Source organism: Mesorhizobium sp. WSM4849 (assembly GCF_055811385.1).
This window is the reverse complement of record NZ_JBVVPW010000001.1, coordinates 358462-406842: the sequence shown is the minus strand read 5'-3', so window position 1 is coordinate 406842 and position 48381 is coordinate 358462. Positions and strand designations below refer to the sequence as shown.

Annotated in this window: 42 protein-coding genes and 6 pseudogenes (1 of these 48 only partly in view); 26 read left to right on the top strand and 22 right to left on the bottom strand. The window is 57.7% G+C overall.

The window, feature by feature from the left end; genetic code table 11:
• Positions 1-115: 115 nt before the first annotated feature.
• On the bottom strand, positions 116-1216 hold the full coding sequence (sfnG, locus tag AC0L3L_RS01875) for a dimethylsulfone monooxygenase SfnG (protein WP_473636323.1): 1101 nt from the start codon (positions 1214-1216) through the stop codon (positions 116-118).
• Positions 1217-1240: 24 nt separating this feature from the next.
• Positions 1241-1810 carry an FMN reductase gene (gene msuE / locus AC0L3L_RS01870; protein ID WP_473636322.1) on the bottom strand — a complete coding sequence of 190 codons (570 nt, stop codon included), beginning with the start codon at positions 1808-1810 and terminating at the stop codon, positions 1241-1243.
• A gap of 421 nt (positions 1811-2231) precedes the next feature.
• Between msuE and AC0L3L_RS01865 the strand changes: the two genes are divergently transcribed.
• From AC0L3L_RS01865 to AC0L3L_RS01850, 4 genes are all read left to right on the top strand, one after another.
• A complete protein-coding gene (locus AC0L3L_RS01865) occupies positions 2232-2546 on the top strand; it encodes a hypothetical protein (RefSeq protein WP_473636321.1) in 315 nt (104 codons plus the stop codon).
• 380 nt (positions 2547-2926) lie between these two features.
• Positions 2927-3889, top strand: a complete 963-nt coding sequence (gene aepX, locus AC0L3L_RS01860) for a phosphoenolpyruvate mutase (RefSeq protein WP_473636320.1) — start codon at positions 2927-2929, stop codon at positions 3887-3889.
• A gap of 16 nt (positions 3890-3905) precedes the next feature.
• The gene (locus AC0L3L_RS01855; RefSeq protein ID WP_473636319.1) at positions 3906-5114 is read left to right on the top strand and encodes a pyridoxal phosphate-dependent aminotransferase; all 1209 of its coding nucleotides are present in this window, start codon (positions 3906-3908) and stop codon (positions 5112-5114) included.
• Positions 5115-5137: 23 nt separating this feature from the next.
• The gene (locus tag AC0L3L_RS01850) at positions 5138-5974 is read left to right on the top strand and encodes a phosphocholine cytidylyltransferase family protein (RefSeq protein ID WP_473636318.1); all 837 of its coding nucleotides are present in this window, start codon (positions 5138-5140) and stop codon (positions 5972-5974) included.
• Positions 5975-6614: 640 nt separating this feature from the next.
• On the opposite strand, the gene AC0L3L_RS01845 is transcribed toward AC0L3L_RS01850, so the two are convergent.
• From AC0L3L_RS01845 to AC0L3L_RS01825, 5 genes are read right to left on the bottom strand one after another with little or no spacing between them, the layout of a single operon-like run.
• On the bottom strand, positions 6615-7694 hold the full coding sequence (locus tag AC0L3L_RS01845) for a sugar phosphate isomerase/epimerase family protein (protein WP_473636317.1): 1080 nt from the start codon (positions 7692-7694) through the stop codon (positions 6615-6617).
• On the bottom strand, positions 7691-8473 hold the full coding sequence (locus AC0L3L_RS01840; protein ID WP_473636316.1) for an ABC transporter permease: 783 nt from the start codon (positions 8471-8473) through the stop codon (positions 7691-7693). The genes AC0L3L_RS01845 and AC0L3L_RS01840 overlap by 4 nt, the downstream gene beginning before the upstream one ends.
• On the bottom strand, positions 8461-10032 hold the full coding sequence (locus AC0L3L_RS01835; RefSeq protein ID WP_473636315.1) for an ABC transporter ATP-binding protein: 1572 nt from the start codon (positions 10030-10032) through the stop codon (positions 8461-8463). The genes AC0L3L_RS01840 and AC0L3L_RS01835 overlap by 13 nt, the downstream gene beginning before the upstream one ends.
• Positions 10029-11018, bottom strand: a complete 990-nt coding sequence (locus tag AC0L3L_RS01830) for an ABC transporter permease (protein WP_473636314.1) — start codon at positions 11016-11018, stop codon at positions 10029-10031. Before AC0L3L_RS01830 ends, AC0L3L_RS01835 begins: the two co-directional genes overlap by 4 nt.
• Positions 11019-11025: 7 nt before the next feature.
• On the bottom strand, positions 11026-12585 hold the full coding sequence (locus AC0L3L_RS01825) for an ABC transporter substrate-binding protein (protein ID WP_473636313.1): 1560 nt from the start codon (positions 12583-12585) through the stop codon (positions 11026-11028).
• Between the two features lie 107 nt (positions 12586-12692).
• Here AC0L3L_RS01825 and phnF (AC0L3L_RS01820) point away from each other — a divergent pair, with 107 nt between their 5' ends.
• The 3 genes from phnF (AC0L3L_RS01820) (at position 12693) to AC0L3L_RS01810 (ending at position 14803) form a co-directional block, all read left to right on the top strand.
• Positions 12693-13466: a phosphonate metabolism transcriptional regulator PhnF gene (gene phnF, locus AC0L3L_RS01820; RefSeq protein ID WP_473636312.1), complete on the top strand. Its 774-nt coding sequence runs from the start codon at positions 12693-12695 to the stop codon at positions 13464-13466.
• Positions 13467-14002: 536 nt separating this feature from the next.
• On the top strand, positions 14003-14293 hold the full coding sequence (locus AC0L3L_RS01815; protein ID WP_473636311.1) for a hypothetical protein: 291 nt from the start codon (positions 14003-14005) through the stop codon (positions 14291-14293).
• A gap of 12 nt (positions 14294-14305) precedes the next feature.
• The gene (locus AC0L3L_RS01810; RefSeq protein WP_473636310.1) at positions 14306-14803 is read left to right on the top strand and encodes a site-specific integrase; all 498 of its coding nucleotides are present in this window, start codon (positions 14306-14308) and stop codon (positions 14801-14803) included.
• Here AC0L3L_RS01810 and AC0L3L_RS01805 read toward each other — a convergent pair.
• Positions 14784-15005, bottom strand: coding sequence for a hypothetical protein (locus AC0L3L_RS01805; protein WP_473636309.1), 222 nt, complete (start codon positions 15003-15005; stop codon positions 14784-14786). The two genes, AC0L3L_RS01810 and AC0L3L_RS01805, sit on opposite strands and share 20 nt — an antisense overlap.
• Before the next feature lie 811 nt (positions 15006-15816).
• Here AC0L3L_RS01805 and AC0L3L_RS01800 point away from each other — a divergent pair.
• From AC0L3L_RS01800 to AC0L3L_RS01755, 10 genes are all read left to right on the top strand, one after another.
• On the top strand, positions 15817-16593 hold the full coding sequence (locus AC0L3L_RS01800; protein ID WP_473636308.1) for a class I SAM-dependent DNA methyltransferase: 777 nt from the start codon (positions 15817-15819) through the stop codon (positions 16591-16593).
• Between the two features lie 1018 nt (positions 16594-17611).
• Positions 17612-18313 carry a phosphonate metabolism transcriptional regulator PhnF gene (gene phnF / locus AC0L3L_RS01795; RefSeq protein WP_473636307.1) on the top strand — a complete coding sequence of 234 codons (702 nt, stop codon included), beginning with the start codon at positions 17612-17614 and terminating at the stop codon, positions 18311-18313.
• A gap of 164 nt (positions 18314-18477) precedes the next feature.
• Positions 18478-18939 (top strand): phosphonate C-P lyase system protein PhnG, encoded by a 462-nt coding sequence (gene phnG / locus AC0L3L_RS01790; RefSeq protein ID WP_473636330.1) that lies wholly within the window; start codon positions 18478-18480, stop codon positions 18937-18939.
• A complete protein-coding gene (gene phnH, locus AC0L3L_RS01785; protein WP_473636306.1) occupies positions 18936-19541 on the top strand; it encodes a phosphonate C-P lyase system protein PhnH in 606 nt (201 codons plus the stop codon). The genes phnG and phnH overlap by 4 nt, the downstream gene beginning before the upstream one ends.
• Positions 19542-20648: a carbon-phosphorus lyase complex subunit gene (locus AC0L3L_RS01780; protein WP_473636305.1), complete on the top strand. Its 1107-nt coding sequence runs from the start codon at positions 19542-19544 to the stop codon at positions 20646-20648. It begins immediately after the preceding gene.
• Positions 20645-21589 carry an alpha-D-ribose 1-methylphosphonate 5-phosphate C-P-lyase PhnJ gene (locus tag AC0L3L_RS01775; RefSeq protein WP_473636304.1) on the top strand — a complete coding sequence of 315 codons (945 nt, stop codon included), beginning with the start codon at positions 20645-20647 and terminating at the stop codon, positions 21587-21589. Before AC0L3L_RS01780 ends, AC0L3L_RS01775 begins: the two co-directional genes overlap by 4 nt.
• On the top strand, positions 21586-22383 hold the full coding sequence (gene phnK / locus AC0L3L_RS01770) for a phosphonate C-P lyase system protein PhnK (protein WP_473636303.1): 798 nt from the start codon (positions 21586-21588) through the stop codon (positions 22381-22383). The genes AC0L3L_RS01775 and phnK overlap by 4 nt, the downstream gene beginning before the upstream one ends.
• A 27-nt stretch (positions 22384-22410) precedes the next feature.
• Entirely contained in the window at positions 22411-23586 is a 1176-nt protein-coding gene (gene phnM, locus AC0L3L_RS01765) for a phosphonate metabolism protein PhnM (RefSeq protein WP_473636302.1), read from the top strand.
• Positions 23587-23638: 52 nt separating this feature from the next.
• Positions 23639-24385: a phosphonate C-P lyase system protein PhnL gene (gene phnL / locus AC0L3L_RS01760; protein WP_473636301.1), complete on the top strand. Its 747-nt coding sequence runs from the start codon at positions 23639-23641 to the stop codon at positions 24383-24385.
• 391 nt (positions 24386-24776) lie between these two features.
• Positions 24777-24938: a hypothetical protein gene (locus AC0L3L_RS01755; RefSeq protein ID WP_473636300.1), complete on the top strand. Its 162-nt coding sequence runs from the start codon at positions 24777-24779 to the stop codon at positions 24936-24938.
• A gap of 103 nt (positions 24939-25041) precedes the next feature.
• On the opposite strand, the pseudogene AC0L3L_RS01750 reads toward AC0L3L_RS01755, so the two are convergent.
• Positions 25042-25715: pseudogene (locus tag AC0L3L_RS01750) on the bottom strand (transposase); the annotation flags it as partial.
• Between the two features lie 608 nt (positions 25716-26323).
• Between AC0L3L_RS01750 and AC0L3L_RS01745 the strand changes: the two are divergent.
• Positions 26324-27109, top strand: coding sequence for a class I SAM-dependent methyltransferase (locus AC0L3L_RS01745; RefSeq protein ID WP_473636299.1), 786 nt, complete (start codon positions 26324-26326; stop codon positions 27107-27109).
• Positions 27066-27872: a GntR family transcriptional regulator gene (locus tag AC0L3L_RS01740; protein ID WP_473636298.1), complete on the top strand. Its 807-nt coding sequence runs from the start codon at positions 27066-27068 to the stop codon at positions 27870-27872. Before AC0L3L_RS01745 ends, AC0L3L_RS01740 begins: the two co-directional genes overlap by 44 nt.
• A 113-nt stretch (positions 27873-27985) precedes the next feature.
• Here AC0L3L_RS01740 and AC0L3L_RS01735 read toward each other — a convergent pair whose 3' ends face one another.
• The 5 genes and pseudogenes from AC0L3L_RS01735 to AC0L3L_RS01715 all read right to left on the bottom strand — a co-directional run.
• The gene (locus tag AC0L3L_RS01735) at positions 27986-29359 is read right to left on the bottom strand and encodes a hypothetical protein (protein ID WP_473636297.1); all 1374 of its coding nucleotides are present in this window, start codon (positions 29357-29359) and stop codon (positions 27986-27988) included.
• 357 nt (positions 29360-29716) lie between these two features.
• Positions 29717-31633 carry an asparagine synthase (glutamine-hydrolyzing) gene (gene asnB / locus AC0L3L_RS01730; protein ID WP_473636296.1) on the bottom strand — a complete coding sequence of 639 codons (1917 nt, stop codon included), beginning with the start codon at positions 31631-31633 and terminating at the stop codon, positions 29717-29719.
• A 483-nt stretch (positions 31634-32116) separates the two neighbouring features.
• The gene (locus AC0L3L_RS01725) at positions 32117-33025 is read right to left on the bottom strand and encodes a class I SAM-dependent methyltransferase (protein ID WP_473636295.1); all 909 of its coding nucleotides are present in this window, start codon (positions 33023-33025) and stop codon (positions 32117-32119) included.
• Between the two features lie 21 nt (positions 33026-33046).
• Positions 33047-33658, bottom strand: coding sequence for a CDP-alcohol phosphatidyltransferase family protein (locus AC0L3L_RS01720; protein ID WP_473636294.1), 612 nt, complete (start codon positions 33656-33658; stop codon positions 33047-33049).
• Positions 33659-34409: 751 nt separating this feature from the next.
• Positions 34410-34665: pseudogene (locus AC0L3L_RS01715) on the bottom strand (integrase core domain-containing protein); the annotation flags it as partial.
• A 120-nt stretch (positions 34666-34785) separates the two neighbouring features.
• On the opposite strand from AC0L3L_RS01715, the pseudogene AC0L3L_RS01710 reads away from it, so the two are divergent.
• Positions 34786-36043, top strand: a pseudogene (locus AC0L3L_RS01710) (IS110 family RNA-guided transposase); the annotation flags it as partial.
• A 394-nt stretch (positions 36044-36437) separates the two neighbouring features.
• Here the strand turns inward: AC0L3L_RS01710 and AC0L3L_RS01705 are convergent.
• Positions 36438-37991 (bottom strand): MFS transporter, encoded by a 1554-nt coding sequence (locus AC0L3L_RS01705; RefSeq protein ID WP_473636329.1) that lies wholly within the window; start codon positions 37989-37991, stop codon positions 36438-36440.
• On the opposite strand from AC0L3L_RS01705, the gene AC0L3L_RS01700 reads away from it, so the two are divergent.
• From AC0L3L_RS01700 to AC0L3L_RS01685, 4 genes are all read left to right on the top strand, one after another.
• Positions 37873-38265, top strand: a complete 393-nt coding sequence (locus AC0L3L_RS01700) for a hypothetical protein (RefSeq protein WP_473636333.1) — start codon at positions 37873-37875, stop codon at positions 38263-38265. The genes AC0L3L_RS01705 and AC0L3L_RS01700 overlap by 119 nt on opposite strands.
• Before the next feature lie 151 nt (positions 38266-38416).
• Entirely contained in the window at positions 38417-38878 is a 462-nt protein-coding gene (locus tag AC0L3L_RS01695; protein WP_473636293.1) for a Ros/MucR family transcriptional regulator, read from the top strand.
• A 236-nt stretch (positions 38879-39114) separates the two neighbouring features.
• Entirely contained in the window at positions 39115-39999 is an 885-nt protein-coding gene (gene purU, locus AC0L3L_RS01690; protein ID WP_473636292.1) for a formyltetrahydrofolate deformylase, read from the top strand.
• A 3-nt stretch (positions 40000-40002) separates the two neighbouring features.
• Positions 40003-40902: a bifunctional methylenetetrahydrofolate dehydrogenase/methenyltetrahydrofolate cyclohydrolase gene (locus tag AC0L3L_RS01685; RefSeq protein WP_473636291.1), complete on the top strand. Its 900-nt coding sequence runs from the start codon at positions 40003-40005 to the stop codon at positions 40900-40902.
• A 301-nt stretch (positions 40903-41203) separates the two neighbouring features.
• Here the strand turns inward: AC0L3L_RS01685 and AC0L3L_RS01680 are convergent.
• The 3 genes and pseudogenes from AC0L3L_RS01680 to AC0L3L_RS01670 form a co-directional block, all read right to left on the bottom strand.
• Positions 41204-41352: pseudogene (locus AC0L3L_RS01680) on the bottom strand (DDE-type integrase/transposase/recombinase); the annotation flags it as partial.
• Positions 41353-41443: 91 nt separating this feature from the next.
• Positions 41444-41595, bottom strand: a pseudogene (locus AC0L3L_RS01675) (IS6 family transposase); the annotation flags it as partial.
• A 237-nt stretch (positions 41596-41832) separates the two neighbouring features.
• Positions 41833-43536 (bottom strand): phospholipase D-like domain-containing protein, encoded by a 1704-nt coding sequence (locus AC0L3L_RS01670; RefSeq protein WP_473636290.1) that lies wholly within the window; start codon positions 43534-43536, stop codon positions 41833-41835.
• 283 nt (positions 43537-43819) lie between these two features.
• On the opposite strand from AC0L3L_RS01670, the pseudogene AC0L3L_RS01665 reads away from it, so the two are divergent.
• Together AC0L3L_RS01665 and AC0L3L_RS01660 are read left to right on the top strand one after the other, a co-directional pair.
• Positions 43820-43994: pseudogene (locus tag AC0L3L_RS01665) on the top strand (MucR family transcriptional regulator); the annotation flags it as partial.
• Between the two features lie 256 nt (positions 43995-44250).
• The gene (locus AC0L3L_RS01660) at positions 44251-44880 is read left to right on the top strand and encodes a hypothetical protein (protein WP_473488838.1); all 630 of its coding nucleotides are present in this window, start codon (positions 44251-44253) and stop codon (positions 44878-44880) included.
• 837 nt (positions 44881-45717) lie between these two features.
• Here AC0L3L_RS01660 and AC0L3L_RS01655 read toward each other — a convergent pair.
• From AC0L3L_RS01655 to AC0L3L_RS01640, 4 genes are all read right to left on the bottom strand, one after another.
• Positions 45718-45960, bottom strand: coding sequence for a hypothetical protein (locus AC0L3L_RS01655; protein ID WP_473636289.1), 243 nt, complete (start codon positions 45958-45960; stop codon positions 45718-45720).
• Positions 45961-46022: 62 nt separating this feature from the next.
• On the bottom strand, positions 46023-47300 hold the full coding sequence (locus AC0L3L_RS01650) for a hypothetical protein (RefSeq protein ID WP_473636288.1): 1278 nt from the start codon (positions 47298-47300) through the stop codon (positions 46023-46025).
• 91 nt (positions 47301-47391) lie between these two features.
• Complete coding sequence (locus tag AC0L3L_RS01645) at positions 47392-48090, bottom strand: Hsp70 family protein (protein ID WP_473636287.1); 699 nt, start codon at positions 48088-48090, stop codon at positions 47392-47394.
• Positions 48038-48381, bottom strand: partial view of an Hsp70 family protein gene (locus AC0L3L_RS01640; RefSeq protein WP_473488841.1) — the 3' portion only. Its footprint extends 169 nt past the window's final position; the window shows 344 of its 513 coding nt (coding positions 170-513); its start codon lies off the right edge, out of view; its stop codon occupies positions 48038-48040. The genes AC0L3L_RS01645 and AC0L3L_RS01640 overlap by 53 nt, the downstream gene beginning before the upstream one ends.

Sequence of the window (48381 nt, the reverse complement as noted above, 5' to 3'; positions counted from 1 at the left end):
GGATGGCGGAAATTTCGGGCGCGCGCTCGTATGCGGCGGCTCCCAGCGAAGCACCAATCATGAAACGTCCCTGATTTGAAGGAGAGCTGGCAGCGGCCCAAGGGCCGCGCCTGACCTATTCCGCGGCGACAAGCTCCCTGTCGCGAGCCGCTTCCAGTTCGCGCACCAGCGGAATGACGCGCTTGCCGAAGAACTCGACCTCTTCCTGGAAATGTAGGAAGCCGAGCAGGATCAGGTCGGCGCCGGCGTCCTTGAGCTTGAGGATGCGTTCAGCGATCTGTTCCGGCGTGCCGATGAGATTGCTGCGGAAGCCGTCATTGTATTGCACCAAGTCCTCGAGGGAGGATTTCGCCCAATTGCCTTCGCCTTCCGGCGAGGCCTTGCCGGCATTCTTGACCTGATCGGCAAAACCCTGGACTGCCTCGGGATTGGCCTTGGCGATGATCTCGTCGAGCACTGCGCGCGCCTCTGCCTCGGTCTCGCGAGCGATGGCGAAGGCATTGACGCCGATGTTCACATTGTGGTCATTGGCTTTCGCCTTGGCGCGGATGTCGTCGACCTGTTTCTTGATCTCTTCCGGCGTGTTGCCATTGGTAAAATACCAATCGGAGACACGAGACGCCATGTCGCGAGCGGCTCGCGACGAACCGCCCTGGAAGATCTCGGGCAAGGGCTCGATCGGCTTGGGCTTCATCGAATAGTTGGTGAAGCGGTAGAAATCCCCCTTCAGCGTGAAACTGTCCTCCGTCCAGATGCCACGCAGCGCTCGGATAAATTCTTCTGACCGGCGATAGCGCTCGTCATGGTCGAGCCAGAGTTCGCCAATCGCGGCGAACTCGCCACGGAACCAGCCGCTCACCACATTGACGGAGACGCGGCCATTGGTCAGGTGGTTGATGGTAGCGATCTGCTTGGCCGCCAGCGCAGGGTTCCACGGGCCGGGCAGGATCGCTGCGATGACCTTCAGCGTTGTGGTGGCGGCGAGCAAGGCGTGGCTGAACGAGACGGATTCGTGCTGGTTGTCGGCCCCATAGCCGGCCGTGAAGCGGATCTGGCTCAGCGCGTAATCGAAGCCGTTGGCCTCGGCGATTTGGGCAAGCTTGCGGTTGTAATCGATATCCCAGCCTGTCCGCTGCTCGATATTGGAGATGACCAGTCCGCCGGAGACATTCGGGACCCAGTAGGCGAATTTGAGGCTGTCGGAATGCGAGGCCATGTCGTCGTTTCCCCTTTGATTGGCTCAGCCGACGCGGGTGGCGACGGCAGCGTCTGCATGACTGGAATTGAGCAAGGAAACCGCTTCAGTAGCAGCGCGTGAAATGCGCTCGGTGATCGCGGTGCCGACGATTTCGGCATCGATGAAATCCTCTGGCGCGCCGTAGACGCCGGTCGGGACGGTGACGGCACCGAAAAAGCCGAACAATGGCCGGAGCTGATGTTCGAGCACCAAGCCATGGTATGGGCTCCCGCCGGTCGCCGCGAGAAGCACGGTCTTGCCCGTCAAGGCGCGATAGTCGACCAGGTCGAACAGGTGCTTGAGAGCGCCGGTGTAGGAAGCCCTATAAACCGGCGTTCCGACCACGAGCAAATCGGCCTTCTCGACGCGCTGGATGATCGCTTCTCCGGATGCGCCCAGTGCGCCCCGGGATAGCCCGGCGAAAAGCGAGGGTGCTGCCTCCGTGATCTCGATCAGACCGGTGTCTGCAGGCACACGCAACGCGACCGCCTTGACCAGCGCATTGACCACCGCGGTGGTGCGGGAAGGCGTGCTTACGCCGCCCGATATTCCGAGAACCGATAGCCGTGCCAAGTCATCAATCTCCCACACTTTGCATGCGCGCTGGGCCAGCACCAAACTAAGTCAAACGATATCCTATAAAATCTATAGCAATAAGGAATTATGTTCCGATGTTTTCACGTCGATGGGAAAATCGGGCCTGTTTGAAAAGGGGGTCGACGGTTAGGCATCGCTCTACCGCGATGCTGGGCGCGTGCTTCGAAGATTGTGGCTACCATCTCGATCCGCGTGCTATCGGGGGAAACTGTCGCTTGCACGCCAGCAGACGGTCGAGATGGCAAGAGCTACAGCGTTTAACTGCTCCCTCGTTAGTTTTGACGAACCGACGGGGCACTAACGAACCAAGAGGCCGAGGCGCTTTTCGTAACATCGCGCGCCTGAAGAAAACGATGGCGTGGGCATCGTGTAAATTTCACACAAGAGTGGAAAGGAAGTGCTGACGCTTGCCGACAGGGTGACGGTCCTACGCGACGGAAGGAATATCGGCACACTGGCTGGCGAAAAGATCAAAGAGCGCGAGATCACACGACTCATGATTGGCCTGTTCGGCCGACAGTTATTTCCATCCGCACAGCGCCAACTCGTCGAAGAAGTCCTGCGCCTCGAGGTTTCTAGCAAAGCGATTGTGTCAATGAGCTGCTGTGCCTGCTGCGCGCCAACTTCAGCGTTGCGCGACGATACCCAGCAGATGAAAATCCGAGCGCGGCGCGTAGATCTCTGGGGGCAATCAAGGGTGCAAGGGACATAGCAAAGCCGCAAGATATGAACCGGATTAAATCAGGACGTGCTTTAGCGTGGCCAAGGACTCATAATTACGGGGCGACCTGCCAACCTCGCACCGTGATATAGCTTGTCCACTGTCGCAATCCCGACAGAATGGTTTCGTCGCTAACAAACGGAACCAGCCGCGCAAAGCCAACCTGTTGCAATAACAATGCCTTTTAGCTGGCATGGCTCTTGCTGCTTGAGCTGTAACATGCGCTCCGGCACAGAGCCGCTTCCAGCGGATCTCAGGACCATTGCGCATATGTAGGCCAAAGGACTTTTCGATAGCGAGGTCAGGGCGACGATGAGTAATCGTCCCGTTCACCGAGTTCATTGGACCTGAGTTATGGAGGAGGTCATACAATGAGCAAGGCGATTTCGTTCGGGGCGGAAGTCTTGCCGGCGACGGCGTCATCGACGACCCTTCGCGAGCTCATTTTTTCCAACGACCTCACATTTTTGATGGAAGCGCATGATGGGCTTTCGGCAGCGATTGCCGAGCGTGTCGGCTTTCGCGGGCTCTGGGCCTCTGGTCTTTCCATAGCCTCGGCGCTCGGCTATCGCGACGCCAACGAAGCGAGTTGGACCCAAGTCGTCGACGTCGTCGAGCGCATAGTCGATGCGACGGACATCCCTGTTCTTGTCGATGGTGACAGCGGCTTCGGAAATTTCAACAATGCTCGCTTGGTCGCGCGGAAGCTTGAGCAACGCGGGGCCAGCGGCATGTGCCTTGAAGACAAGGGCTTTCCGAAGTTGAACTCCTTTGTCGGGGATCGGCATCCGCTTGCTGACATCGACGAATTCTGCGGCCGGCTCAAAGCAGTGAAAGACACGACGGGACCGGATTTCGTCGTCGTCGCGCGGATCGAGGCGCTGATCGCGGGTCACGGTCTCGATGAGGCGCTGGTTCGGGCCGAGGCTTATGCAGAAGCCGGCCCCGACGCAATCCTCATACACTCCGGCAAGGCCGTCGCAGACGAGATCCTGACCTTCGCCAAGGAATGGAACAACAAGCTGCCGATCATCATCGTCCCCACCAAATACTACAAAACGCCGGCTTGGGTTTTTCGTGATGCCGGCATTTCGACGGTCATCTGGGCTAACCATTCGATGCGGGCGGCGATTGCCGGCATGGGCGATATCTGCGGCCGCATCTGGTCGGAAGAAAGCATTGCCGGGATCGAGGATCAGGTTGCCGGCCTCGACGAGCTGTTCAGCCTGATCGGCTACGACGAACTGGCTCAGGCGGAAGAACAGTATCTGCCGAAGCGGACAGCTGGGCAACGTCCGAGCGACTCGGACCAAGTTCAAAAATTCGACAATTAGCTCAGGAGAGGCGCACATGCTTGCGCAGCGGATGTCCTTGCTTTCAGGTCCGGGCACTGCCGCCGCCCGCGAGGCAGCCAAGGTTGCTGCCGCGGCCGGCCGTCAGATCATCGATCTGGCGGCCGGCGAGGTGATCATCGAGCCGCCCACGTCAGTTCGCAATGGAGCGATCGCCGCAATCAATGCCGGCACGAACCGCTATACGGATTCAATCGGTCTGGCACCGCTCCGGGAAGCCGTCGCGAAAAAACTGACGATCGAAACAGGCGTTGGCTGGAACATCGACGACATCGTCATCACCGCGGGCGCAAAACAAGGATTGCTCGATGCTGCTCTGGCTGTGCTCGACCCAGGCGACGAGGTCATCATCTTTCGCCCGTGCTGGCCGACATTCCCGTCCCAAGTTCTTCTTGCCGGCGCAAAGCCCGTATTCGTTGATGTCCGGCCGCCAACCTATGTTCCTGACATTGGCGCAATCCGTGCCGCCGTCACACCGCGCACGAAAGCCATCATCATCAACTCGCCTAACAATCCCACAGGCGCTGTCTACGATCGAACGACGCTTCAGGCCATTGGCGACCTCGCAATCAACGACCAGCTCTGGATCGTTTCCGACGAATGCTATTCCAGCTTTGTCTTCACCGGCGGACGCCATGAGTCCATTGTCATGGCCCATCCGAGGGTTCGGTCGCGGACAATCCTGGTCAATGCCTTCTCTAAGGAGCTGGCGATCACCGGATGGCGCCTGGGCTATTTTGCGGCGCCTCCCGAGATCGTTTCCGCAGCCAAGAAATTGCAGAGCCATACGACCTCAAATCCCAATGTGATTGCGCAACATGCCATTCTGCATCACCTAAAGGTTGGTGATGGCCGTTTCGAACGGGAGATGCACCGCCGATTGACTGATGCTCGTACCGTGGGGCTGCACATCCTGTCCGGCCTGCGCGATGTCGATGCACCGCGCGCCGAGGGTTCGTTTTTCTTCTATCTCGACTTGAGCACGTTGATCGCTTCGCTGCCGCAGGGGGGGCCCGTGCGGACCACAGACGACGTTGCCCGGTTGCTTCTCGATGAAACCGGCGTGGGCTCCGTCGCCGGTGGCACATTCGGTGATCCGAATGGTCTGCGACTGTCATTCGGGGCGCCCCCAGGCCAGTTGGAGCAGGGACTGCAGAAGGTCGTCGAAACGTTGAACAGCCTCAAGACCAGACAAGTGGCTGCCTGAGCCTCATCAGAAGGACATTTGATATGAGCAACCGTACTCGGACTGCCGTCATCCTCGCCGCAGGCACGGGATCGAGACTGCGCCCGTATACGGATTCCGTTCCGAAGCCTCTGGTGGAGGTAAACGGCACCCCTATACTGCACAACGCGCTGCATCAGCTCTCCGAGCTCGGGATTTGCGAAGCGACCATTGTCGTAGGCTACCACAAGGAATCGATCGAGCAGTCGTGCGGCCGGCGGTTCGAGGAGGTGGAAATCGAGTATGTCCACAATCCGATATTTGACCGGACCGGCAGCGCCTATTCGCTCTGGCTGGCGCGGAACACCATGCTTGCCGGCGACACTGTCTTCCTCGAAGGCGACGTGTTCTTTGAGCGCGAGGTGCTGGAACGGACGCTTCGGACTGTCTCGGCGACGAAAAGGAACGTGGCGGCGGTAGCCGTATTCACTGAAGCAATGAGCGGGTCGGCGGTCGAATTGGCCGCAGATCACTCTGTGTCCACGTTCGTGATGAACCAGACGCCGGCCAAGGCGCAGGCAAGGAGTCTCTTCAAGACGATCAACCTGACCCGTTTCTCTGCGGCGGCACTGCACGATCGGCTAGTGCCGGCTCTCCATCGCGCCGTCGAGAGCGGGTACCACATCGCCTATGTTGAACAAATTCTGTCGCTTCTGGTGGAAAGCCGCGAGCTGCAGCTTTCGGCGGCTGACTGCAGCGATACCCGCTGGTTCGAGATCGATAGTGAGGCCGATCTCCGGTTAGCGGAGGAGATTTTCGCGTTGCCGCCGGCACCTGCACTCCCGGTGCATCCTCAGCCAAACTCGCGGCAGGAGCAAGGAGATGATCGGCTACCTGCGTGATTACGCGAATGCCATCACGGCGCTCGCCTCCTTGTTCGCGGTCGTGGGGGCTTGGTTCGAGCTCGGTGTCGCAGCTGTGCTCTAAACCTGGTTTCTTGCCACGTTCGCCGGCCGGGGTTGCGGTACTTCGGACGCCTTTGAGGAGTTGCTCCATTGATTGGATGACATAGTTCGCAAAAGCCGCTGCTTGCATAGAGTCGGTTGCTGGTTCACGAAAGCAACAGAGATCAGTTTGGACAAATCCGAGCTCTTGTTCGCTATGTGTTGCTGCGCGATTGTGGTCCGATCGGCATATGGATTCCCAATGCGAAGAACGAATATGCGCCTATGCCGACGTGGTGCTTGGCAGGTTCGTCAATATGGCGCAACGGTGATTACCGCTGTCGAGCAGTTGCACGGCAGCAGTGGACGAAGGACACTTCACCCCGGCCGCGATGTTCGACATTGTCGGTACGCAGATATGTCAGACAAGGTAAAGGATGTCGCCCTCAAAGGCGAACACATCGCTTTTGACCGCTAGCCGGTCACCGATGAACGACACCAAACCGTCTTGGATTCCAGGCTGCCTTCACAATGCGATCTTCGTGGACGGCGAGCGCATTGATAAGTTGCAGGTTCATTGGCTATCGCTCTCGATTTGTTACGCGATTTTTGTCAGATCGGCGCCAGTGGGAAGAAGGGTTGTCACGCCGGCTTCATCGAACGCCGCGGTGAGAACCTCTGCCGGCGGGCTGTCGGTGGCGGCAAAATTGAAATAGCTAGTCCGGTCCACGGCTGCTATATTCTTTATCTGAACCCGGCTGAATTGAGTAATTTGTTCTGCAAGCCATTGGAGTGACTGTTCGAGTGCCCAATACTCGAGTTCAACGACTTTCTGCGGGCTGCTTTCAAGGAGAGCATCGATGTGAATGTATTCGGTCGGTTCACGGAGTGGCCAAGCGGGATGCTCAAAAAAACCTTGCCCAATCACGGCGTTGCCTCGTCGATCCCTCATCGCGGCTTGATAGGCCCAGGTATTTTCGAAGCAAATGCGGTCGATACCGCAGTTCAGTAGCGCAGAGGTAATCTCGGCCACTGGAGCGCTGCCGGCGCCGATCGGAACGCCGAGCAGACCACCTTGGCCAGGGGCAAGAATTACGCAGTCTTTCAGATGCGCCGAGCGTACCCAAGGGCGCATCAGTTCCAGAGATATCATTGGATCCTCGTAGAACAGCATCGAATTCACATAGTCGAAAAGACCCTGTACCCATGGGCTGTCGACGTGGGAGAGAATTTCAGCAACTTCGCTGGCCGCGAGATCCTCATGGTTTTCAAGAAGCAACGGAATTCCGGCACGCTCCGCCAAAAGCGACGCTTCGGAGAGGTTGGCTTTGGCTTCTTCGACACGAAGCCGCCGGTCAGGAGTTCCCTTGGTGTAGGTCCGCAAGTAGCCCGCGCCGACTTCGCGCCCAATACTGAGCACCTGTTCGATATGCGTCGGTTCGGTGCCGGCGGTCTCGATGTCGATGAGCACTCTGCGTTTTTCGAGATACGTGCGAAGCTTTCGAAGGTGCATCGGATCGATCCCAGAGATTTCGAGATAGTCGGGCCCAAAGCACGAGACGTTCAGGCCGTCGAATCCGAGGTCGGCGGCAAGATCGACAAGCGAGAACACATTGAAGCCTGGCTTGTGGAGATATTGGTATCGAAGGCCATAGGAATGCAGGAATAGTTTGGTCATGATTTCGAGAAGTCCGGTTTGCGGGATGAATCGGAGGCTGCAAAAAGTGCGAGCAGTGAGGCGGCAAGGATGAAGATTCCGGGAAGGATAGGCGCTATCGAATTAAGCAACAGCCCGGCCGCATTGAGCTTGATCAGCGATCCCCAATCAGTGCTCGGTGGTTGAACGCCAATACCGAGCAGACTGAGCGCGCTCAAAAACATCAAGCAGGCAACGAAACGGTTTACGAGTTCGACTGCCGCGTAGGGGCGAATGTTCGGCCAGATGTCTCGCGCGAGCGTATACACAAAGCCCTCGCCTCTCATTTGGGAGAGTTCAACGAAGGGCTCCGCGAAGACTTGGACCACCGGTGCCTTGAGAGAGCGATAGGCGCGTGTGAACTCGACCACAGTGACGACCAGGACCAGGCTTATCGTTGCCGATCCGAAAGCAGCTATGAGCACGAAAGCGTTGATGAGACTTGGTATGGAGTTCAGGGCGTCCATGCTACGGGCGAGGATCGTGCCCGCAAAGGGGGGCATTGCGCTAGACAACACCGCGCAGGTCAGACCGCATGCCACCGAAAGCAAGGTCGCCGCGGCGCAGATAAACAACGTGACGCTGCCCGCACGTACGATCTCGGACAGCATGTCGCGGCCCAGATAGTCGGTACCCAACAGGTGTGTCGCAGACGGGCTTTCGAACAGTTCTCCTCCTGAGAAACTATCAGCCGATGTCCCGACGAAGTGCGGCGCGACTATGAAGGACAGGATAAAGCCAATGAATATCAGAGCGCGCATTGTCGTGGTTCGCCCTCGCAATGAAAGAAATCCTTGGCCACATCTTGAAGAGATTCCGAAGGTTGGTGGCTGTCTGTGACGGGGAATACGACCTGACCGTCGCGAAGTTCGAGAATCTCGCTGGCAAGGCGCGCAACGATCTCCGGCTGATGCGAAACGAGCAGCATGGCGATGTTGCCGCTGGCCCTGTGCCTGTCGAGAATATCTGCAACGATCCGCCCATTTGCCGGATCCAGTGACGCCGTGACTTCATCGAGCAACAGAAGAGCCGGACTGCTGGCCAGCGCCAACGCAACGCCAAGCCGTTGACATTCCCCACCTGACAACTCCGCGCTTCGCTTGTGACGATAGTCCGCCGGCAGGAGGACTTGGCTGAGTATGTCCGCGACGGCGTCGGTGGAGTGATCGCGCCCAGCCTGACGCAACCGTCTGCGAATGAGATATTCAGCGCTGAGAAAGGGATTCAGGTGCAGCTTCACCGACTGGGGTACATATTCGAGCCGGCGCTTCTGCTGGACGGTTCGATCGGCGTAGTGTAGCGGCATTCGCTCCCTATCGACATCGATGGTCCCTTTGGCATCCCCGTGCTGCCCGAGCAAGCTGCGCAGGATTGTCGTCTTTCCGGCGCCGGAGGGTCCAACAATGCCGAGGCAGGCCCCCGCCCGTACCTGAAAAGCCACATTTTGAACCAACGGCCGGCCGCTCGGCGCGTTGACGTAGAGACCCGCGACACGCAATCGCGGTAGCTCCATTGACTGCGGCGCGGGTTTCGGTGAGGGGAGAGAGCCTGCGGTCGGCAGCGCTGCTGGGCGCGCCGGTGTCGGCTTTCCGCCCGGCACAACGAAGCCACTCAGGTTAATGGTCTGATCCGAGCTCTCGGCGAAGAATGGCAGCTCGTGCGAAATAACAAGCGCTGCCGCACCGATCTCCTCAATGCGAGCCTTTATGTCCTGCATAACGCCCGCCTTGAGATCCGGGTGCAATGCGGTTGTCGGCTCATCGAGGATGATCAGTCGAGGGGTGGCGCAGAACACCATCGACATCAAAATGCGCTGCAATTGCCCGCCGCTATATTGGTGCGGATAGCGATCTTCCTGAAATCCCGGAACGTCAAGCCGATCAAATGCCGCCTGGATAAGCTTGCGACGTTCGCTCCGCTCGTCGGCGCTGTCGCCTGCGAACACGGAGATCTGGCTGACGACATTGCGTGAGGCCACCAGCGCTGTTGCGGATGACTGTGGAACGTAGAGGATCTTGCGCCCCCAAAGGGCCTGCTTCTGCCGGTGTTGCATCTGCAGCAGTGACTGGGAATCCAGCAAAACCTCGCCGCCCAAGATGCGAACATTCGGTCTCATCCATCCCATCAGGGCGAGACCAAGGCTCGTCTTGCCGACGCCGGAAGGACCAATCAAAGTCGACAACGTGCCGGGCTGCAGAGCCATGGACAATCCGTCGATGCGCCGTGCCCCGGTAGCGGAGTTGGAAATGACGGCTGTCAGGTCCTTCACCTCAAGAACATTTGTCGACGCATCTCCGACGTTTCTTTCGGCCGGCTTCATAGGGCGCCTCGCTTGCTGATCCGGCTGGCAATCAAATCCGACAGCGAATAGATCGCCACATAGATGGCGGTGACGAACACTGCGCAGAACTGCAGGACCGGAATATCGCGCCACACAACCGAAGACACAGCCAGCTCGCCGATGCCCGAAATCCCGAAGACGACTTCAATCACCAGCACGCCGGTGAGCAGGTAGGCGCAGTAAATGAGTAAGAGATTGAGGATTGAAGGAAGAATCGACGGGATCGCATAATGGAGCGCAATCCAGCTACGGCTGAACCCGCGCAGGCGAGCGAACTCGAAGTAATCCCTCTTTTCCTCCATGAGTAGCAGCGACAGCAGCATGCGACCGACATAGGCAATCATGCCGATCCCGAGACACGCGCTCGGCAGGAGGAGCACGCGGATGTGCTCTGTCAGCGACTGATCCGGTGCCAATCGCGAAACGGCCGGCAACAAATGGAGCTGGACCGCAAAAACGCAGATGAAAATATACGCGATGAGAAACTCCGGTGCGCAGAGCACGATCTGCATGAGGAGTTGGAAGAAGCGCCTCATTCGCTCTGGAGCCATGAACGCAGCCAAGCCGGCCGCCAAGGAAAGAGGGAACCAGCAAAGTGCGGCGCCCGCGAGCATGAGCGTGTTGGCAAGCCGCGGCTGAACTACGTCCCAGACCGGTGTGTGGCTGGTAAACGACTGTCCGAAATCTCCCTGGCAGAAGTGCACCAGCCAGATAACGAAGCGTTCCCACAGGGGGTGATCGAGGCCAAGGCTTTGTCGCAGCTGGGCGCCAAGTTCCGGCGTGTAGTTCTGGCCGAGCAACTCCGTTACGAAGTCGCCCGGAATGAGTGCCGTGCCGAAGAAAATGAGGGCGACGGCTGCCAGGAGAATGGCGAGCCTGATCGCAAGTTCACAAGCAAACGAGCGGACAGTCGCCAGCGGCGACCTCCGCTCGTGCTGCTCATAGGTCAGGGAATGATCGGACATGAGCTGATCAGGCACTCTGATCGAGCCAGAGGTCGGCCATCGCCGGGCCGGTCAACGAGCCGAGCGGTGACGGCGAAATACCCTTCACCTTGCTCGAGACGGCATCAAGCTGATCGAAGAACAGCGGAATGCCGGCACCACCGTCGTCATGGATCGCTTCCTGGACTGCCCAGTACAGTTCACGACGCCGGTCGGCATCGGTCGTGGCAACCGCTTCGTCCATCATTGTGTCGACCTTCGGCCGGCTCCAGTGCGTTTCGTTCCACTTCGCGCCCGAGCGGTAGGCGACGCGCAGCATTTGGTCAGGAGTGAAGCGGGTGCCCCATCCACTGACCATCAGCGGCTGCTTTAGCCAGACATTGTCCCAATAACCGGTAACCGGATCGCGCTTCGGTTCGAGCGAAATGCCCGTCTTGCGCGCGCCGTCGGCGTAAATCTGTGCGAGATCGACCGCAACGCCGGGCGTGACGGCGTCAGAAGCATGCAGCACCTGCGTCGGGAAACTCAGTCCAGCTTTCTGCAGGATCGACTTTGCGCGATCCGGGTCGTAGGAGCGGACCGGCAGCTCGGTGTGATAGAAGGCACTGAAGGGCGGGATCGGATGGTCATTGCCGATCTGCGCGTGACCGGAGCACAAGCGGTTGCGCATTTGCTCGCGGTCGAACAGGTATTTCATCGCGTCGCGAACCTCGGGCCGATCGAAGGGGGGCGTGTCAGTCAGCATGGCAACGACGTTGTGCACACCGCTCGGGGAAGACACGACCTGAAAGCCTGGTGTTGCCCCGATGCGCTTCGCGAGCGTGAAGCTGATCGTCTGCACTGCATCCACGTCGCCGGCGAGAAGGGCTGAAACCCGTGCAACCGGGTCTTGATTTCCCTGAAACGCCACCTCGTCCAGATAAGGCTTGCCGTTTTGCCAGTAGTTTTGATTGCGGCGATAGACATTGACGGCGGCCGGGTTCAAGCCATCCGCCACAAAAGGACCGGTACCAATGGGCTTGTCGAAGCTCGAGAAGCCGTCAGGGAAGATGAAGAATCGATCCTGAGCCAGCAACAGGGGGAAGTCTGCGTCGGGGCGCGAGAGCGCGAACCGTATAGTATGAGGATCTTCCTCGACGATTTCGGTGATGTGTTCGAGAAGCGTGCGCAATGGCGACTGCTCGGCCGGATCGCGAAGACGGTTCAGACTAAAGATGACGTCGTTCGCCCTCAGACCCTTGCCGTTGTGGAACTCTACGCCGCGGCGCAGCTTGAAGACCCAGCCATCGACCTTGTTCTTCACCGGCTCCCAACTCTCGGCAAGCATCGGCACCGAGTTGAGGCGGCTGTCGACGCCCACCAGTGTTTCTCCGACGAGGGCGTAGGCAAAGTAGACGCTCCACGATGCAATCTTAGTGGGATCGAGGAGAGAAGAGGATGCGGTTTCTTGCAACATGACTCTGAGTCGACCACCCTTACTGGGCGCACTGTTTCCTTGTGCCAGACTAAGATTAGGGCGTGTTATCGCCGCAAGTGCGGAGGCGGTCAGGGAAAGGTTAAACGTGCGGCGGGAAATGGGATGGTTCATTGCCAAATCCGTCATTTGAGGAGACTTTGCGTGCGCGACCAGCGATAGGATGCCTTCATTTTCGGGCCGCTTAACAACTGGTATATACGAGTGCTTGTTACAGACGCATGACAGAGGGAAAATTTATGAGCTCATCGCCATCCGGCTCGTCGACACCACCCCGTTGGAAAACGATTGTGGAGACGTTGCACCGCGAAATCCTTGAAGGAGAGTTCGACGTGGAAGGGCGTTTGCCCGCGGATACAAAAGTGGCCGAACGCTTTGGTGTCAGTCGGATGACCTCGCGAAAAGCGCTTGCGACCCTTCAGAACAAAGGGCTCATCAGGATCGAGCACGGTCGCGGAGCGTTCATTGAAACCGATGTGCTCGAATACCGCCTCGCTTCGCGCATTACCTTTCCTCAAAACGTCCGAGCCAACAACCAGCTGCCGAGCCGAAAGCTGATTAATGCTGAAAACAGACCTGCTGACGCCTGGGTATGTTCCTCTCTGCAACTTGCTCTCGGAACAACTGTATTGGTCGTTCAGCTGGTTGCGGAAAGTAACGGTCGACCAGTGGCGTTCAGCACAAATTTCCTGGAATTATCCAGGTTCTCTGGCTTTGTGGAGGCACTGGGTCCAGAGGCGGATGTCGAAACCGCCATGGCTAAATTTGGATTTGCGTCCTTGTGGTCCGGCACTGCCAAGGTTATCGCACGGATGCCTACGGAAGAGGAAGCCAAACTTCTCGATCAATCCCTATCTCGACCGGTCGTCGAGAAGAAAGCCTTCGAAGTGGATGAAGAGGGCAGGCCAGTATGGTGTCATGTGACCTGCTACGCCGCCGACCGAATTCAGTTCGTTTTCGATGGCGTGCCACCAAGAAAAAAAACACGGAACTAGGACTGATACGTCTGACGTGCAGAGGGCCAAGAGGCCGTGAAACTTTATCGCGGATAGGCATCGTGCGCCTACTAGCAGGCTTCTCTGATTGGGGTTTAAGGTCAAGCTTCTCCTGCTTTCTTTCCGGACGATGTCGCTCCGTGGGTCACTAGCTTCTCTTCGCGGTCGGCGCAGGGCCGCCGCTTGATGGGGTTAGTAGAGCGAGGGGTCTCAATCTGTTGAACGACCTTGAGGGAGTTTGCCCCAGGGATCGTGCCTGCTAGCGAGATCGCCTTGCCCATCGTCCCACGGGAACGATCCGGATCACGTAGCGGAATTCTGTCGCATCAACCCACATGTGATGCGTGATGACGGCGAGTTTTGCGGCCCACCGCGACCCGGGCCCGCGCCATACTGCGCCGCCTGGCGACGTTCGTGCCCCCACGCGCGCAGGGAAAACTGATTGCGCCATGACGCCCGTTTCTCCTCTTCGGCCTTGCCGGAAACACTCATAAAGGCCATCAGTTAGCAATCCGAAAATCGTCCGGTAAACCGACATGACCTCGATCATGCGGGCCGCAAACGCCATCGCAACAATCCTGATCCGAGAAGGGATCGACTCCCAGCAAAGCAAGGCGGTCATCAAACGCGCCCGCGCGCAGGCCGGACTGTCAGCGCCGCCGGAACGGCGGACATCAATCAAGCGGCTGAGGGTCGAGGAGGAACTGACCTTCATCGACCATGCTTATGACGCCGGCGGAACGACAGGTCTGTTGCTCCTGACCCTGCTCGAAATCGGGATGCGGGTTTCCGAGTTCACCGCCTGCGTGTCGAGGATATCAGCCTGACGGAGTGCGTGATTGTCGTCGTGCGCGGCAAGGGATCGAAACGCCGCGAAATCCCGATCCGGTGGGAACTGGCGCAGATGCTCCGGCTTCATATCGGCACCCGCCGCGCCAGTCCCGAGCCGTGAACGTGGTGCCGGCCCCACGCATTATATCTACAGCCGCCAGCGCATCGGCCAGATCGTCCGCCAGATTGCAAGGAAGGCCTGGGATCACCAAGCGGGTCTGTCCGCCCCGGCTGCGCCACACAATGGCGACGAAACTATTGTGGTGCGGCATGGACTCACCGATGTGCTGCGCTTTCTCGGCCACGAGAACATCGAAACCACCCGCCATTCCGCCGAAACCACGGCCGCGACCTTGCGCCAGAAATTCGATCAGGTCACGGATCCGACCGCGCGGGCACTGCTTTCGGGAGTCCGGCACAATCGTGGTGATGATGCCGCACTCATGGCGACCGACCTGCTTTCGAAAGATCGAAGTGTCAGGCCTGTCACATCTGCTGATGCATAAGGTTTGAGATGTTCGCCTTGCCGCAAACGCTCATTCGCTTTCCGGCGTTCGAAGTGCTCTCCCAACCAGCTTGCGCGCTCCTTCGTCTATCCAGCGAGGCGCGCAGTTCCTCCGCACGATCAGGATCGTCCAGCGCTGCGAGGGATTTCGTTTCGGCTATTTCCTGCAGAAACTCCGCCGCAGTCTCCAGATCGTCCATCATATCGTAGCCGAAGGCGTTGTCCTGCCGCCACGGACGCCATGAAACTCGTGCAGCAGCTCGCCAGTTCCCTCGACGACATTCAATGGCGGCAACATACTCCGTTCCGGCCCGCACCACAAATCCTCATGCTCCCCAATGGGTTGACCACCGGACCATCCACCCCGTTCTGCCATAGGCAACCGGCAGTGATACGGCCTCCGACGAGGTTGAGACCACCGCCCCATCGGCCATGGTTTCGGCGATGCTGTTGCGCAGTTCACCGAACTGGTGGAGGAAGACAGCGCGTGCAAGGGCATGGCGGCTTTTGAGATGGAAGCGGAAAAGGGATGATCGGCGAGACGAAGCAGACCGATTGCGGAGACTGATCAAGATCGATGCCCGAATGCCAACGGCTCCGTTGCATGTTGGTATACCAGAGCAGAGCGGGTATATCAGCTCCCAGCTACTCCCCGTCCAGCCAATTATAGAAAAGACACCAATTGTGCCTCTCCGGCGAGGTCAACGTCACGCGATGCCAAGTACGCCATCCTATACCCTTTGATGGGTTTGTCCGGTTTTCGACACTGGTGTGTCTAGGTTATCTGTTGAGTTGCCTGTGGCGAAATAACTGAAAACAATCGCAAAATTTTTCTCTCGGCTGGACCAGCAAATTGGCACGACTCTTGGTCCTGTAGATCATAGCAAAAAGGGCCTGCCTTCGCGAGCGCACAGTAGCAGGATCTGAAGCAGCATAGGACCAAAAGATGCAACCTCATAGCCAAATCGAATAAGGTCGTCTCGTATTGGTCGGTCAGCAAGCGAGGAAAGCGTCGTGAACGATCCTGGGAAAGAAAAGGATGCCTATACCGCATATGGCGAAATATGGAGTGATATATACGATGAATATGGGGAAGCTCTCAACAAATCGATCGAGGTCGAGCGAGCAATCAGTTTTCTCGCGTCTTTCGCAAAGAACGGATCCGCACTCGAATTGGGCGTCGGAAACGGCCACTTCGCCCTGCCCCTCTCGGAAACAGGAGTTTCGGTTCACGGTCTCGATAACTCGGAAAGGATGCTTGCCTCGCTTCGCGCGAAGAAAGGTGGACAGTCTGTCATAGCACACGTTGGCGATATGGCAGAGTTCGACCTGGGCACTCAATATGATCTCGTGTACTGCGTTGGTGACACCTTCTCGCTTATGCTAACTGTCGAGCAACAGATAAGTTGTTTGAAGTCAATTGCAAAGACTCTAAAGCCAAAAGGTTGTTTTGTCGTCGATTTGAATTATCCATATACGAAAGACTTTTCCGAGAATGACATATATCGTGACCAAAGAACGACACTCATACATCTCGATGAACAGCGTGCGATAGTGCGCTTCGCAAGACATGACCGCAATCAGCAGCATTTTATTTCTCTGGACTTTTGGATTACACAGAAAGGAAGCCGGACAATGCCGCTTAAGATGCGATATGTCTATCCAAGCGAACTCGACTTGCTCGCAAGGATCAGCGGACTTGAGCTTCTTGAGCGCCACGGAGACTGGCAGAGGCGCCCGTTTGACAATAAATCTTCGCGATACATGTCGGTGTTCCGCAAAGCACGATGAGAGCGCCCTTAGAGCCTCACGCGAACCCCGGTCATGGGCGCGGCGGAGCCTTGCTTCGACGTAGCATGAAGCGAATCGAGGCGATGAATATTCATACCTCGGCGTCGCCTTGCTCGCCGGCGAGGTAGTTGCGGTCCATCTGGTGTTCGGCCTTGATATGGCCATCAGCGCGGCGCTTCTGGCCGGCGGTGAAGACCCTCATATGGGGTTGGCTATGTCAAGATTAGGATATGTTGACATCCTTATAAATTTCGGCTCCGGGTTCCGGGGCTCAACTACGTGAGGCGGCTCGTTTTGCTGAGCCTAGCTAATATTCGGTCGCCGGTGGTCGCGGCTGCACCAACATCCCGCTTTCGGTGGGCTGAGCCCAAGGTGACGAGACCATTCTGAACCACGACATTTTTGCCCGGGTCTTCATCGGTTTCGTCACCTGGATCCGCCGGGGTTCATGAGAACCCACCGATTTCGGAAAGACGTGGCGGCCGGGCACAAATGATTCTTCCGAACGGGTCGCCGCCGCTGGACGGAAACTCCGGTCGGACTACACCCTCCTCAGGTTCCCGCCCAGCGGCGTTCTCATCTTGATTGATTGACGCGCCGCAGAAGCGTCGTAAACTCCTGCTGATGATGATCGACGGCGTGAGCTCGGACTTTCTTGAGAATCATCGGGCGCGTCTCCCGCTCTGGTCTTTGCTTCGCGGACAGGGGCACCGGTCTGCTGTGCCGAGGATCCCCATGCCGGGTCGGGCTTCCGTCCTCACAGCGTCGATGCAGACTTCAATACGCGGGTCAGGACATGGCCTGCATCGGGCGCGCCCTTGTCGACCCGGAAGACACTTCTGTCTGTACCCTCTTCCGGTGGATGGGTGTGGCCCGACAACGCGCGTTGCTTCGACTCCTGCGTCCATCTCCGGGCTACCTCATGAGACATTTCCAGATCAGCCGCTTTCAGATAAATAGGGTCGGCCCATGTTCGGGAAATGCTGTGCCTCATATTGTAAGTAGAAGAGGGTGCCTAATGAAACTGTGGGAAGTTGTTCGGTCCGGAATACTCAGTGATATTCATGCAGGAGCCTTCGAGAACGGCCGTCTGCCCGGGGATTTTGTTTTGGCGGAACGGTTTGGCGTCAATCGTCACACCGTGCGCAACGCCATCAAGGTTTTGGAGTCTGAAGGTGCTCTGCGGGTCCAGCACGGTGTAGGTACGTTCGTTGCTGACGACTTCATTTCGCACACCTTGGACAATGATCCGAGATTTACGTTCAAACTCCTTGGCCATAACAAGGCCGTCAAGCGCGAGATATTATCGATCAACGAGATCTCTGTCGAACCGGACATTGCCACGCATTTGAAGATCGCGCCTCCCGCGCTCGCCACTGCCGTCAGGACGACTTCATTCATCAACGATTGGCCCCTGGCGACCGGAACGGCATATTTTCCAGTGGAGCGAGTTCCTGATCTTGCCACGGCGTTCGAGGGGCAGAACTCTCCGACTGCGGCCCTGAAGCGCTGTGGCATCCCGCAATATAAGCGGAAATGGACGCGGATAACGGCCCGAAGGCCTACCCAACAGGAAGCCCTTCTGTTGCGAATATCTTCGTCCAGCCCAGTGCTTCTCGAAACCAATGTCGATGTGACTCCGGATGGATGGCCGATCAAATATGCCTTCAGCGTTATCCGAGCCGACAGATATGAATACCTCATAGAGGGGGAGTACTAAATCCGGATTGCCGACTGGAGGCTGGTCGGCGGCCGTCCCGCTGTAATCTGACGAACCCTTTTGTTGAATCAAGCCCTTGTCATCAATGCGTTACAAAGCAGAGCTAATGAGATACCTAGATATCTAGGAACATTGGCCCAATGCCGGCCTCAATCGGGCGGCGAATGCAAGTGCGCGATGAAATGGAAAAAAGACAGCGATGGATGGCGGTTCTGGCGCGAACCATGTGCGAAGACCTTGAGCGCGCATGGAGCGATCTGCCCACCGCGCCACAATATGAATGGCTGCGTCGGCCCGAGACCGGCCTCGTCCTGTTGCGTGGACGGGCAGGCGGTACTGGCAGCCCCTTTAACCTCGGTGAGGCCACGATGACCCGATGTGCGCTGAGGCTAGCCGACGGCACGACGGGGTTCGCCTTCGTGCTCGGACGCGACCAACGCCAGGCGGAACTGGCGGCAGTCTTCGATGCGCTTCTTCAAAGGGCGGATGAAGTCGCGGCCGAGAGTCGTGAATTGGTCGCTCGATTCGAAGCAATACAAGCGAGCCGCCGTGAGCTGAAGAGCCGCAAGGCGGCTTCCACAAAGGTCGATTTTTTTGCAATGGCGCGAGGCACGAGTCCGGAATGAGCAGCATTATGGACACTTCCGGGATCGAGCCCGGATTCACGCATCCCGTCTTCGATAGCCAAGACACATTCCGCCGTATCTTGGATGCCTATGCATATGTGGGCCGTCCGCAAACGCTCGGCTCTGAAACTACGGCAGTTGGACCGCTCGCACCGGCGACCGTCTCCGCTTGCCTCACATTGGCAGACTTCGAAACACCGATCTGGCTCGATTACCGATCCAACAGCGACGAGGTCCGCAATTACCTTCGGTTTCACTGCGCTACACCGTTCGTGATTGGCGCGGAAGAAGCGGCATTTGCCATCGTGACGGATCCGATGACGATGCCACGCCTGGCAGAGTTACACCTCGGAACCGAGTTGGAGCCGCAGACTTCGCCAACCATTATTGTCCAGGTCCCCTCCTTTACTGCCGGTTCACCGGTTCGGTGGCGTGGGCCTGGGATCCAGCACGAGGCCTCAGTTGCCATCGAGGGGCTTCCGTCGTGGTTCTGGGGAGAGTGGCAGCTCAATCAGGAGCTTTATCCAATCGGGGTGGATGTCCTCTTTACCTCCGGAAACGCAATCATTGCTCTTCCTCGCAGCATATCGGTGGAGATCTAAATGGCATATGTGGCTGTTAAAGGCGGCGAGCAGGCTATTCTCAACTCGCACCGCTTGATCGCAGAGGATAGGCGCGGCGATACTAAAGTCCCCGAACTAGCGGTTACTCAGATTGCCGAGCAACTCGGTCTCGCTGTCGATCGGGTGATGTGCGAGGGCTCGGTCTACGACAGAGAGCTTGCAGCGCTCGCATTGAAGCAGGCTCAGGGCGACGCAGTCGAGGCGATCTTCCTCCTCCGGGCTTTCCGCACGACCCTGCCGCGCTTTGCGGTGTCGAAAGCGATCAATACGGATCGGATGGCCGTCCAGCGACGGATCTCTGCCACCTTCAAGGACGTTCCGGGAGGCCAGGTCCTCGGTTCGACCTACGAATACACGCATCGACTGCTTGATTTCGACCTCGTCGACAACGCTGAAGTCGAGGAGTTGAAAGCGGAACTTGGTGAGACCCCGCTTGACGCCAATTGTCCGCGTGCTTTCGACAGCATCTCGGATGAAGGCCTGATCGAAGCCGAAGTGCCTGCGCCAGATGAAGCCTCGGTGTTCGATCTAACGCGAGAGCCTCTGGCGCTACCGGCCGGTCGCGATCAGCGTTTGCAGAACCTTGCACGTGGCGATGAAGGATTTGTCGTGGGATTGGCCTATTCCGCCCTGCGTGGCTATGGCGCAGCCCATCCCTATGTCGGCGAAACCCGAGTCGGAGACGTCGCGATCGAGCTCATTCCCGAGGAACTGGGCTTTCCCGTTTCGATAGGAGACATCACCGTCACGGAATGCCAGATGTTGGACTTGTTTGCGGGCTCGGACGACGAGCCAGCACGCTTCACGCGGGGATATGGTCTCTCCTTTGGAAAGAGTGAGCGCAAGGCGATGGGAATGGCGATCGTCGATCGGTCGTTGCGGTCGCGCGAATATGGCGAGGATGTGAAATACCCCGCACAGGACGAGGAATTTGTCCTTTCTCATACCGACAATCTCGAGGCAGCCGGGTTCGTCTCACATTTGACCTTGCCTCACTACGTCGATTTTCAGGGTGACCTGCAGTTCATTCGACAGCTGCGCGAGGCGCAAGTCGGCAGCCGTTCAACCAAGGAGGCGGCGGAATGACGGGCGTTCGTGAAGATGCGGCCAAGCGTAGCCGCCAGACGTACAACTTTGCCTATCTCGACGAGCAGTCCAAACGGATGATCCGTCGGTGCATCTTGAAGGCGATGGCCGTTCCCGGCCTGCAGGTTCCATTTGGCAGTCGCGAGATGCCGCTAGCCTACGGATGGGGTACTGGTGGCATACAAGTGACAGCCAGTGTCATCGGCCCCAACGACACGCTCAAGGTGATTGACCAAGGTGCCGATGACGCCACGAACGCGGTCTCGATCCGCCGATTTTTCAAGAGCGTGGCTGGAATCGAGACGACCGAACAAACCGCTGCGGCCACAATCATTCAGACACGGCATCGCGTGCCCGAAACGCCTCTCAGAGAGGGTCAAGTCATCGTCTACCAGGTTCCCTCGCCAGAACCGTTGCACAGTCTGGAACCGCGGGAATCTGAGACGCGGAAAATGCATGCCTATGCAGAATACGGCTTGATGAGCGTCAAGCTCTACGAAGACATTGCGCGCTTCGGCCATATTGCCACGGCTCACAGCTACCCGGTCATGACCAACGGGCGATATCTGATGTCACCGTCGCCTATTCCCAAATTCGACAACCCGAAGATAGCGAACAATCCGGCGATCCAGCTTTACGGTGCTGGTCGCGAGAAGCGAATCTATGCGGTCCCGCCTTACACGCAAGTGCACAATCTTGACTTCGAAGACCATCCGTTCCGAGTTCAAAAATGGAGGCAATGCTGCGCGCTTTGTGGAGCGACCGACAGTTACCTCGACGAGATTGTCGTGAATAACAGCGGGCATCGAATGTTCGTTTGCTCCGACACCGACTACTGCGCAACCCGTCGAGACCATGGTCACGTTGGACCGGAGGGTCAAGGCAAGGCTCCATTTGAATCGTTCCCGACTTCTAAAATCAAAAAGGGATCGCAACGATGAGAACGGCAATTCAGGTCCAACCCCAGCGCCGGCAATCACTGCTCTCCGTGCAAAATCTTACGAAGGGCTATGGAAAGACGATCGGCTGCCAGAACATTTCCTTCAACCTCTTCCCAGGGGAGATCATCGCCATTGTTGGCGAATCCGGATCCGGCAAGTCGACCTTGCTCAACTGCCTTTCGGGTCGGTTGATGCCGGATACCGGGTCCGTGGTTTACGACCTCCATGACAAGGGGCCAACGGATATTCTGACATTTTCAGAGCCGGAGCGCCGCAAGCTGATGCGTACCGACTGGGGACTTGTGCACCAGAACCCGCGCGATGGCCTCAGAATGGAAGTCAGCGCAGGAGGCAACATAGGCGAGCGGCCGATGGCCACCGGTGCCCGCCACTATGGCCACATACGGCAAGAGGCTCAGAAGTGGCTCGCCCGGGTCGAGATTGATCTGCGGCGCACGGATCATCACCCGAGAACCTTTTCCGGCGGCATGCAGCAACGCCTGCAGATCGCCAGAATTCTCGTCACCAAGCCGCGCCTCGTCTTCATGGATGAGCCGACTGGCGGGCTCGATGTCTCGGTCCAAGCTCGGCTGTTGGATCTGTTGCGACAGTTGGTCCTGGATTTCAGTATCTCGGCGGTGATCGTGACCCATGATCTTTCCGTTGCCCGGCTGTTGGCGGACCGCATCATAGTGATGTGGCGGGGCAACGTTGTGGAGACCGGTCTGGCGGATCAGGTCCTGGATGATCCGCATCACGCCTACACGCAACTTCTCGTATCATCGGTGCTCTAAATGCTCGGAAATGACACTTCATCGCGCGTGGCGGTCAAACGCTCCGTCAACAACGAACTGAGTTTGACCGGCGCAAGACTGGTCTTGCTGGACGAGGTTTATGAAGGAACCGTCCATGTTGTTGACGGCTGCATCAATGACATCGCTCCTGGAAGGAGCAAGGCTTCCGGCGCGATCGATCTCGGAGGAGGCTATCTTATACCGGGTCTCATCGACCTTCATACAGACAATCTCGAGAAGCATGCTCTACCGCGGGCCGGAGTGCTTTGGAACCCGCTTTCCGCTGTCGTAGCGCATGATGCATTGGTCACCGCAGCCGGCATTACAACAGTTTTCGATTCCCTTTGCATCGGGTCAACGACCCGCGATCACAGAAAGCAAGACGATCGGGCGCGCATTCTGCCCATCCTCGTCGATGGCATCCATGAAGCCCAGGACTGTGGCGTGCTTCGAGCGGACCATCTTCTGCACCTGCGCTGTGAGGTCACGGACGAGGAAGTCCTGTCCAGATTCGCGCCGTTGGTGGACGATCCGCTCGTGAAGCTTGTCTCGGTTATGGATCACGCCCCCGGCCATCGTCAGTCGCCGCAACTCGACCGTTTTCGTCTGATGCAGATCACGCAGAATGGCTGGTCGGAAGAGGATGCCGATCGCCGTATTGAAGCATGGATGGACGCCTCCCGAACGATCGGACCTCAAAATCAGGCCCGTATCGTTGCGTTTGCCCGTGCTCGGCAACTGCCTATCGCCAGCCACGATGATGAAACAGCCGAGCATGTTCGAGAGGCAAAATCTGCCGGCGTGCTGATCTCCGAATTTCCGACGACGCGGGCTGCGGCGGAAACGGCGCATTCGCTCGGCGTTCGTGTGCTGATGGGCGCGCCCAACGTCGTTCGCGGCAACTCGCATTCAGGAAACATAAGCGCCCGGGATTTGGCGACAACCGGACATCTCGATATCCTCGCCTCGGATTACGTTCCGGCAAGCCTGCTGCATGGTGCTTTTCAGCTGACCAGGGAGCCGGTCGGGATGAGCTTGCCGCGGGCGATCTCTACCGTCAGTTCAGCTCCTGCCTCGGCTACCGGCCTAGCCGACAGAGGCGCGATCAAGATCGGCAGCCGAGCCGATCTCTGCCACGTCATTGAGATCAACGACATTCCACTTGTGCGCAAAGTCTGGAAAGAAGGCCGGCAGGTCTTTTGACAAAATGCAGATCACAAGACGTCGTCTTCGATCAGACCGGGAGAACCGTTCCATGAAATCCGTAACGAACGCTGCGCTCCGCGCCATTAGCCTTTCCAAAAGCTTTACGCTCCATGCTCAGGGCGGCATCGTTCTACCCGTTTTCGACAACATCGAGCTGACGGTGGAGTCCGGCGAATGCGTCTGTCTGCGCGGGCCGTCCGGCGCCGGCAAGTCAACCCTGCTGCGTTCGCTCTATTCCAACTACAAGCCGGACGAAGGCCAGATCCTAGTCGAGCATATGGGCGAAACCGTCGATCTTCTCGCCGCTGAACCCTGGGAAGTCGTGGAGATCCGCCGCTCGACCATCGGGTATGTCAGCCAGTTCCTGCGCGTCATTCCACGCATCGGTGCTCTCGATGTCGTCGCCGAGCCGGCGATCGCCAACGGCATGCCGGCCGATGAAGCCAAGGCCCTTGCCAAGAACCTGCTGACCCGGCTTCGCATTCCCGAGCGTCTTTGGTCGCTGGCTCCGGCCACCTTCTCCGGTGGCGAGCAGCAGCGCGTCAACATCGCCCGCGGCTTCATCGTGGATTACCCCGTCTTACTGCTTGACGAACCGACCGCCTCGCTTGACGCCGCCAACCGTGTGACCGTCGTTGACCTGATCAACGAGGCGAAATCTCGCGGCGCCGCGATCGTTGGCATCTTCCACGACGAGGAGGTTCGGGAAGCCGTTGCCGACAGGTTGTTCGAGATCGACAATCAAGCGAGCGGAACGGCCGTGCCGTCGGCTGCCTTGGCGGAGGTGTACGCCTGATGCCGGAACCATCCAGTCCTCGCCACACCGGCTTGCGAGTACCCCTCTTGCCGCTGCGGCAAGTGCATGGCTTGGCCGCGATGCGTTTGCACCCGGTGCTTATTGCAAGGCCGGTCCGCGAAATAGTATGTAGGCCACGCCGCTACGGTTTGATCCAACACTTACGGCGCCCCTTCGGCTGAGAGATGGGACTCCGCTCGAAGATATCGAACGGGTGCTCGGCAGGTCTGCTGCATCCAGGCGGACCTGCCTGATCGCCCGGACCTTCACATTATCGCCCGGATCTTCACATTAATGACGGCATCTTTCCAGCAGCAGCCGCGCAGAGCCGGGCAATCGGCTTCACCAAGACCAAATCAACGCCGGGCGCCACAAAGCCGGGAAATCCAACGTGCTGACTCTCGGTCTGGCGACGGCGAAGTTCACGAGTGAAGTCAAGGGAACGCTTGCGGTCGAGAGGGACCGTAATCCGTCGCGCGCGCCGCTTGAGATGAAGGAGAGACATCTGGCTGAAGACCTGCGCCCGTCCATCGCGCTCGTTGGGGGCGCCTGAGCGCTATGTGCGGTGGCCTGGCTGGAAGAGCGACAACTGCGCACTAATACACCGCGCAGGACCAGCGATGTTGTCGGCAATCGACTATGCCGCTGCTGGCGCTTCACCGCGAAGGTCGGCGCCTCCCGGCCGGCACTACCCCGTCTTTGACATAGCGCCAGAGCGCGATCAGTAGTTTTCGCGCCGTTGCCACGATCGCGATCCGCCGCGTACGTCCCGTCAGGCGTGCCGACGCGATCGCGAAACCACGCGGCCAGTTCGCTGCCTGACTGGTAGCGAAGCCAAAGCCAGGCGAGCTGGATCATCGTTGTTCGCGCGCGAGGGTGTCCGGCCCAGCTGATGCTCCGATCCCTGTCCATCCCGCCACTTTGGTAAGGCATCGGCGTGATGCCGACATAGCTGGCAAGTTGCCTCCGGATGTCTAACGAGCGGTAGAATACCTCGCGCATTAGAACGGCCGCGAAGTTCGCGCCGACGCCCCGGATGAGACATAGGCTTGCGATCTTTCCTGCAGGTCTCATCCGCCGGATCGACATTCGCCGCCTCGTCTCGCTCAGCTTCGACCTCCCGGATCAACTCCAAGGTTATGACGAGCCGTCGACGTAGGCGATCCAGCTCGGCCCGAAGATGGTGCGCCAGCTCTCGGCCGTCGCCGGTCATCTTCCTCACCTGGTGTCGGTACACGTACCATGCTGCATACTTGTCTGTCCCGTGAAGGTAGGCCGACAACACGCGCAGCATGCCTTCCGCATCATTCCCGCTGCGAGAAGCCGCGCGTAGAGCTCACCGCTGGCAAAGTCGAAATCGTTTAGATCGCGGTAGAACCGAAAACAGCTTGTCATAAATGACATCAAAATTATCGCAGACGTGTTCGCCTCATCTCCCCTCTGTTCGATTTCAGACAATATCGGGTACACGACATGCCGGCGTTTCGCTATCATGTTGTTTTAAATAAGTTATCCTATTTGGCACGCGTTGTGCTTCGTCTTCGTTAACAATGTTGTTAACTGCTCCATCAGGCTCTGCGGGCCCGCCAGAACATCATGGTCCAAGCCGGCGGCTTGTGCGCGACTGAAATACCATGAGCCGCACAGGGACAACGAAGGAACGTTAGCAGGGCACAGCCGCAAGCACTAAAATGCCAACCTATTTACGTCGCATAGAAGGCGGAGGTCACCAAAATGAATTATCTCATTCGCCGCGCGCTATTTCATTCTTCGAGTGTTTCGCGAGCCTTCTTCGGAGGTTGGTTGCGCGGATATCGCATTCGCATACGTTCACAGTTCGGCAGGCATTGCGTCAATTTCAGCTTCATTTCTCCACTGCATTTCCAACCATAGTCCGGAAGTTGCCAATTGTAATTAGTAACAAGAGGAGACCTTGTGATGAAGGTCAACTACGCCTATGGCGACTTCTCCAGTACCGCTTCTCACTATGCCGCACGGGCTGATTACGACAAAGTTGTCCTGGATTTCCTCACGGCTCATGTAGGGGCGTCGAGTGCTGATTTCGCCGTTGCGGACATCGGCGCTGGAGCCGGGAAGCTAACCATCGACCTTGCGTCTCGCCATTTGCGAGGATTTGCGGTCGAGCCCAATGAGGAAATGCTTACCGAGGGAAAGCGTGGAATGACCGCTTGTGATGCGTTCGACTGGCGGCTCGGAACGGGAGAGAGCACCACACTGCACGACCATTCAGTGGATTGGGCGATTGTTAGTAATGCTTTCCATTGGATGAATCCGCAGACTACCCTAGACGAAATGAGAAGGATACTTCGACCCCGTGGTTTCTTTTCGATCATTTATTGCCTTCCTGATCAAAAAAATTGCAAAACGCGTTCCATGATTGAGAGTCACATCTCGACTACGTTTCCTGGACTTAGACGTGTTATGCCTGGAATACTTGACCTAATGCCGCGCCTCAAGCAGGTCGTCCATCTCTCTGACGCGTTCAGCGACTGCCTTCAGATTCATCGTCAGCACGTCGCCTTGAAAACTCGTGAGCGCTTTCTATCGTCATGGCGTGGGGTACACGACATCCCAAGTCAGATCGGCGAAACACGGTGGGAGGAGCTGCTTTCCTGGATAGAGAGTCTGCTTTCCGGCGCTCGAGAGCTTCGATTGCCGCATGAAACCACAAGCTGGACTGTTCAGCTCAAGCATGGGTCGTGAGGGTGAGGCAAAGCTACCAACTGAAGAAGGCGATGATGGCAGGCCAAACAAAAGAGTGGATAACAAACTAGCAATTTGGCGGGTAATCGAAGACTCTCTCTCGAAGGAAATCCTTGCGGGAGCATTTGATGGAGTTCTCCCACCAGACACCGAAGTGGCACGGCGCTTTGGGGTTAGTCGGCTAACAGCTCGTAAGGCGTTAGCTAGTTTGCAGAGTAAGGGGCTAATTCGAATTGTGCACGGGAAGGGGGCATTTGTTGAACAAGACGTCGTTCAATATCGCGTTCTACGGAGGATGGCTCTTTCGCAGAACATTCTGGAGATTGACGGCCTGCCGAGGCGGCGGCTTCTCTCACATAGGGTCGAGAACGCATCGTCGGAAATTGCTGACCGCTTGCGAATTGTCGACGGGAGCGATGTGTTGGTCATTGATTTGCTCGGATTTGCTGGCGACCGCCCTCTCGCAATTAGCCGAAGCTTCTTAGATGCTCAACGATATGGCAAGTTTGTCGAAGCCATGGGAGAGCATGCTGACGTCGAGCGTGCTCTTCTTGCCTACGGCATTGAGAGGCTCAAACCGAAGACTGTAACAGTGTCTGCGCGGATGCCAACCTCGGAGGAGGCTACCCTCTTGGATCAGTCAATTGCGCGACCTGTAGTGCAGAAAGAAACCGCCGAGTTAGCTGACGACAAAGGGCTATTTCGCTATCAGGTCGCCTGTTACGCAGCAGATCGAATAAAGTTTACGATTGCCAGGACATAAGCAATTTCCTCTCTGACGTTTCCTCGGAAGAAATACAGTTTGATTCACCCATTGCTGACAATTCTGAATCTCGGCAATTTTTCGATCATGCCGCCTACGCTCAGGCGGCGAATTTACTGGTCCGTGCGTCTGGCCTTCCATAAAGAGGTCCCAAACTGGCTATCGAAAACCGCTCCTCGATGCTCTTCGGATGATGCACCTAGTACAACGGTTCCCAGGAGTCCGTCGTTCGCCAGCGAACCTTCAAATGAATAAAGCACTCTCATCGAGTCATGCTGGTGTGCTGCATGCAACGACAGTGTGTTGCCGGTAGCAATCCCATTCACCACCCCTATGCCGCGTTGAGTGTGATGGGTCCCCTCCACCATCCCTGCGCTGTCACACGAGAGACGAAGAATTGAATCTTCATCACGGTGGGCGAAACTTATGGTTGTCGACCAAGAGCCCCCAAAATGGCAGACCGGAAAGGTGTCAGCATATTGTCTGGGTCGTCCAAGGCAACCGCGAAGAGCAGCTGCGATCTTCGTCGCTGCTATCTCAGCTTCCTCCTCTCCGATGTTGAACGGATCAATAATAATGTGGTCTGGCCGCACCCAAAAATCATTTAGGAGGACTCTCGGGCGTCCCGCCAGCAGATCAGAGCGGAACTTGCTTGGCTCAACATGATACTTGTCTTCATCGATATCGATCCTAAGCCTCGGCACAACGTTAAACTCATCAGCGGGAATAATTGTTGGTCTGGTGCCAGGAAGATCCGCTATTGGAGATGCGAAGAAATTTAAAGTGCGAAGCCATCGCTGTTGCTTTAGACGGGGATCTGCATCGCCAAACCATTGCTCCAAGGCTACGATCGCCCCCATCATTTCTTCTTTCCCGACTTTGATAGGTCTGCCCCAGGCCTGGTGGGGCGCACCAATCTGCCATGCGGCTTTGGTCAGTGCCTTCGACCCCACAAGAAAAGCCGTCGATTGCGGGCCTCGTAGATATTTCCCCGCCGAATACACGACCATACTCGCCCCCCTTTGCAGCCACGCGTCCGGTGATGAAGGGCCAATCCCCGCACAGTCCACTAGAATGGGGATCTTGTTTATAGCGGCTTCGACTGCGATACCCTCGAGCCCGCCGAACTCGCTGAGCGCCCTCCTGCCTAGAACGCAAATCATTGCCGCTCCGGACTGCACCTGTGCTCGGAGTTCCAAAAGGGAATGGAACTCAGCAATCATTGCTCCGCTCATTCGTAGAGACTGATCATATGCGAAGCGATGGGTTCCCGGCATGAGGATCAAAGAGCGCGGTTCAAATTCAGGAAGTGATAGAATGTGCTCGGGATTGTTGCCTGCGATACACGCTGCTGCGGCGAGAGCCAATGCAGCTGCACTGCCCGCGGTGATAACTCCCCATTCGGCTCCCGTTAGCTCTTGAATTCGTGCCGCGATCCCCTCCGCCAATTCATCGAGATCAACAAAGACATCGGAGGCCGCTTCCATAGCCCCTCGAACTGCCGGCAACGGGCTGCTTCCGCCAAAATTTGTGCGCACCCCCGCACAATTGATGAAAGGCTCCACCCCCAGCCGTCGGTAAACATCACCTATAGAGTTCATACTTGCCCCTAATCTACTGACGATCGTCTTCGTTTCCGATCAGGACCTGCCTGGTATTAATGTCGCTCTCCGCCATTTATCGCCGTGAGACGTGCCGACAGGTCCCCGAGCTGATAGTGAATGCAGAGAAGACCCAGGCGGTCGAGGCACGCGACTTGCCACGAGATTCTTCACATCATGGCCGAACTGCAGACGTGCGTCGTCAAGCAATGCGGTCTTGACAACTCCTCAATATGCAGAAGATCAGGTGTGCTGCTGCAGGAACAACTCAAGATTGCACAGCAGCCAAACCTGCCTTCCAAATGTATCGCTTGGAGCCTCACACCCGCGCTGATACCAGTCACGAACGGCATCCATGTCGAAAAATTGGGCGGCCGCCGGTGATCCCGAAAACAAACTGTTTCGAAACGGCAAAGATGGCTCAGTCGTAGCCCATTTGCCCAGCGGGAGCGCAAAACCAACTTTAGCCCGCTCGAGAACAGCAGTTGGAAGAACGTCTCGATAGAGGTCGCGAAGGATCGCTTTAGTCGTGTCGGATCGTTCACTAAAAGCCGCTATTGGAGTAACCAACGCGCGGAGGAGGTGGAACAACGACCGCCAGCGGATAATGTCAGCCTTTCGCAAGGAAAGGGCATGGCGGACTACGCAGTCGTCAACGAAGGGAACCCTCGCCTCGAGCCCGGCTGCCATGGTCGTGTTGTCAACCATTTCCAGGAGTGCGGGGAGGTGGTGTAGCAGCATGAATTGTGTGACGCGCGAGAACAGATCGCTCCCGAGTGTTTCGAATTCAGCCCGGAGAGTCCCATGTCTCGTCTGGCTATCACCCAGGTCGGCGCGAACCTCCTTGCGGAATAATCTCTCTTTCTGTTGCTCAGGAAAGTAGGAGTAGTGGTGAAGAAAAAAATCAAATTCGGAACGCTGATAGGGAGCGACCTTGAGGCGCTTGGCAATGGGGCCTGCCAACACTGCCGGCAGCAGCGCGAGGATGCGGGCCCGAGCGTAGTCGAAATCGATCCTATAGAGTCGGCTGTAGCCCGCGAAGAGTTCATCCGCACCCTCGCCGGTTAATGCAACTTTGTGCTCGGCCGAGATTGCACGCGAGAGCGTGTACATAGCTAGCTCGTTATGCATGCCGAGCGGGTGACAACGTAAAGCAATTAGCTTCGATACAAGGGAGACATCGTCTGGAGTGGGGATATCTACGATGCGATGCTCGAGGCCGAACTTGGTCGCAACAGACCTGGCGTAGACCGACTCATCATACCCATCTCCTTTCACGCAGCCGGTGAAACAAATGGGAGATAGTCCAGTTCGTTGGGCTATCTCAGAAGTGACAATGCTTGAATCTAAGCCGCCAGACAGGAACGTGGCGAGGGGCACATCACTGATGGTATGATAGGTGATCGAGGCGCCAATTTCTTCATCCAAGGGCAAGATATTGGCATCGCGCTGGTACCGCCCCAAACGCCACCATTTTTTCAGGGTCGCTAAGCCGTCGACAACTTCCAGGTAGTGACCTGGCAAAACTTTCTTCAGCCCTTCAAAAAACGAGCCTTCTCCGTATACAGCACGAAAGGAGAGAAAGGATGACAGAGCTTCGGCGCTGATGCTTCGTCTTGTGTCAGGCCACCGCAAAATGGCTGAAGGTTGAGAGGCGAACAGAAGTCCCGCAGCTTGTTCCATATAATACAGCGGCTTGATACCCATGCGATCGCGGACGAGAAACGATCTCCCGCCGTTCCCATCATAAAGGGCAAACGCAAACATGCCTCGCAGGCGCTGCAGGCAATCAATTCCCCATCTGTGAAACGCCTTGCATAAAACTTCGGTATCTGACGACGTCCTGAAAAGATATCCGTAGGCCGCAAGCTCTGAGCGAAGGTCCCGATAGTTGAAGATTTCTCCATTGTACGTCAGGAGAAGATTCGTTTCGGAATCCAGGAAGGGTTGGTTAGCACGCTGATTTACATCAATAATCGCAAGCCTGCGGTGACCAAAGGCAACCGCCTCATCGACATAGATGCCGACCCCATCAGGTCCCCGGTGCGCCAGCATATTGGTGCACTCGCGCACGATCGTCGGCGAAATAGTCCTTCCAAGCGTCGCGTTGATCACGCCGAATATTCCGCACATCTTACCTGCCTCGTTGCCGATCAGCAAGAATCGTATCGATCTGTCGTTGCTGTTACCAAAAACTATTGCCGCTCCCGCTTGTTCTCCAGAGAAGGGATGGCTTCTTGGACGCTCTGTTGCAATCGTACACGGCCTATGCCGAGCCGGACAAGGTGAGTTCCTGCTGGAAGGAATTCGGCATTGAAAGATAGAGCGACCGCGTTCCTATCGAGGAGCCGGAGGTTATCGCCACCTATATCGCGCCATGTTTCCACTTTTAACGCCCTTGCGCTAACCGGGGAGGCTCGAATCCCTTGGATCGCCAGAGAAATTGGAGATCGCGCGCGGTCTCCGACCGGCCGACAAGCCCACGACATATCTGCGTCTTCAACGGTGTGCATGTTCCAAAACCGCATGTTGCCTCCACTGAGCCTTCACAAATGCCGTGACACTGGCTGCCATTCCCCAATTGAAAATCGAAGTAGCTTCCGGTCTTTTGAGAGATGCCGAACGTTCCCGGCGATAGGGGCTCTAGTTTCGGACTCCAATCATTTGAATGCAGCCATCCCCGAACCAAAATCGCGCAAGCGGATGGCTGTGGTGCAAGTACATGGGTGCAAGGAAACGTCGAAGGTTTTGGAATCCTTTAGTATACCGTGACAGTCGGCGAACACCTATAAAATGGTTCTCGGCATACCAATCCCGAATCTGTCGCTCGGTGAAAGCGAATTCGTGATACGTGGGCGCCTGGAAGCGGTCCCGCACGGTGACGAACAGGTCATCATCGAACAGGCTTCGAATGAAACCATCCTCTCCTTCTAGAAGGGGAGATTCGTTTTGACCCTTAACGGCCAACAACCAGTCAATCGCTTCTTTGGCCGTGCGACCATCAAGATTGTCGATTGTCTGCCGGAACTGAGCGTCGGAAGCATACAGTTCACGAAGATGGTTGATGCAGCGATAGAGAACCCCGTTTCCGGTCCCCATAATGGTCAGAAAGAAATGTCCGCCCGGCCGCGTCACCCTTGCCAGTTCGTCAAACCCTTTGCGCGGATTCGCTGTATGAGGCAGGACCCCCGCGCAGTGTACGAAGTCAAAGGTTCCATCGGGGAACGGCAAATTCAGAACACTCCCATCGACTAGTACCGATCTCGCGCCGAATTTCGAAAGGCGTTGAGCGGCACAATCCATCCACTCCTTCCCAAGCTCAAGCGAAGTGACTTTGGCGGCACCTTTCTCCAGGAAGGCATAGGATGCATTCGCGTTTGATCCACAACCGGCGTCTAGGAAATTAAGTCCCGCGAATCCTCCCGAGTTAAAGCCGAAGTATTCTTCATCAATTAATGAGACCAATCGCGTGAATATATGCTCGTTATTCTCCTGCTGTCGCTGATAGCGATCGAAGACTGTACGCGTCTCACTTTCGAAAGATCCGTCCATGGCTTCTTCTCCTCCGATGCATCAGGATGCGAATTCAGGCGTTAACAAAGCGATTGATCCGATTGCCGCAAGTACGAGGTTGGTCAGCCGTAGCGCATTGCCCGTGCCCGGAAATCTGAAATGCGAGAGATGCAGAACTGACAGAAGAAACGCTGCTCCAATCAAAAGCGTGCCAAGGTCCTGGACCGGCACGACCCGATTGGCGGCGAATAGAAGTGCCAATACGAAGAGGTCATTATTCAGCGGCAGGCCTCTGCCGAAGCCGTCAGCGTCGAGCCCGAACGTTGAAAAGTAGCTGAGGCGGAGAGCTCCAGACACGACAAGGCAGACCGCAGCTAACAATGCGGGAACAGAGAACGCATTAAAAGATAAAATTAGAACCGCCGGAAAGACAGCCGCGTATACCAGATCCGCTAGCCCATCGAAGGCACTTCCAACCTGTGCCGTCAATGCTGATCGCTTGATGGAACTCTTGGCCACCATGCCGTCGGCGTCATCCGCTAAAAGAGCCCATAACCCAAAACAGATGCCAACTTCGAAGCGTCCGACCAGCGCAAAATAGATTGCCGACGTGGCGAAGATAAGTCCGAGAGCCGTAATGGCGTTCGCAGGATCAAACAGATAACGGATCATCATTCTACTCCCCAACGGCGGCCCGTGGTAGGACTGCTGTTATCTCTGCGGCTCAAGCATAAAATGCACGCCTAACTCTTTTGACTCGATCCTCGCAGGCTTCGACCGCTTGCTGCAGACCACCTTTCCCGATCAGGCGGACAAGGAATTCCTGAGTGAACGTCGCAGTCCATTAAGCAAGAGCAATGCCAACTTAAAAAGCGTTTTGTTGTCAGCATCTTGGACGTGCGCGCGACCGTTCTGTCTGTTGCTTCGACGCAATTTGTCAGACATTCGACAATGGAGCAGCCAAGGGAGCATTCGGCGATAAGGCAGGAAAGGAGCAAGCCGCTCTTCGATGACGTGCACGAGTGGGTGTTCCGCGAGCGCGGTGCCGTCGCCCCAGATCGCAGCGCGATTGTCGAGACGGCGACAAGCGGTGCGTTCCCCGACTTGCCGCGCACCACCTCATTGCATGAACAAATCGCGCGGCTTGTCCGCTACAGCGGGAGAACCGCGACTAATGCCCCCCGGACCTCGCAGCAAAGAAGTGCCGAAAACCGTGAGGCCGGCATCACTGCGACGCGGTCGGGCAGACAAAGCCGTCCGACCAAATGGAAGAAGACCGGCGCGAGGTGCCGGTCTTGCCTAATGTGGCCCGTGGACGAGGTGCTGACCTTCGGTCTCTCGGGTTGCCTTAAAGAATCAGGCGGCCTTGTGCACCTTCAAAGCCTTCTCAAAGGCCTCCTTAATCGGCTTGGACACGTCCTCGCTAGCTGTGGAGCCTCAACAGGTTGTCCTCGGTCAGGGCAAGGCGACTGATAGGCGTTTTTTGACTTTAGACTGCCATGAGGGCGATGCCAATTGTATCTGTGCAGCCAGATGGGCAGTTCGGCGGCACGGTGATCGGATGTCGGATAGGCAATGGCGTAGGCCCATTCGCGCAGCGCCGCTCGGCTTGTCGTGACGTGCTTGAGGCCGAGATCGCGGCAGGCCTTGGCGAAAGCCTTCGATCTGTAGCAGGAGCCGTAGCACCTACGGAATGACGGAGCGGCGGCGACCGAGAGAGCGGTGCGCGCAGCTTTTCGTTGCAGGCGCGCACCGCTGTCGAGGCGGCCATGACCAGTCAAAGTTTCTCTAGAATGTGAATGTTCACAACCCATTCCGGAGAGACCGACCATGACACTTTAGATTCTACACCCGCCGCCGCGGTGCTGGTAGCGATCGACATTGCCAAGGTGCGCAATGAAGTTCTGATCGAAGCACCAGGCCACAAGCGCCGGCGTCGTCTTTTGGTCCTCAACACCCGTGCTGAGCACGACCATCTGATAGAGGTGCTGTAGGCGTATGGCCGCCCTGTGGTCTGCGCCTTTGAGGCGACCGGGAACTATCACCGGCCGATAGCATGGCGCCTGGCTGAAGCGGGTTTTGAGGTGCGGCTGGTGTCGTCGCTGGCGCTGGCCCGAACACGAGAAGCGTTGCACAACAGCTGGGACAAGAACGATCCAAAGGATGCACAGGTGATGCTGCACATGCTCAGGATCCAGGCAACACAAGTCTACCATGATCCGCTGCGCGCCGGCATCAACGACGTGCAGGAGCTGTCGAAGACCCATGAAGCGATCGCCAGGGCCAAGACCGAGATCCAGCACCGTATCCTGACGCTACCTGCCGCTGTATTTTCCCGAGATCGATCGTTTCCGGGGGAACAGCCGCAGCGACTGGTTCTTCGCCTTCCTCCATGCCTTTCCGACGCCAGCAGGCATCACGGCACTGACGAAGGAGGAGTTTGTGACGGCAGCGTAGGATGTCGTCGGTCGCAACGTCAGCAAGGCACAGATTCTGATGGATATTACGAGACGGCGCGCTCATCGATCGGACTGCCGCTGCCGCTTGATGCCCCTGCCATTCGCATGTTCCGGATGGTCATTGACGAAGCACGCAGTCTGATCCGGCAGAGCGCAATGAGATCGAAGCGCAGGCCGATGAGCTGTTGCGGCACAGCCAGGACTATCAGCTCCTACGCCAGATCCCCGGCATCGGGCCGATCAATGCGCTGACGATCATTGCCGAAGCCGGCGATCTTCGCGTTTCGCTCATCATCGCCAGTTTCTGAAGTTCTGCGGGCTGGACCTCTCGACACAACAGTCAGGCCAATATCGCGGCCACACCCGCCTTTCCAAATTCGGCAATGCTCGGCTGCGCCGTACCCTGTGGATCGCCGGACAAGTCGCCATCCGCCAGCGGGAGAATGGCTTCCGTCATAAGTTCGAACGCTACATTGCGCGGGATCGCGACAATCCCGATCTACGCCGCAAGGCAATGACCGCTATTACCGCCAAGATGGCGCGCGTCGTGCACGCTGTCGTCAAAGGTGGTTCCGACTACCGGCCCTTCGTTGAAGGGCGGGACATGATGGTATCTCGTGCATGGCCAAGGCCCCGGCGACCGACCCAGCGCCGGGGCCTTTTTACAGCTGCCGTTTCGGGCAGCCGACGAGGCATCGTCCGTCGCTGTCTGCAAAAGGTCGGAAATGGGGCTTGAACCGGTGCGGTACTACGGAGGATCGGCACTCCTAGTCTAGCGTTTCGACGAATCAAGCAGCATCATCGGTCTTTCCGTTCTTTCTTCAGCTTCGGGACTACCAATGATCTGTTCCATCGACGTGCGAACTCATTGACAGCTTCTATGGCAAATCCGGCACTGACCACGTTAAGTGATACTTCACCACAACATTGGCAAACCACTCAATGCGACGTGGCGGATGTCTTGGATCAGCGATCGCTGCGCTTGCATGGGATCAACGCCGAAAAAAGAAGCTTGTCGATTGATCCTGCTTGCGGGTCGCTCCGGTCGGCCGCTCAATCGAAAGCTTGGTGCGAGGTGGAAGCTCTCCCACATGCAATTCGAGGAGACGCTGATCCAGTTCCTTGTCCGCCGCAGTCAGGCGATGGTTCAGGCGAAGGTAATCCATCCAGGTCGGCGTGCGGAATGTCTCTGTCCAAAGCAACGGCTCCTGCAGATCGCGCTGGAGGTTCCAATGCCGGGCACCGACGCGGCTCTGCACTCGCCGTCGTTCCCGCATCTGGTCCAGGAAAGCCTCGACATTGTTCTCCGGTATTGAGTACTCGATCTTGACGACGATCGGGCCGCTTCTCCACTTCAAGTCCAGGGCGAGCTCTGGCGTTTCGAAGGCAGAAGGGTCGAGGTCAGACTCTTTCCATTGACGAATGGGGAGCAGGAACCCGGTGGCGGCAACCATCAGGAGAGCGCCAGCGGAGCTTTCCAGCGCCAATGTGAGCGAATAGTTCTCAGCCACCATACCCCACAGCCAGCTGCCGGCCGCGATGCCGCCTGCCGAGAGGGCAGAGTAAATCGAGAGCGTGCGACCAACGACCCACCGCGGGCTCGACAACTGCACGCTTACGTCAAGCCCCGTCCAGGTGACGACCCAGCCCGCGCCGCCGAGCGCCAAAGCCATAGTCGCCACAACCAGTGAAGGAGTGAAAGCAAGAGCCAGACAGCACGCCGCGCAGGCTATGCACGCCAGTGTTGTCAGTCGCTCCTGTGAGAGCGACCGCCGCAGCACGTTGTTGCAGATGCCGGCGCACAAAGCGCCCGCCCCAAAGCCGGCCATCAGGATACCATAAGCGATTGGCCCTCCCCCAAGCTGATCGCGGGCGACCAGAGGCAGCAGCGCCAGTATCGAGATGCTGGCCAAACCGAAAAGCGCTCGCCGCGCGATTGCCGCCTTGATCTCCCCCGACAATGCCGTGAAGCGCGCTCCGTCATGAATGGCCGTGATCAACGGCTCACGTGGAAGGGGTGAAGAGCCAACACTCCATTTGCTGCGCCGTATGGCCCACAGCATCGAGAGGTAGGTCAGCGTCGCCAGAGCAAATGCTGTCAGAGGTCCTGAGGACGCGACAATGATGCCGCCGAGCGCCGGACCGATGCTTCGCACCGCGTTGTAGCCGACCGAGATCAGCGTCACCGCGGCCGGAACCTCGCGTTTTCGCAGGATGTCGCCGACGGACGCGTGCCAGGCAGGGTCGGTGAAAGCGGCGCCGCAGCCTGCCAAACAGCTGAATGCGAGGATCATCCATGGATTGTAAAATCCCAGCCCCACAAAAGCAGTCAGCATCGTCGACGACAACGCTATCACGCACCAGCCGAGCGCCATCACAGTGCGGCCTCTGAAATTGTCGGCAATGGCCCCGGCGAAGATCGACAGAATGAATACCGGCAGCGTCGTGGAAGCCTGCACCAGGGCGACCATCACGTCCGAAGTCGAGATGGTTGCCATCAGCCAACTGATCGCAACGGTCTGCATCAGCCAGCCCAAGCTGGACACCTGTGCGGCAAGCCAGATCGCGCGAAAGGTCGGGTTCTCCAGCGGAGCAAACGTCGCCGACGAAACTGAAGCCGCGTCCGCGCGCGCCACTGCTCATTGGGCCGAGCCTCTCTTTTCGTGTACAGGCAGCGTTGAAGATTTCTCCTTGGCGCACTTGCCTATGGAGAGTGGCAGGATCAGGGCATTAAAGGTGCGTAGCGCAAGTTATTTTTCGATGCGGCCTACGGGTCGAAACCGAAACCCTTCTGCTAGAAAATGGCTGCTCATCCATTAGCCGAACCGCCTTAGCGGCCCAATCGATGATTCTGCCGGAACGTCTGAGCGGTGTTGAGAGAGCACTGCCGTGACTTTCGTTGCTTTCCGGGACTGCCTTGATTATGAAGCGGAACTTCGCCCACTGCTTTCATTCAATCAGGAGCATTTCCGTGACGGAAGAAGCCGAGAACAATACTGATGCCCTCATCGAGCTCACCGCTGACATCGTATCGGCCTATGTCTCGAAGAATCCAGTCCCCCTAGGCGAGCTTCCGGCCCTGATCGGGAAGGTGCATGCCGCGCTGAAGGACACAGTCGGCGGCTCCCCAGAGAAGCCTGAAGCCCTCAAGCCTGCAGTTCCCATCAAGAAGTCGGTCACGCCCGACTACATCATCAGCCTGGAGGACGGAAAAAAGTTCAAGTCTCTGAAGCGGCATCTCTCTACTCACTATGACCTGACGCCCGACGAATACCGCGCCAAGTGGGGCCTACCGGCAGACTATCCGATGGTCGCCCCGAATTATGCCGCCGCGCGCTCGGCTTTGGCCAAGACTATTGGCCTCGGTAGAAAGCCTAACGAACCCGAACAGCCTGCACCTGCAAAAAAGACCCGCAAAAAGGCCGTGGCCTGATTGTCCGCAGTCGTTTTGAAACGCCGAGTTTGAAAAGGCGGAGGAAACCCCGCCTTTTCGGTGCAAACAGTTTACCCGGACTCCTCGCAGGGCGCAGTGCAGATCCGCTCAATGGGGCGCGCCACCTGCAAAAAGGTACTTGTAGCCGTTCGTCGTCATCCATCGGGCGCGCCGCTTGGTTCTGAGGACATGCCATTGCAAGCAAACGCCCGGAATTTCAGCAAAGTGAGCTTAAAATGACGCACTACGTACTTACAGTCTCATGTAAATCGGCTCGCGGTATCGTTGCGGTGATTGCGACTTTCCTGGCCGGCCAAGGCTGTAACATTGTCGATAGTTCGCAGTTTGACGATCTCGACACAGGCAAGTTTTTCATGCGTGTCTCCTTCATCTCCGAGGAGGGAGTCGGCCAGGCCGACCTGGTGGAAGGCCTAAGGCCGATCGCGGAGAAGTTCCAGATGGATGCTGAGATCCAAGATGCCACCAAGCGCATGAAGGTGCTGCTGATGGTCTCGCGCTTCGGCCATTGCCTCAACGACCTCCTCTACCGCTGGAAGATCGGCGCCCTGCCGATCGACATCGTTGGCGTCGTTTCCAACCATTTTGAATACCAAAAGGTTGTGGTCAACCACGACATTCCCTTCCACTACATCAATGTGACTAAGGGGAACAAGCCGCAGGCCGAAGCCCAGATCCTCGACATCGTCGAGCAGACGCGCACCGAACTGATCGTGCTTGCCCGCTACATGCAGGTCCTCTCCGATGCCATGTGCAAGAACATGTCGGGCCGCATCATCAACATCCACCACTCGTTCCTGCCCTCCTTCAAGGGCGCCAACCCGTACAAGCAAGCCTATGAGCGAGGCGTCAAGTTGATCGGGGCAACGGCACACTACGTCACCGCTGATCTCGACGAAGGCCCGATCATCGAGCAGGACACCGCCCGCATCACCCATGCGCAGAGCGCCGAGGACTATGTCTCGATCGGCCGTGACGTCGAAAGCCAGGTTCTGGCTCGCGCCATCCACGCCCATATCCATCACCGCGTCTTCCTGAACGGCAACCGAACCGTCGTCTTCCCGGCAAGCCCGGGAAGCTACGCTTCTGAGCGCATGGGCTGAGCGATGACGCATATCATCGACGGCAAACAGGTGGCGGCATCCGTTATTGAAGCGGTGAAGCAAGCGGCTTCTGATCTCCAGCGAACAAAGGGGATAAAAGCGGGGCTTGCGGTGGTGATTGTTGGCGACGATCCGGCCAGCCACACCTATGTCGGCGCCAAGGGCCGCTTGGCCAAGGAATGCGGTTTCAACTCCATCCAGCACACGCTGCCGGCGCAAACAACGCAAGGCGAGCTCACAGGCCTGGTGGCCGCTCTGAACGAGGATGCTTCCATCCACGGCATCCTCGTGCAGCTGCCGCTGCCGAAGCATCTAGATGCGGATGCGATCATCCAGTCGATCCGGCCGGAAAAGGATGTCGATGGCCTGCATGTGGTCAATGCCGGCAAGCTCGCCATCGGTGACCTGGCGACCGGCCTGATCTCGTGCACACCGGCCGGCGCCATGCTGCTGGTGCGCTCCATCCATGGCGAGGATCTGTCGGGCCTGATGGCGGTCGTTATCGGCCGCTCCAACTTGTTCGGCAAGCCGATGGCGCAATTGCTGCTTAATGCCAATGCCACGGTGATGGCGGCGCATTCGCGCACGAAGGATTTGGCGTCCGTGGCGCGTGGCGCCGACATTCTGGTGGCTGCGGTGGGCCGGCCGGAGATGGTGAAGGAGGACTGGGTTAAGCCTGGTGCGACTGTGATCGATGTCGGCATCAACCGGATCGATGCGCCGGAACGGGGCGAGGGCAAGACCCGGCTCGTGGGCGACGTCCCCTATGCGGAAGCCTCTGATGTCGCCGGTGCGATCACGCCGGTTCCGGGCGGTGTCGGACCGATGACCATCGCCATGTTGATGGCAAACACAATCACAGCAGCGTACCGCATGAGCGGTCTTACATCGCCTTCGTTCTAAAAAATGTCAGCGGCGAATCGGCCACTCACTCTGCTGTTTGACACTCACTGGTCCGACGTCAGGATCTCATCCGGTTCATATCGAGACTGTGGAGTTTAGACGCAGCTGAAGCCAAAACTGCACATAATGTCGATGTTCAGCTCGTAGAGCGCGCGGTGATGGACCCGATTAGCCTTGGTTGCTAGCTTATAACGGGCTGCGCCCGATACGCCACCGATATGGTGGTGGCGTGCCATTGACTGCGTAGTCTCCAACGATGCGATCCTTGTATCGAGGGACGTGGATTATAGGCGAACCTCGCCTGCCGTTTGCGCATCATGTGAACCATTCGATGCCGGAAAGGACGGCATCGGCACGGGCCATCGACTTGAAGCCGAGCATCGACCGAGTGCGGCGCTTGATGCGCCGATGGTCCTGCTCGATCCGATTGTTGAGGTACTTGCTCTTGCGGATGCGGATCGGCTTCAGCGCTCGTCGCGATCGATTCCGCAGACGGTGTTCGGCATCTTGGGCCCGTTGAAGCGCTCCAGAAGCTGGGACGAGAAGTGAACGACCCAGCGGTGCACAGTCGAATGGTCGATGTCCGCGTTCGGCCATCATCTCCTCCAGATCGCGCAGGCTGAGATTGTAGGCCAGATACCAGCGCACGCACAGCAAGATCACTGATCGGTCGAAATGACGGCCTTTCAACATAGCAAGCGCGCTCCCCGAAAAAGAGAGGCCTTCGCGCCAGATAGGGGTTGCCATTCCGTTTGCGACAGAACCGCAACGCGAGATCACCCCAATGAAACCCTAAGCACGACCGGCACGCGTCCCAAGGCCTAACGCGTGGTCTCGATCATAAACCGGTGGAACATATACTTGGAGCTTCGCAAAAGCGTCGTCGGCGTTGACTGCGATGACAGGATCGCCGGGCCATGATTCCATCCATTAAGCGGGCGGCAGCCAGAAGGCTAGCATGCGCTTGGTCTCGCCCGTGTTGCGGCGGCGCTGCCATTTCGGATTGCGCGACAGATATTGGAATGGGTCCCGGTCCTCTCGCTCAGCCTCCTCGAGATAGGCGCGCCAGCGATAGTGGCTGTAGGTCTGCATGGCGTTGATCGCATAGTGCATCGCGATCTCGCGATGACCCCGGATGACGATAAAGTTCTCGTCGTTTTTGGTGCTCGCGGCCTTTGAGAAATTGTGGGAGCCCGTGACCACGATCGGATCATCGCCGAACGGATCGATCACGATCATCTTCGAATGGGTGATGGCATGGCCAATGTGGGTGCGGAACTGTGATGCCGTGCCCTCGACCGCCCACTGTCCGACCGTTTTGCCGACCCCCGAGGTCTGCGCGGCGTCGAGGAAAAATTCCTCCGGGTCCTGCTTCAGCAGCTTGAAGTCCTCGGCGCCGGTGCTGGTGAACTGTGTCGCCACACCGCGCACATAGAGATTTTTTTCCTTCTGCATCTTGAGGAGCGTTCGCACCGGCTCATTGCCGGGCTGGAACATGACGAAGAACACGCCCTGCTTGGCGCTCTTGACGAGTTCGACCAGTTCCTTATTGTCGATCTCGCTGCTCAGCTTGGAAAACCAGCTATCGACCGTTGCATCGCCAAGCGGGATGCCGCGTTTCGGCTGGTTGTTCGAGTCCAGCAGGTCATCGGAGACGACGTCGCCGCTTTCAGCCAGCAGCTTGAACTGCGCTTCGTACCGCTCCGCCAGGTCCTTGTTCACAAGCATAATGCCGTTGTTGAGCTGGGTGCAAAGACCGGTCGGCGTCCAGTTGGTGCTCCCCGTCCAGACTGCTTCCGGCGAGAACTCCTCGTGCTCGTTCCGGCCGACAACGACGAATTTATTGTGCGCCAAAGCCTTGGGGGCAAGGAACCGGTCATGCACAACACAACCGGCGTCTTTCAGCCGGCTTCGTGCTCCGGCGTTCTCGTCTTCACCCTCTTCGTCGACGCTGCCATTGGCCAACACGACATGAGCGCGTTCCCCAACAGCGACGAGAGCGTCGATCAGTTCCTCGTCGCTCAGTTCGTAGAGTGCGGCATGAAGCTCGAGGCTGGGAGACTCCGCAACCTCGCCCATTATCCCCAGCATGGCCTCCCGCAGCGTTCCACCAAGGAAGGCTCGAACTTCCCGGTCGACCTGCTGACTGACAACCACCGCCGTCGCTTTCAGCTCCGCGAGGGTGATCCCCTTGCGCTTCATGTAGCGCGCCATGAATTGGGAAAGAACATAGCCACGATTGAAATGGACGCTGACGCCATCGCCGCAACCAGCGCTCAAGGTCAGAGCTTCCGACCAATCGCTCGACAGCCCATCTTTCAGTTTGCCATCGTCACCAAGGACCCTGGCGACAACGCGATAGGCGATCACATCCCCGAGATCCGCAGCATGATCGGTCCAATCATAGCGTTGGAAAGGCCAGATTTGCGATGAGCGAGAGGTGAGACGCTCGCCTTGATCATCGACCTCGGTGTCGCCCTCGAAGCCGACGCGGTTCGACAGATATTTGGGCTCCGCATCGCCTCGACGACATTCGATCGCAAATCCCAGGCAGCCTGGAATGTCATTCTCATGGCGCCATACAAGATGCACGTCGTCGGCATTCGAGAATACTTTGAGAATGATCCCGGACATTCACACTCCCCCTAAGCTGTTTCGTTATAGCGGCAACGTACCACGCTCTTTCTGCTTGTTCGCGAGTATCAGTGCAACCTCTGACAGTATAGTGACAAAACCGGTGGAAATCCCCACCTCCTTGCATTTGGTTCTGCGGCCGAACGAGATCCATGGGATCTCCTCGGCGGGGACGTCATCTTTAGCCACCCGGTCGCTTAAATCGAGGGTCAACGGCAGCGAGCCACGTAGGAATTCGAGGTCGGGCGCTCGCGATCTCTTCGAAGACCGCGCTGGGAAGACGCTGACGCAGAGTGAATATCGCGCCAAATGGGGTCTGCTGGCGGACTATCGCATGGTCGCGCCGAATTACGCCGCAGCGCGCTCGGCATTGGTCAAGACGTGGGCTCGGCCGCAAACCGAAAGAGCCGGAAATGCCGGCGCCGACGAAGCGGACCCGCAAGAAGGTCGAAGCTTGATTTCGTCTGCCGGAGATTCGTTCTGGAGCGTGCAAGTGCCAACAGCATAATCTGCGCGGAGTATGAAAGGGGGGGCAGCCTCTTTCCTTTCAAACAGCCTGCGGTCGCGCACAGGGTGCGTTTAGTGGTTGCGGTTGCGCCGCCATGTTTTCAATTCGCGCACAGGCTGCGTTCCTGCAAACGCCGCTTCATAACGCAACGCAAAGGGTTTCGTAGGATGGGTACTCGAAATTTCATCGCAGCAGCCTCCCTCGCCATGATGGTGACCGTCTCGTCACCCTCCGAGGCCCGCACGCCCTTCACCAACGACACCGCCTCCCGCACCCAGGCCCTGGCCCTGCTGGAAATGCTCAACGCCGACCTGCTCAGCCACCCCAGCGCCACGCTCACGCTGGAACGGTGGTGTAGTGACCACGGGCTGGCGCCGGAGGCGAGGATCGTCGCCGATCGCGTAAAGGGCGACGACAAATTGCTGCCGGACAATACCCGCCAGGCGTTGGGCATCAGCGCTGACGAACCCGTGCACTATCGCCGCGTGCAGCTCGCCTGTGGCGAACTCGTGCTCTCCGAGGCCGATAACTGGTACGTCCCGTCGCGCCTTACACCCCAGATGAACCAGGTGCTCGACACCACCGACCAGCCCTTTGGGAAGGTGGTCCAGCTGCTGCACTTCCGCCGCCAGACCATTAGCGCCGAGCTGCTGTGGTCGCCGCTGCCCAAAGGGTGGGAGATGGACGCGCCGCTGCCGGCGGCGGGGAAGGGGGCGCTGGCCATTCCCCACGAGGTGCTGCGGCACCGGGCCATCCTCTATACCGGGGTGAACCAGCCCTTCAGCCTAGTGGTGGAGACTTACACAGCCGAGGTCCTGGCCTTCGGCCGCCGCTGAAGGGTCCCGAATTTTCGCGCTCCCGAACTGCCAGTGGATCTGAAGCCCGGAGCGGCCCTATCGCTGTAAAGCTTGTCTATTCCATACCTCGAGGCCTTTCTGGGCTGCATGCGCGCAAACCGGCGCGCTTTAGCCGCGCTGGCGCACGAAACTGCACGCTCAAGCGAAGCGTTCAAACGCCTTCATTTTGGACAGCGACATTCCGTACGCCATACCTGGATGGACTTTCATTCGCCACTACAATCGGCTCACGGCAGCGGACAAGGAAGTAGGCCGGCACCTTCTCGCCTTGCATCATGGAGAGCTTCCTCCAAGCATAGTGCTTTCGATCGAGCGAACGACCGACAGCTCGTACCCGTGCCCAACTATTAACAGTCTTCTCTCGCTCTCCAAGGTGACATCAATGATGAAGCTGCCAGGCGATGAAGACGTGCGATTATTCTGTGCTCCCCAAAGCACAAGGTTAATACGTTGCACCCTCTGCAGGACCCGATCTCGGGCTGACGTTCCACACTGCCATTTATGCGACTTTCGAAGCACAAATCATGAACAGTGTTGCGCAGTAGCTCCTATTCCCACTTTCCATTTAGTCAGCTTTACTTCCAATGAGCGGACGCTGGAGCCATGTTCCGCAATGAGCGCATTGGGCGGAAACCGGACTGGCACCTTCTGGAAAGCGATATCTAGTAAGTAGACTTAAGATGACGCGGCAAACTTCGGCAAATTAAAAAGAAACCTTTTGCCCGGCCGTTTGATAAGGTCGGTTCATGTGCTCAAGACTTCAGTCCCCGCCCAAGCCTGGACCGCAGGAACAATCAACACTGAAATCCCGCCGCCTCAGTCGTTTCCTTTGTAAAGCGCCGTGTTGAACCTATGCGACGCCCATGCCATCCCCCCCGCCGACACCAACGTCGATAGGGACAGCATCTGGTAGGCCACAGCGATGCTTTCCCCGCAGCCCGTCATCCCGCAGTTGGCCTCGATCGCCTCGTACAGCGTGGACAGCGCTCCCTGCAGGAGCCACAGGGTAAAGAAGAACACGCAGGTTGGGATGACCTTCGCCCAATTGATGTGTCCCACTGTGCCACTCCTACCAAGGTCAGTGCTGCGAGCTGCGAACCCTGAAATATCTACTCGTCTACTTACAGCATGAGCCCAGAAAGTATTCCAGAGTCACCGCCACCAACCTCACGAATACTGTTCTGGTACATTTCGATCACAACATTTCTAAGCTCGTCTACGTTGTTCGTGGCGATGGCCTGCTGACCTCGATCCGCTAAGCGATCGTGCAGTTTCTTGTCGATGGCGTTAAACCGGGAATCTACCAAGCCGTCGAACTGAGCCATCCAGAACCCAGGCTGTTTGAGCATGAAGCCGTTCAACAGCGCGCTGGCCTCCTCCAGCGCATGCCGGCTCTCTTGCAGATCTCCGCGCCTCAACGCGTCGCGAGCCGATGCTAACTGTCGGGTGATGTTGGTGTTCGTCTCTGGTTCGACTTCCTTGGCGAAATACCGAGCATAGTGGTTCTCGAAATCGTCCAGCTCGATCTGCTGAACAGCCGAGACGTTCACAGGATCATGCTTGAGACGATGGATCTCTTGGCGCAGGAACCGAGCTTCTTGCGTCACCATGCGTTTGGTGTCTGCATTGTGCGATAGGGCCACTGTGGTCTCCTGGGCCTCTAGTTTGCTGCGGAGCTTCTGGGATTGAGCGCCGATACGGCTGCCCAACGCACGCTCCAAATACTCTAGATCCTTTCGTGCATCGTCGATCCCGCCGCGCGCCAGTTGTGTCCCCTCCTCGCCATCGAAATTCGATGCCGAACTCGTTGGAACGTACATATTCTCAAGGCTGTGATAGAGCCCGGCATCCGGGATCTCGAAGTGGCAATGGAGCAGGCTGTTCGCGTCGATGCTCCAGTGGACGTTCACACGATCACCTTTACGGATGATCTGACCAGGGATCAGGCTATCCCCCTTCAGTTCGAAGGACCCGACTGCCAGGTTCAGAGTCGGATCATCGACATCGTCAGCTTGCTCGAACAGTTCGAACGCGAGCGATGCTTTCTCTCCTGCCCGCAAATCCCTGGACGCGCGGAAGGATTCCATCCCACGCGCAGGCGTCGGAGCGCCTTTCTTGGCGATGATGTGCAGTTTGTTGTGCTCGGCACCGATGCCCCCCTTAACAATCTTGATCGCCAGATTATGCATGAGCGGCATGCCATCTGCCGTGGCGGCGAGGCGAGTAACCTTGAGGACGACACTTGCGTCGGTGTCCAGCGCGCCATTCGCGCCGAATGCCGAGACCTTCACCTCGTTCGAGCCTACACGTGGCAACGGAACGCCCTTTACGTCGACCATCGACGACAGGGGCAGTTTTCCTGCTGTCCACCCATTCGCAGCATCGATTTGGACGTACACATTCGCCGGGACCGGATCGATCGGCGTACGAACCTTCAGGTTGATGGTGGGGGAGGCCGTATTGTCGATGTATTCGAAGCGCAGTTGCAGGCTAGATGATGATGTCGTGGCGGCGCGACCGGTCCGCGATGTCGTGGCTCCATCGGCGGCCCAATTTCTGCCAGAGGCGAAAATGGCAGCACCGGTGGACAGCGGTCATGGGGTCGACGTTGGTATCCAATGCGATCCCAAGCTCGAACGCTACGCGCTCCCGAACGCAGGGCATTCTGCTTGGCCCACCGATCAGGACGACCTTATCCATATCGATGGGCGAATAGCCATTATTGGACAACAGTGTGCGGCATTCCGCGATGGAGCGTTCCACGTTTTCCGCGATCAGGTTCTCAAGCACTCCACGGGTCACCTCGACGTCAAGATAGATGTCTGTGCCGTCCTCGTCCTTGGTACCAATCTGGTTCTCATCGGCGGAGACGTGATCTACCTGCTGCGAGGACAACGCGATCTTGCACAGCTCAGCACGGTACGACGCGATCCGGATCAGACGGGAATATCGTGCGTCGGTCTGGAAGTTCTCGGGGAGATTGAAGGTCTCCAGCAACCACGGGCGCACCAGATTGTTCACGATGGCCCGGTCGAAATCGGCGCCACCCAGCATGTTCACACCAGCATGCGCGACAATGGTGATGTTGCCCGAAATGCTCTGCACGATTGCGGCGTCAAACGTGCCGCCACCCAGATCATAGACCAGGAACTGCGCTGACCCGCCGCCGATGCCGGTATTGGCAGCCATCGCTGCCGCAATCGGCTCCTGCAATAGCGATATCTTTGTCAAGCCCCGCCATCTTTGCGGCCCGCATGGTGGCCTCCGACTGCATCTGGTTGAATGCCGCCGGGATGGTAACCACTGCACCCTCGATCTCCATTTCCGGAAGATCGCGACGGGCCTGTCCGACCAAGCTCTTGATGACCTCAGCACTGGCTTCCTCGGGCGTAAGCACGCGCTCGGTGCCAGGAAAGTCGACCGTGCTGCCCGTGCCCATCAAGCGCTTAAATTTCTGCTGAACGCTCTGTGGGGAGAACG

What these genes read in the sequence shown, in the direction of transcription:
- AC0L3L_RS01735 (WP_473636297.1), bottom strand. Translation starts at nt 29,359, where the DNA reads ATGGAAGCGGCCTCCGATGTCTTTGTTGATCTCGATGAATTGGCGGAG.
- AC0L3L_RS01670 (WP_473636290.1), bottom strand. Translation starts at nt 43,536, where the DNA reads ATGTCCGGGATCATTCTCAAAGTATTCTCGAATGCCGACGACGTGCAT.
- AC0L3L_RS01855 (WP_473636319.1), top strand. Translation starts at nt 3,906, where the DNA reads ATGCTTGCGCAGCGGATGTCCTTGCTTTCAGGTCCGGGCACTGCCGCC.
- AC0L3L_RS01830 (WP_473636314.1), bottom strand. Translation starts at nt 11,018, where the DNA reads ATGTCCGATCATTCCCTGACCTATGAGCAGCACGAGCGGAGGTCGCCG.
- AC0L3L_RS01725 (WP_473636295.1), bottom strand. Translation starts at nt 33,025, where the DNA reads ATGGACGGATCTTTCGAAAGTGAGACGCGTACAGTCTTCGATCGCTAT.
- AC0L3L_RS01645 (WP_473636287.1), bottom strand. Translation starts at nt 48,090, where the DNA reads ATGGCTGCCAATACCGGCATCGGCGGCGGGTCAGCGCAGTTCCTGGTC.
- sfnG (WP_473636323.1), bottom strand. Translation starts at nt 1,216, where the DNA reads ATGGCCTCGCATTCCGACAGCCTCAAATTCGCCTACTGGGTCCCGAAT.
- phnF (WP_473636312.1), top strand. Translation starts at nt 12,693, where the DNA reads ATGACAGAGGGAAAATTTATGAGCTCATCGCCATCCGGCTCGTCGACA.
- AC0L3L_RS01700 (WP_473636333.1), top strand. Translation starts at nt 37,873, where the DNA reads ATGAATACCGGCAGCGTCGTGGAAGCCTGCACCAGGGCGACCATCACG.
- AC0L3L_RS01825 (WP_473636313.1), bottom strand. Translation starts at nt 12,585, where the DNA reads ATGAACCATCCCATTTCCCGCCGCACGTTTAACCTTTCCCTGACCGCC.
- AC0L3L_RS01740 (WP_473636298.1), top strand. Translation starts at nt 27,066, where the DNA reads ATGAAACCACAAGCTGGACTGTTCAGCTCAAGCATGGGTCGTGAGGGT.
- AC0L3L_RS01805 (WP_473636309.1), bottom strand. Translation starts at nt 15,005, where the DNA reads ATGATGGACGATCTGGAGACTGCGGCGGAGTTTCTGCAGGAAATAGCC.
- phnL (WP_473636301.1), top strand. Translation starts at nt 23,639, where the DNA reads ATGAAATCCGTAACGAACGCTGCGCTCCGCGCCATTAGCCTTTCCAAA.
- AC0L3L_RS01775 (WP_473636304.1), top strand. Translation starts at nt 20,645, where the DNA reads ATGACGGGCGTTCGTGAAGATGCGGCCAAGCGTAGCCGCCAGACGTAC.
- AC0L3L_RS01845 (WP_473636317.1), bottom strand. Translation starts at nt 7,694, where the DNA reads ATGACCAAACTATTCCTGCATTCCTATGGCCTTCGATACCAATATCTC.
- AC0L3L_RS01745 (WP_473636299.1), top strand. Translation starts at nt 26,324, where the DNA reads ATGAAGGTCAACTACGCCTATGGCGACTTCTCCAGTACCGCTTCTCAC.
- AC0L3L_RS01660 (WP_473488838.1), top strand. Translation starts at nt 44,251, where the DNA reads ATGATGGTGACCGTCTCGTCACCCTCCGAGGCCCGCACGCCCTTCACC.
- AC0L3L_RS01835 (WP_473636315.1), bottom strand. Translation starts at nt 10,032, where the DNA reads ATGAAGCCGGCCGAAAGAAACGTCGGAGATGCGTCGACAAATGTTCTT.
- AC0L3L_RS01840 (WP_473636316.1), bottom strand. Translation starts at nt 8,473, where the DNA reads ATGCGCGCTCTGATATTCATTGGCTTTATCCTGTCCTTCATAGTCGCG.
- AC0L3L_RS01685 (WP_473636291.1), top strand. Translation starts at nt 40,003, where the DNA reads ATGACGCATATCATCGACGGCAAACAGGTGGCGGCATCCGTTATTGAA.
- phnF (WP_473636307.1), top strand. Translation starts at nt 17,612, where the DNA reads ATGAAACTGTGGGAAGTTGTTCGGTCCGGAATACTCAGTGATATTCAT.
- AC0L3L_RS01815 (WP_473636311.1), top strand. Translation starts at nt 14,003, where the DNA reads ATGACCTCGATCATGCGGGCCGCAAACGCCATCGCAACAATCCTGATC.
- AC0L3L_RS01780 (WP_473636305.1), top strand. Translation starts at nt 19,542, where the DNA reads ATGGCATATGTGGCTGTTAAAGGCGGCGAGCAGGCTATTCTCAACTCG.
- phnG (WP_473636330.1), top strand. Translation starts at nt 18,478, where the DNA reads ATGCAAGTGCGCGATGAAATGGAAAAAAGACAGCGATGGATGGCGGTT.
- purU (WP_473636292.1), top strand. Translation starts at nt 39,115, where the DNA reads ATGACGCACTACGTACTTACAGTCTCATGTAAATCGGCTCGCGGTATC.
- AC0L3L_RS01850 (WP_473636318.1), top strand. Translation starts at nt 5,138, where the DNA reads ATGAGCAACCGTACTCGGACTGCCGTCATCCTCGCCGCAGGCACGGGA.
- phnK (WP_473636303.1), top strand. Translation starts at nt 21,586, where the DNA reads ATGAGAACGGCAATTCAGGTCCAACCCCAGCGCCGGCAATCACTGCTC.
- phnH (WP_473636306.1), top strand. Translation starts at nt 18,936, where the DNA reads ATGAGCAGCATTATGGACACTTCCGGGATCGAGCCCGGATTCACGCAT.
- AC0L3L_RS01720 (WP_473636294.1), bottom strand. Translation starts at nt 33,658, where the DNA reads ATGATCCGTTATCTGTTTGATCCTGCGAACGCCATTACGGCTCTCGGA.
- aepX (WP_473636320.1), top strand. Translation starts at nt 2,927, where the DNA reads ATGAGCAAGGCGATTTCGTTCGGGGCGGAAGTCTTGCCGGCGACGGCG.